Raw genomic sequence first — 56,582 nt, forward strand, 5'->3', positions numbered from 1 at the left:
CTGCGGCGCATTTAGCCTCGAAGAATGGACTCCGATCGCCGCCCGCGCGTCGGGCGGCGCTGGTGGCTCATCCCGCTGGTCGCCGTGGCGGCGTCGCTGACGGCCTTCGTGCTCGCGATCGCCGGGTACTTCACCTGGGCACTGCTAAACCTCGAAGACGCCGTCGGCTACCAGCCGATCGACGAGAAGACCGCCGCCCGCGCCATGAAGAACCGCAAGGTCGGCATCCCGGACGGTTTCGCGTTCGTCGACGGCGCCGCCTACTACGTGTTCTCCGGCGCCGACAGCTACTGGGCGCGCTACCGCGCCCCGGGAGACTTCGCCGACGCCAAGTCTGCGGTCGCCAAGGCCAATCCGCACTTCCCGGCGCTGCGCGACATACCCTGCGACGACCACTACCTGCATAGTTTCGGCGAGCACGCCAAGCTGAGCTGCACCCCGACCACCCGGACGGCTGTCGTCGTCGCCTACGCCGGGGACCATCCGAAACCGGTGACGGACAAATACCCCGGCGCCTCCGACGTCGAATCGCTGCTGGTCGTCGACACCGGCGCCGGCGTCCTGCTACTTGTCTCGTCCGCCGGGCACTGACGCGTCAGCATCGTCCAGAGGCGATCATCTCCTCGCGGTCGACGACCTTGATCCGCTCCCGGCTCTCGGCCTGACCGAGCGCCGTCTCGTGGGCATCCAGGGCTTCCCACTCGGACCAGGTCGTGTAGTCGACCCCGCTGCCGCGCAGCTGCTCGAAGATGGACTCGGGATCGGCGATCTCGGGGGCCGCGATGTCCGCCAGGTCGGCGAGCAGGCTGTGCACGGTCTCCGACGCGTCGGATTTGGTGTGCCCGATGAGTCCGATCGGCCCGCGTTTGATCCAGCCGGTTACGTAGACGCCGGGCACCTGCCCGTCCATGTCCTGCACCCGGCCGGCCTCGTTGGGGATGACGCCGTCGTGGTGGTCGAACGGTACGTCGGCCAGCGGCGAGGACAGGTAGCCCACCGCGCGGTACACCGCTTCCACCGGCCAGTCCTTGTACTCGCCGGTGCCGCGCACGGTACCGTCACCGGTCAGTTCGGTGACCTCGGTGCGCAGCCCGACGACCTTGCCGTCCTCGCTGAGGATCGCCACCGGCGCCTGACACAGGTGGATGTGAATCCGGTGCGGCGCCCCGGTCGGCTCCTGGTCCAAGTACTTCATCATGGTGTCGACGACGAGCTTGATCGACTTGGTCTTGTTGATCGCCTGCTGGCTGCCCTCATCGATTTCGAAGCCCTCCGGGTGCACGATCACGTCGATGCTCGGGGAGTGCGACAGCTCGCGGAACTCCATGGGGCTGAACTTGATCTGCGCCGGGCCGCGGCGGGCGAACACGTGCACGTCGGTGGCCTGGTTGGCGGCCAGCCCGCGATAGACGTTGTCGGGGATGTCGGTGGTCAGCTGTTCGTCGGCGGGCTTGGCCAGCATGCGCGCGACGTCGAGGGCGACGTTGCCCGCGCCCAGGACGGCGACATGGCGGGCCTGCAGCGGCCAGTCGCGCGGCACGTCTGGGTGCCCGTCGTACCAGGACACGAAATCGGCGGCGCCGTGGCTCCCGGGCAGATCGATGCCCGGAATGTCCAGCGGCCGGTCTTTGCGGGCGCCGGTGGCGAAGATAACCGCGTCGTAGTGACGGCGCAGGTCGGTCAACTTGATGTCGGCGCCGTAGTTGACGTTGCCGATGAAGCGGATCTCTTCGCGCGAGAGCACCCGGCGGAGCGCCTTGATGATCTCCTTGATCCGGGGATGGTCGGGCGCGACGCCGTAGCGGACCAGGCCGTAGGGCGCCGGCAACCTGTCGAAGACGTCGATGCGGGCCCCGGGATGTTCGTTGGCGAGGATGTCAGCGGCGTAGATGCCGGCCGGCCCGGCCCCGATGACTGCGACGCGGATAGACCGCATGAACACGCTCCTTGCTATGAGTAAGCCAAGCCTAAGTAGTGGGGATCGTTATGTGCGTGCCACGTGTTGAGATCCCTGTCACGCCGCCCCCGCGGCGAAAGTGATGGCCCACCCTACCGGCCAGTAGCTAACTTTTTCCACTCGTGCCGGTGGCCTGCGGCGGAGTCCGGCGAGAGGTCACCTCACGAGCGCCTATCCAGTAGCATTCGGCCCAGGGGTGCGGGGAGCGCCCGGATATCGAGGGGGAGACATGGCGAAACTGCTGCTGACGGTCAAGATGATGGCGGTCGGGGCCGCGGTCGGTGCGGCACTGGCCGGCATGCCGATCGCCGCCGCCGACGACGACACCGACGGCAACCCACCTGTGGAGGCCGGCGCCGCTGCCGACAACGGCGGGACGCCCGACGAGCAGGGGCAGGGCAACCCGGTTCCCAAGGTCAGCATTCCGGATTACAGCAAGTATGGCGATTTCTATCAGAAGCCCGGCCAGCAGCCGGGGCAGTACAAGCTGGTGAACCCGAGCCAGGGCGCTTTCTGGGCCTGCTACAACGGGGTGCTGAGCTACCTATACGCCGGCAACCCGATGCTGCCGGGTGCGGTGATGTCCGACCCGTCGACGTGCGCGTAGCCGTCGTCGTCGTACGCCTTGGGTGAAATCCTTCCGGGTGCCACGCCGTGTCCTTGCACTCTCCGATGGCGAGTGCTAAGAATGCAGTTGGCACTCGCCATTGGTGAGTGCTAGGTCGGGACGGTGAGGCCGGGCCCCTAATGCCCATAGCCGTCCGTCGCGGGCACTGCACCCGGCCGGTGAGGAAAAAGTCATCCCAACCGGAGGAAATACTTCGCAATGGCCAAGACAATTGCGTACGACGAAGAGGCCCGTCGCGGTCTCGAGCGGGGCCTCAACGCCCTCGCCGACGCGGTAAAGGTGACGCTGGGCCCCAAGGGCCGCAACGTCGTCCTGGAGAAGAAGTGGGGCGCCCCCACGATCACCAACGATGGTGTTTCCATCGCCAAGGAGATCGACCTGGAGGACCCGTACGAGAAGATCGGCGCCGAGCTGGTCAAGGAAGTCGCCAAGAAGACCGACGACGTCGCGGGCGACGGAACCACCACCGCCACCGTGCTGGCCCAGGCCCTGGTTCGTGAAGGTCTGCGCAACGTCGCGGCCGGCGCCAACCCGCTCGGCCTCAAGCGCGGCATCGAGAAGGCCGTCGAGAAGGTCACCTCGACCCTGCTGGCCTCGGCCAAGGAGGTCGAGACCAAGGAGCAGATCGCCGCCACCGCCGGTATCTCCGCGGGCGACCAGACCATCGGTGACCTGATCGCCGAGGCCATGGACAAGGTCGGCAACGAGGGTGTCATCACCGTCGAGGAGTCCAACACCTTCGGCCTGCAGCTGGAGCTCACCGAGGGCATGCGGTTCGACAAGGGCTACATCTCGGGCTACTTCGTCACCGACGCCGAGCGTCAGGAAGCCGTCCTGGAGGATCCCTACATCCTGCTGGTCAGCTCCAAGATCTCGACCGTCAAGGATCTGCTGCCACTGCTGGAGAAGGTCATCCAGGCCGGCAAGCCGCTGCTGATCATCGCCGAGGACGTCGAGGGCGAGGCCCTGTCGACCCTGGTGGTCAACAAGATCCGCGGCACCTTCAAGTCCGTCGCCGTCAAGGCCCCGGGCTTCGGCGACCGCCGCAAGGCGATGCTGCAGGACATGGCGATCCTCACCGGCGGCCAGGTCATCAGCGAAGAGGTCGGCCTGTCCCTGGAGACTGCCGACGTCGCGCTGCTGGGTCAGGCCCGCAAGGTCGTCGTGACCAAGGATGAGACCACCATCGTCGAGGGCGCCGGTGATTCCGACGCCATCGCCGGCCGGGTGGCCCAGATCCGCACCGAGATCGAGAACAGCGACTCCGACTACGACCGCGAGAAGCTGCAGGAGCGCCTGGCCAAGCTGGCCGGCGGTGTTGCGGTGATCAAGGCCGGAGCGGCCACCGAGGTGGAGCTCAAGGAGCGCAAGCACCGCATCGAGGACGCGGTCCGCAACGCCAAGGCCGCCGTCGAGGAGGGCATCGTCGCCGGTGGTGGCGTCGCCCTGCTGCAGTCGGCTCCGTCGCTCGACGAGCTGACCCTCGCCGGTGACGAGGCGACCGGTGCCAACATCGTGCGCGTCGCGCTGTCGGCCCCGCTGAAGCAGATCGCCTTCAACGCGGGCCTGGAGCCCGGCGTTGTCGCCGAGAAGGTCACCAACTCGCCCGCCGGCGTCGGCCTGAACGCCGCCACCGGTGAGTACGAGGACCTGCTCAAGGCCGGCGTTGCCGACCCGGTCAAGGTCACCCGCTCGGCGCTGCAGAACGCGGCGTCCATCGCGGCCCTGTTCCTGACCACCGAGGCCGTCGTCGCCGACAAGCCGGAGAAGGCCGCCGCACCCGCCGGCGACCCGACCGGTGGCATGGGTGGCATGGACTTCTAAGTCCGCATTGCTCGGGAAGGCCCGGTCTGCTTCGGCAGGCCGGGCCTTCTGCATGGCTGGGGGTCGCTCGGGCTGCATTTTCCGCCCGAATTGGTGCCCCGAGGGGTGCTGGAGCGCAACTAGCGTTGCAGCTGTGACCGTGCCGACCGAGCCCGCGCGTAATTCCGGGCTCGACGGCTTCACCCGCACAGTCTTCGACCGGATGCCGCTGCTCAACGCCGCACTGCTGCTGTGGGTACTCGTCAGCAGTGCGGTTGCCGGCGCGGTGATCGCGGCGTGGTTTCGCGCCCCTGTGGTGTTGGTCGAAGGCGGTCTGGCTCTGACGCTGACCACCGTGCTCGCTCGACGGCAGCCGCCGGGCCGGCCGCGCTGGTTGCTGACCGTCGAGGCGGTGACGCAGGTCGTGCTGTGGTTGGCGATGGCGGTGTTCGGCGCCGCCGTCGTCGACAACCCCGCTCTCCTGGACCCCATCCCCGAAGAGGACACGTCGGTGCTGGTCAGGATCTTCGGTCGCGGTGCGCTTGAGGTGAGCAATCGGCTCTCCGAGTGGGCGTATGTCATCGCATGTGGGTCGTGGCTGGTCTTGCTTGTCACGCTGGTGGTCGCTCGATGGATCCCCGCCGTCGGCGTGCCCGGTACGTCGGACGAACCGACTCGCTGATGCGAACCCGCAGGGTGGGTAGCGTGAGGTGATGATCGATCACGTCGGCATCAACTGTGGCGATTGGGTTACTGCCCAAAGGTTCTACGACACCGTGCTCGGTGTGCTGGGTTACACCCGGCAGATGGATCACGGCGTCGCGATCGGCTACGGCCGCGACGGGCACCCGAGTTTCTGGATCGCCGACGCCGCCGCCGGTGAGGCCAACGGGCCCAATCGTGAGGTGCATCTGGCGTTCCAGGCCTCCGACATCGCCGCAGTCGACGCGTTCTACGACACCGCGATGCAGCTCGGCGCAGAGTCGCTGCACATGCCCCGGCGCTGGCCGGAGTACCACCCCGGCTATTACGGCGCCTTTGTTCGCGATCCCGACGGCAACAACGTGGAGGCCGTCTTCCACGGTGCTCCCGCGGAGTAAACCCTACGCCGGAGCGGACTGGCGGCCGCGGATCAGTTTCCCCGGACGGGCCGTCGTCGGGACCCCGTTCTCGGCGATGACCTCGCCGGAGACCACCGTCGCCACATACCCGTCGGCACTTTGGTCCAGCCGTCGTCCGCCCCCGGGCAGATCATGGACGACGACGGGCCGGTGCAGCCGCAGGCCGTCGGCGTCGAGCACATTGAGATCGGCCTTGTAGCCCACCGCGATTCGGCCGCGGTCGGCCAGGCCGGCAACGCGCGCGGGTACCGATGTCAGCTCGCGCACGGCAGCCGGCAGCGACAGTCGCCCCGACGGTCGGTCGCGCACCCAGTGCGTCAGCAGGTACGTCGGGAACGAGGCGTCGCAGATCATCCCGTAGTGGGCGCCACCGTCGCCGAGTCCCAGCACCACGTCGTCGCGGCCGATCAGCTCTGCGACGGTGTCCAGCGAGTTGTCCCGGAAGTTGGCCAGCGTCACCAGCAGCATGGCGTGGCCGTCGTCGTCGAGCAGCCGGTCGTAGGCCTCCTCCAACGGACTGACGCCGCGCGCCCGGGCCCGGGCGGCGATCGACTCCGACGCCGCCGGTTCATAGTCGGGTGACTCGCCGAGTGGGAACATGTAGTCGAAGGCCTGCGACGCGAACATCAACGGGTGCCCGTCGGCGCTCGGTGTATCGGTCAGAATGCGTTGCCGCACTTCCGGTTTGTGCATCAATGCAACGCGTTCGGCCAGCGGTAGGTCGGCGATCTGCCGGTAGCTCGGGTAGGTGATGAACGGATTCCCGGACAGCTGCAGGCCCAGCACCAGTCCGATCGGCCGCGGGAAGATCTGCCCGGTCACGTTACCGCCGTTGGCATTTGCCTTCTCCACCATGGCCAGCGCATCCAGGTACAGCGGGGGACCGGCATTGCCGATCGCCATGGTGAACGTCACCGGCAGCCCGACCTCGGCGGCGACGTCGAACACCGCCGACAGTGCGCCCTCGTAGTCCTCGGCCAGCAGGTCCGGCACGAACTGGATCAGTCCGCCGCCGGCGTCTTCGACGCCACGGGCGATCGCCTCGATCTCCGCATACGACGCCTCGTAGCTCGGGATAGGTTGTCCACCAGAGGTTTTGTGCAGGGTCAGCCGCGACGACGCAAAGCCCAGCGCGCCGGCGGCCACCGCCTCGGCGGCCAGCTTGCGCATCATCGCCAGGTCCTCGGGGGTGGCGACCTCGCGATCCACCCCGCGTTGCCCCATCACGTACACCCGAAGCGGCGAATGCGGCAGGAACGCCGCCACGTCGATGTCACGGCGCCGCGAATCCAGCGCATCGAGGAACTCCGGGAAACTCTCCCAGTGCCACGGCAGGCCGTCGACCATCACCACGCCCGGGATGTCCTCGACGCCGGCCATCACGTCGACCAGCACCTCGTGGTCCTCGGTGCGGCACGGCGCAAACCCCACCCCACAGTTGCCCATCACCACGGTGGTCACCCCGTGCGCCGACGACGGGTTGAGTCGCTCGCTCCAGATCGCCTGCCCGTCGTAGTGGGTGTGCAGGTCGACGAAGCCGGGGGTGACCAGCAACCCTGTCGCGTCGATCTCCCGGCGGCCGATGCCCGTCACCGCCCCGACCTCAACGATGACCCCGTCGCGGACCGCGACATCGGCGGTCACCGGTGGGTTGCCCAGGCCGTCGACGACGGTGCCGTTGCGGATGACGAGATCGAAGGTCATACCGACGAATCTACGACTGTCGATCCGGCGCCGGTAGCGTGTGCGGCCATGCGATTGCTGTTCCGTTGGTGGCCGGTGATCGGGCTGCTGTTGATGATCGGCCTCGGCCGCTGGGTGGGCCGGGGCCCGACGGCGGTGGACCGCTACTTCCTGCGCGACAACACCGCCATCTACGACTGGCGGCTGGTGCTGCTGGTGTTCACCGACGTCCGAGTGGTTACCGCGGCCTGGGTAGTGGGTATCGCGGTGACGTTCTGGCAAAGGCGCTGGCGGCCGGCGCTGACCATCGCCGTCACCGCGCCCGCCGCCACCTTCCTGGTGGCTGCCTGCAAACAGGCCTTCGGCCGGACCAAGGGCGCCACCTTGGCGTATCCCAGCGGCCACACCACGATGCTGGTGGTCGTTCTCGGGTTGCTGGTGATGGCCGCGGGCTGGGCGGCGTGGACGCTGGTCGCCGCGTCGGTGGTGACCGCACTCGGCATGGCGGGCCAGGCGCTGACCTACCACTATTTCACCGACACCGTCGGCGGTCTGCTGCTGGGCACCGCCGTGGTCGCCGCGGCGGCGGTCGTGGCCGGCTGCCCACCGGAATCCGTCGAGCCTCGCCGAACCGCCGGCGTGCCAGACTGACACGCGTGCGAACCATTCTGACCGGCCTGCTCTGGCTGCTGACGACGCTGACCCTGGCTGTCGCCGTACCGGCCGGCTGGGCGCAGCAGAACCTGATCCGCGCCGACGGCTACGCCGCGCTGGCCCAACGTGCGGCTTCCGACCAGCAACTGCAGGCCGCGGTCGCCGGCCAGCTCAGCACTCAGATCGTCAACCTGGCCGGTACCGAATCCGACATCAAGCCGGCGGTGATCCGAGTGGTCGCCACCAGCTACACCCGCAGCTCGGCGTTCCCGGCCCAGTTCGCCCAGGCCAACCGGTACGCACACCGCTGGCTGTTCACCAACACCATCTGCTCCGACGTCGATGAACGCGGCCGCTGGGTGATCGACCTGGCGCCCATGCTGGCCGACTCCGCGTTCCAGCAGACCCTGACCGACTACAACATCACCGTGCCGACCACCGTGCCGGTGCCACTGACCGAGAACGCGCCGTCAGCGTTGCGTCCCGGCGCGCTGCGCTCGGCCGCGGTGTGGGGACCGTGGATCTCCATCGGCGCGGGGGTACTGGCTGCCGTGTTCGCGGTGCTGATGCTGTGGTCGTCCCGACGGCTGGGCCGCGGGCTCACTGCCCTCGGGCTGTCCGGACTGCTGGTCGGCGGCGCGGGCTGGGCGGCCCTGGAGATCGGCCGCGGCAAGGTCGAGAACGCCCTCAACCAGTCCGCGCCCGACGTCCGCCAGGCCGCCGACGCGGTGGTCGCGACGGTGACCGCCAGCACCCATCAGTGGTTGAACCTCGCGCTGGTCATCGGCGGCGGGCTGGTGGTGGTTGGGGTCATCCTCACCCTGCTCGGCGGCCTGCGCCGCGCTCACTGAGGACCGGCCACGCCCCCTGAGTACAAAACGTTGACCGTGGGCGGCCGACACATGGACTATCCAGTTGTCGCGCCCCACACGTGAACATTCGGTACTGCTACGCGGGGTGGTCGTCTCGGGTGGCTCGAGTCAGGCTCCGGTTGAAGCAGCCCGACCTCTCCTCGCGGAAACTACACCGCTCGTCGAGTCAGGCTGGGCAACATCACCTGGTCCACCAGGTCGATCACCGTCTGATCGCTGGGGGGAGTGCGCGGCAGCAGATGCCGGAACACCAGATAGCCGGGCAATACATCCCAGAGGTCGTCGTTGATCACCGCCACGTCGATCTCACCCCGGGCGACGGCCGCGTCGAGCACCGCGGTGATCAGCGCCCGTCGCTGGGCGAAGAAGGTCTGCAGCGCCGCGCCGAGCTCGGGGGTGCGGGCGATCTCGGTCAGCACCGCGCGCACGTTGGCGGAGTGCTCACCGGCCTGGTCGCACACCTGGTGCCCAATCGCGATCAGATCCCCGCGCAGCGATCCGGTATTCGGCAGCGTGGCGTAGGAACGGGTCCCCTCGATGAACGCGGCCACCACCAGATCGGCCTTCGACGGCCAGCGCCGGTAGATGGTGGCCTTGGAGGCCTTGGCCTCGGCGGCCACCTCATCGATGGTGAGGCCGTCGTAGCCGTGCTCCTGCAGCAGGCGCAGCGTGACGCCGAGGAATTCCACCTCCCGCTCCGACCACGGCGACGGCGGCGGGATGGTTGCGACCGGGGTACCCACCCCCCGACCATAGCGCCGCGGCTGCCCGTCCGGGCTTGAACAGTACGGTTCAGTACCGTACTGTTACCGACCATGCGCAGGCGACTTTGGGCCACCCTGCGGCGCCACTGGACACTGGTCGTGCTGGTCGTCGTGGTTGCCGTGGTCGGACTGACCGTGTCCCGGCTGCACGGCATCTTCGGCTCCAACAACCGGATCTCCGCGCCCAGCGTGGAATCCATCGACAACGCCGACTTCAATCCCAAGCGGGTGACCCTGGAGGTGTTCGGCTCGCCGGGCTCCACCGCGACGGTCAACTTCCTCGACGAGCAGGCCCAGCCGCACCGCGTCGACGACGTGACCCTGCCGTGGAGCCACGAGCTTGTCACCAACGACCCGACCCTGTTTGCCGACCTGCGAGCGCACGGCGGCACCGGCTCCATCGGATGTCGCATCATCGTCGACGGAATCCTCAAGGACGAGCGGTCCGTGGACCTCGCCGGTGGCTATGTCTCCTGTCTGGACAAGACGGCATGAGCGACACCACCGTCACCGACGAACGACCCGAGCCCGACGCCCACGCGCTGCCGGCGCGGCACTCCCGGCCCGCCCAGCTGATCCGCCGGCTGGCGGTGCCGATCCTGCTGATCTGGGTCGCCATCGCCGCGGCCACCAACGCGCTCACCCCCCAACTGGAGGTTGTCGGCGAGGCCCGCTCGGTGCCGATGAACGCCCACGACGCGCCGTCGATCCAGGCCATGCTGCACATCGGCAAGGTGTTCAACGAGTTTCACTCGGACTCCTCGGCCATGGTGGTGCTGGAAAGCGACGAGCCCCTCGGCGATGCCGCCCACGCCTACTATGCGCAACTGGTGAAGTCCCTGCGCGCCGATGAGCATCATGTCGAGCACGTCCAGGACTTCTGGGGCGACCCGCTGACCGCCGGCGGTTCGCAGAGCAAGGACGGCAAGGCGTCCTACGTCCAGGTGTACCTGTCCGGGAACCAGGGCGAGGCGCTGGCCAACGAGTCCGTCAACGCGATCCGCAAGATCGTCGCCGACAGCAACCCGCCGGAGGGCCTGCGCGTCTACGTCACCGGGGCGGCGCCGCTGCTCGCCGACGAGTTCGAGATCGGCAGTGAAGGAACCGAAAAGGTCACCGGGCTGACGTTCGGCGTCATCGCCGTGATGCTGCTGGTGGTGTACCGCTCGCTCGCCACCTCGCTCATCATGCTGGCGACGGTTCTCGTCGAGCTGGCCGCCGCCCGCGGCATCGTCTCGACACTGGCCAACTCCGGCATCATCGGCCTGTCCACCTATTCGACCAACCTGCTGACCCTGCTGGCCATCGCGGCCGGAACGGACTGGGCAATCTTCCTGGTGGGCCGCTATCAGGAGGCCCGCGGCGCGGGTGAGGACCGAGAACAGGCCTACTACACGGCCTTTGCGGGCACGCTGCACGTCATCGTCGGATCCGGATTGACCATCGCCGGCGCGGTGATGTGCCTGAGCTTCGCCCGGCTGCCCTACTTCCAGACCCTGGGCCTGCCCGCCGCGCTCGGTGTGCTGATCGTACTCATCGGCGCGTTGACCCTGGGCCCCGCCGCGCTGGCGATCGCATCCGGATTCGGTCTGATCGATCCCAAACGCGCCATGCGCACTCGCGGCTGGCGCCGGATCGGGACGGCGATCGTGCGCTGGCCCGGACCAATTCTGGTGGTATCGCTGATCATTGCGTTCATCGGCCTGCTCGCGCTGCCCGGCTACAAGACCAACTACGACGTGCGGCCCTACCAACCCGAGTGGGGCCCGGCCAATATCGGCTATGTCGCCGCCGAACGGCACTTCTCCGCCGCCCGGCTCAACCCCGAATTGCTGATGATCGAGGGCGACACCGATCTGCGCACCCCGGCAGGCATGCTGCTGCTGGAACGTGTCGCCAAGTCGGTGCTGCACACCCGCGGTATCGCGCTGGTGCAGTCCATCACCCGGCCGCTGGGCACGCCGATCACCCACACCTCGATCCCGTTCCAGCTCAGCGCGCAAAGCGCGGGCCAGATCATGAACCTGTCGGCGCAGACAGCCCAGTCCTCTGATCTGCTCAGCCAGGCCGGAGAGATCAAGAAGACCATCAACATCCTCGACCAGCAGCTGAATCTGCAGACGCAGAGCGCCGATGCGACCCACGAGCAGGTCCAGGCCTTCCACGACACCGTCACCACCGTGCGCAACCTGCGCGACAAGATGGCCGACTTCGACGATTTCCTGCGCCCGATGCGCAACTACTTCTACTGGGAACCGCACTGTTTCGACACTCCCGCCTGCGCGGCGATCCGCTCGATCTTCGACGCGCTCGACGGCATCTCGGAGCTGTCCGACCGCTTCGACGCGATCACCTCCAGCCTGGACAAGCTCGACAAACTGCAGCCGCAGCTGGTGGCGCTGCTGACACCGCAGATCGAATCGCAGAAGCGCAATCTTGAGCTTTCTCTGTCGAATTACGCGCTGACCAGCGGTATGACGGCGCAGGCGAGTGAGGCGACGAAGAACGCCACCGCGTTGGGTCAGGCCTACGACGAGGCCAAGAACGACGACTCGTTCTACCTGCCCCCGGAGGCGTTCGACAACCCGTCGTTCAAACGCGGTCTGGAGATGTTCCTGTCGCCCGACGGCAAAGCCGCCCGGATGATCATCACGCACGAGGGTGATCCCGCCACGCCGGAGGGGATTTCGCACGTCGACGCGATCCGCGACGCGGCCTTCGATGCGGTCAAGGCGACACCGCTGGCCGACGCCAAGATCTACATCGCCGGAACCGCGTCGACCTACAAGGACGTGGCCGACGGTGCCCGCTACGACCTGCTGATGTCCGCGCTGTCGGCACTCGCGCTGATCCTGGTGGTGATGATGTTCGTGACCCGCAGCCTGGTAGCCGCGCTGGTCATCGTCGGCACCGTCGTGCTGTCACTGGGTGCGTCGTTCGGATTATCGGTCCTGGTGTGGCAGTACATCTTCGGTATCCACCTGTTTTGGATCGTGCAGGCGCTGGCCATCATCCTGCTGCTGGCCGTCGGTGCCGACTACAATCTGTTGCTGATATCGCGGTTCCGCGAGGAGGTGCACGCCGGACTCAACACCGGGATCATCCGTGCCATGGGCGGCACCGGTGCGGTGGTGACCGCGGCTGGGCTGGTGTTCGCGGTGACCATGTGCTCGTTCATCGTCAGTGACCTACGGGTGCTCGGCCAGATCGGTACGACCATCGGGCTCGGTCTGCTGTTCGACACGCTGATCGTCCGGTCGTTCATGACGCCGTCGATGGCGGCCAAGCTGGGCGTCTGGTTCTGGTGGCCGCTGCGGGTGCGCCCGCGCCCGGCCAGCACCATGCTGCGCCCCTACGGGCCGCGGACGGCCGTCCGGGAACTGTTGGGGATCAAGGGTTCCTAGGCCAGCTCCTGGTGCAGGAACCGGTAGGTCAGGGCCGCCTTGAACGCCGCCTGGGAGTTGTCGGCCGCCCCGGCGTGCCCGCCCTCGATGTTCTCGTAGTAGCGCACCCGGTGTCCGGCGACCTCCAGGGCCGCCGTCATCTTCCGGGCGTGTCCCGGATGTACCCGGTCGTCACGGGTCGATGTGGTCATCAGCAGTGCCGGGTAGCGCGCATCGGAGGAAATGTTCTGGTACGGAGAGTATTCGGAGATGAAGCTCCACTCCTCAGGGTCGTCGGGATCGCCGTACTCGGCCATCCAGGAGGCTCCGGCCAGCAGCTTGTGGTAGCGGCGCATGTCCAGCAGCGGCACGCTGCACACCAGCGCCCCGAAGAGCTGCGGGTACTTGGTCAACATGATGCCCATCAACAGGCCGCCGTTGCTACCACCCTGGGCCCCCAGTAGCTCGACGGTGGTGATGCCGCGATCCACCAGATCCCTTGCCACGGCGGCGAAGTCCTCGGCCACCAGATGTCTGCCCGATCGCTGTGCCTGGGTGTGCCAGCGGGGCCCGTACTCCCCGCCGCCGCGGATGTTGGCCAGGGCGTAGGTGCCGCCGCGCGCCAGCCACAGCCGGCCCAGCACCCCCGCGTAACTCGGCAGCGACGAATTCTCGAAACCGCCGTACCCGCCCAGCAGTGTCTTTTGCGGGCCGGTCCGTCCGCGGTGACCCACCACGAAATACGGCACCCGGGTGCCGTCGTCGGAGGTGGCGAAATGCTGCTCGACGGACAGGTCGTCAGCGTCGAACATTGCCGGGGCGCTTTTGATCTCGGTCAGCTCGCCGTCCACCGGTCCGCACAGCAGACGGGACGGCCGGTCGAAACCGCAGGTGTCCAGGAAGACCTCGTCGCCGAGATGGTCGGCGGCCACGATCACCGTCGTCGAGTTCGGCGGCACGCCCGCGATGTCGCGGCGCTCCCAGGTGCCCGGGGTGACCACCTGGACGTGCTGGATCACGTCGCGCAGCGTGACCAGCAGCATCCGGTCGCGGGTCCACACCGCGCTGGACAGGAAGGTGTGCTCGTCCGGGGTGAACACCGGATCCAGATTCGTCACCCCGGAAAGGAATTCGTCGTAGCGTGCGGCCAGCAAAGACCCCGCCGGGTAGGTGTGATCGCCGACCGTCCAATCCGAGCGTGGCCGGATCAGCAGCCAGTTGCGGTGAACGCCGATGCCGGCGTCGGTAGGAACGTCGAGGCGGACCAGTTCGTCGCCGTCGTCGTCGCCGGAGACGAGCCGATACCGCTCGCTGTTGTAGAAGTCCAGCGCGCGGACCACCTGGGTCTCCTCGAAGCCGGGTGTGCGATCGCACCAGGCCGACACGCTGACATCGGTTGCCGCGCCGCTGAACAGCGTCACGGCCTGCTCCAACGACTCGCCCCGGCGCCACCGCTTGACCACGCGCGGGTATCCGGAATCGGTCAGCGATCCCGGGCCGAAATCGGTGCCGATCAACACGGTGTCCTCGTCGACCCAGGCGATATCGGTCTTGGCCTCCGGGACGCTGAATCCGTCGGGCACGAATTGCCGGGTGGCCATGTCGAATTCCCGGATGACGACGGCGTCCGACCCGCCGCGCGACAACGCGACCAGCGCCCGGGTCAGCTCCGGTTCGATGACGTCGGCACCGGCCCACACCCAGTTCTCGTCCTCCGCGGCGGCCAGCGCGTCGAGGTCCAGCAGCACGTCCCAGTCCGGGTTCTCGGTGCGGTAGGACTCCAGCGTGGTGCGCCGCCACAGTCCCCGGGGGTTGGCGCCGTCGCGCCAGTAGTTGTAGAGCAGTTCGCCGCGGCGGCGCACGTACGGGATGCGGGCGTCGGTGTCGAGGACCTCCAGCGCCTCGCTGCGCATCTGCTCGAACTTGTCGTCGCACAGCTCGTCGAGGGTGGGCTGGTTGTGCGCCCGCACCCAGTCCAGGGCGGCGTCCCCGGTGATGTCCTCGAGCCAGAGGTGGGGGTCGTTGTGATCGGCCATGGCAGCCATTGTGGCCGGTGCCGGTCAATCCGCGCCGCGCCGCTCCCGGGCAACGGGGGAGAACACACGTACTGTCGAAGGATGATTCCGCTTCCGCGGGCACCCATGCTGGCCGCTGCGATGCTGGTGGGCGTCGCGGTCGGAATCCTGTGCGCGGTGCTCGCCTCGCTGCTCGTGCATGCCCCGGTGCGCGCCGATCTGGTGGTCGCTCTGGTGCTCGGGGTGCCCACCGGGCTGGGGGTGCTGACCCTGTTGGTGTCGGGCCGGCGCTGGGTGACCGCGGCCGGCGCATTCCTGCTGTCGATCGCGCCGGGCTGGTTCGCGGTCCTGGCGCTGATTCAGGTGACCCATGGCGGCGGGTAGTTCGGAGGCCGGCGCCGAGGCCCCGGAGAGCACCGAGGACGTCAAGAGCGGGGACGCCACGACCGGGACCACCGAAAACACCGACACCGGCGCGCTGCCCTACACCGAGCCGCACCCGGCGCCCATCTTCGACACCGGCCCACACCCGCAGTCGCTGCTGGGCGACGACGCGATCCCGGGAACCGGGGCGTCGGCGGCGGTGGAACCCGCCTCGGTCCCGGTGGCCTCTGCCTGGGCGTTCTCCGACGAACCCCTGCAGTGGCGGGCACCCGAGCCGTTGCCCGAAGCCAGCGAGGTCGCCGACGACCCCGCGCCGGCCAGCGGCCGGCACGCCAAACCCGACTCCGGCCCGCTGGCCGCCGAGAGCCTGTCCACCGATCCGGACGAGGGCGCCCTGACCCCGCGGCCGGCGCGCGAGGACACCGGCGCACTGGCGGCGCGCCCGCGAGCCGCCGCGGTGCCCGTCGTCGTCCCGGGCAGCTATCAGAGCCTGCGCTACTGGCAACTCGCGGTGACCCTGGCCGGAGTGTGGCTGTTGGCCGCGGGCATCGGCGTCGGGCTGGCCTACTGGTGGGTCCACGACCAGGACAAGACCTGGCCGGTGTTCACCGTGCTCGGCTACACCGTCGCCGCCGTGGTCGCCGCGCTGGTGGTGTCGATGAACGAAGCGCGCCGGGTGTGGATCCGTGCGCTGGGGCTGGCGCTGATGACCGCGCCGTTCGCCGCCGGAGCCGGTGGCGGGCTGTTGATCGGCGCCTACCTGTGGCACTGGCTCACACCCTGACCGAGGTCACGGTCCCGTAGCCGTGGCGGGCCTCGGCCGATAGGGTTAGCGCGTGAGCCACTATGACGTCGTCGTCCTCGGAGCCGGTCCCGGCGGTTACGTAGCCGCCATTCGCGCAGCCCAACTGGGCCTGTCCACCGCGATCGTCGAACCCAAATACTGGGGCGGCGTCTGCCTGAACGTCGGCTGCATCCCGAGCAAGGCGCTGCTGCGCAACGCCGAGCTGGCGCACATCTTCGCCAAGGAGGCCAAGACATTTGGCATCAGCGGCGAGGTCAGCTTCGACTTCGGCGCGGCGTTCGACCGCAGCCGTAAGGTCGCCGAGGGCCGGGTCGCCGGCGTGCACTTCCTGATGAAGAAGAACAAGATCACCGAGATCAACGGCTACGGCCGGTTCACCGACGCCAACACGCTGGCGGTCGAGCTGAACGACGGCGGCACCGAAACCGTCACCTTCGACAACGCCATCATCGCCACCGGATCGTCGACCCGGCTGGTGCCGGGCACAGCGCTGAGCGACAACGTCGTCACCTACGAATCCCAGATCCTGACCCGCGAGCTGCCCGGCTCGATCATCATCGCCGGCGCCGGGGCGATCGGGATGGAGTTCGCCTACGTCCTCAAGAACTACGGCGTCGACGTCACCATCGTGGAGTTCCTGCCGCGCGCGCTGCCCAACGAGGACGCCGAGGTGTCCAAGGAGATCGAAAAGCAGTACAAGAAACTCGGCGTGACGATCCGCACCGGCACCAAGGTCGAATCCATCACCGACAACGGGTCCGAGGTCACCGTCGTCGTCAGCAAGGACGGCAACACCGAGACGCTGCGGGCCGACAAGGTGCTCCAGGCCATCGGGTTCGCCCCGAACGTCTCGGGCTACGGGCTGGAGAACACCGGCGTCGCGCTGACCGAGCGGGGCGCCATCGGTATCGACGACTACATGCGCACCAGCGTGCCGCACATCTATGCAATCGGGGACGTCACGGCCAAGCTGCAACTTGCCCACGTCGCCGAGGCGCAGGCCGTCGTCGCCGCCGAGACCATCGGCGGTGCCCAGACGCAGACCCTCGGTGACTACCGGATGATGCCGCGCGCGACGTTCTGCCAGCCGCAGGTCGCCAGCTTCGGGCTCACCGAGGAGCAGGCCAAAGCCGAAGGCTACGACGTCAAGGTCGCCAAGTTCCCGTTCACCGCCAACGGCAAGGCGCACGGCCTGGGCGACCCCACCGGCTTCGTGAAACTGATCGCCGACGCCAAGTACGGCGAGCTGATCGGCGGGCACCTGATCGGGCCCGATGTGTCCGAGCTGCTGCCCGAGCTGACCCTGGCGCAGAAGTGGGACCTGACGGTCAACGAATGCGCCCGCAACGTCCACACCCACCCGACGCTGTCGGAGGCACTCCAGGAGTGCTTCCACGGGCTGGCCGGCCACATGATCAACTTCTGATGCGGTGGCTGGTGGCGGTCGCGACGTTGGGGCTGCTGACCCTGGCCTCGGCGACCGCATACGCCACACCCGCGGCGCCGGACGTCTCGACGCTGCCGACGGTGCCCGACGAGGGGTTCCGCGACAGCGTCGGCAACCTGTACTTTCAGACGCCCGGCGGTCTGCTCTGCGCGATTCTGACCACCGAGCGGACGGCCGGCTGCAGCGGCCGGCTGCCGTCTGCGCCCGACGGCGCCAACGAGGTGACCCTGACCGGCACCGGCGCCACGTTCGAGGTGGCCGACGCCCCCCGCTTCGTGCGGGCATCCGGGCCGGCCGCACCGGTGCTCACCGAGGGACACCGACTCGTCGACGGCGACCTCACCTGCGCGGTGACGACGGGCACCACCAGCTGCGTCACCGGTTCACCCGCCGCGCACTGGTTCGTGCTGTCGGCCGACGGCAGTGGAATCGGCCCGTCGACACCCGGGCTGCCCGCCGGTTTCCCGGACCCGCAGAACTTCGTCGTCGCCGACGGCAACTACATCGTCGGCCAGGGCGCCAAGAACATCTTCCCGACGTTCCACGTCGGCAACGGCCTGACCTGCCAGATCCGCACGTTCAGCGGCGGTTTCGTCGGCTGCAGCGGGCCGCTGCCGGCCGCCGCGGGCGGCAAGCGGACCGTCGAGTTCGAGCTCACCGGTTCGACTCGGTTCGTCGACGGTGAGCGCTACGCCAAGCCGGACTATCCCGGTGAGATCGAGACCCTGCCGGCGGGGCAGTCGGTCAGCGGCACCGGCGGCGGCACCTGCATGGCGCTGGCCGACGGCGTCGCCTGCTACGCCGTCCTGGCCGACAAGTTCACCGGTTTCGTGGTGGACAGCTCCGGAGTGCGCACCTACCCCTGAGTGGTGCAGCGAGACCCCACCCGTCGTCCCAGCCGGGGCGCCTAGTCCGGGAAGTCCAGCGGGATCTTGAGGGTGTTCATGGTGGCCGAGAGGCCGTCGTACTGGGCGGCGAGCAGACAGAATTCGATCTGCTGGCGGGTGTCCAGGTGCTTGGTCAGCTCGGCCCAGGTGGGTGCGGAGATTTCCCGGTTGAGGATGAACTCGTCGGTGGCGCGCAGCAGCGCCCGCTGCCGATCGGTCAGGCCGGCGGCGTCCGGACCGGCGAAGATCCGCTCCTGCAGTTCGGCATCCACGCCGCGGGAACGGGCCAGCCGGCGGTGCTGCTGCAATTCGTATTCGCAGTCCCGCAGCGCACCGACTCGCAGGATCACCGTCTCGGCATCCGGGCGGGGCAGCCTGCCCCAGTACAGCAGCACGCCGGAGAACGGGAGCCAGCTCCAGAACAGCAGCGAATGCCGGGACAGCACGTTGAACAGCTGGAACTGCGGCGCCCGGATGCCGCGCGCACCCAGGCGGCAGATCAGCCAGTTGATCGGTCCGACGTCGCGCAGACCGCTGGAGACCGGCACCCGAGCCGGTTCGATGTCGCTCATCAGGGCAGTCTGGCACAGGTCCGGTGCGGCAAACATCCGCGTCGACCGGGTACCTGCTGCCCGGCTCCGGGAGCCGGGTCTCAACGACGGCCGTCGGGGTCTTTGACCAGGTACGGCGACACCGTGGAACGGTGCTCGTCGAGGTCCAGGGCGCGGCCCAATGCGGGGAAGGCGCGCTGGGCGCAGTTGTCGCGCTCGCACACCCGGCAGCCCGCCCCGATCGGGGTGGCAACAGCGGCCGACTGGTCACCGGAGAGGTCCAGGCCCTCGGAGTAGATCAGCCGGTGGGCGTGGCGGACCTCGCAGCCCAGCCCGATGGCGAAGGTCTTGCCGGGCTGGCCGTAGCGCGCCGGGCGCCGCTCCACGGTGCGCGCCACCCACATGTAGTGCCGGCCGTCGGGCATGGCGGCGATCTGCACCAGGATCTTGCCCGGGTTGCCGAACGTCTCGTAGACGTTCCACAGTGGGCAGGTGCCGCCGGCCGAGGAGAAATGGAAACCGGTGGCGGACTGGCGTTTCGACATGTTCCCGGCGCGGTCCACCCGGACGAACGAAAACGGCACTCCGCGCATCGACGGGCGCTGCAGGGTGGACAGCCGGTGGCAGATGGTCTCGTAGGACACCTGGTAGAAGGCCGCCAGCCGCTCCACGTCGTAGCGGAAGTTCTCGGCGATGTCGTGGAACTGCCGGTAGGGCAGCACCGTGGCGGCGGCGAAATAGTTGGCCAGCCCGAGCCGGGCCAGCGTGCGCGACTCCTCGGAGGTGAACTTGCCCTCGGTCGCGTACCGGTCGATCAGCGCGCCGTACTCCAGGTAGGCGAGCTCGGCGGCCAGCTTGAACACCTGCTGGCCCCCGGACAGGTGCCCGTTGAGCTCCAGCGTCTTGGTCTCCGGGTCGTAGTGGTGCAGCAGGTTGTCGCCCAGGTCGAAGCGCCGCACGATCCGCACCCCGTGCATCTGGGTGAGTCGCTGCGACAGGTCGCCGGCGAGGTCCCCGCGGTGCATCCGCATCCGCGCCGTCAGTTCCTCGGCGGCGGTGTCGAGGTCGTGCAGATAGTTCTGCCGCTCGTAGAAGAAGTCGCGGACCTCCTCGTGCGGCATGGAGATGGCACCGGTGCCGCTGCCGTCGTTGTACCGGGCCTCGGTAGCGGCGGCGAGTTGCGCGGTGGTCAGCCGGTAGCGCCGGTGCAGGTTGACCATGGCCCGGGCCAGCGACGGGTGCGCCGACACCATCTCCGCGATCTCGGCGACGTCGACCTCGGCGTCGATATCGCGATCCAGCGTGACCTCGCGCAGCTCGGCCACCAGCCGGGTGTCGTCCTGGGAGGAGAAGAAGGTGGCGTCGACGCCGAACACGTCGGTGATGCGCAGCAGCACCGGCACGGTCAGCGGCCGCACATCGTGCTCGATCTGGTTGAGGTAACTGGGGGAGATGCCGAGCTTCGCGGCCAGCGCGGCCTGGCTGTAGCCGCGTTCGCCGCGCAGTCCACGCACGCGGGAGCCGACGAACGTTTTGGGCACGGTGCCAGCCTACGTCGGTATCGGTGCTGGTGAACGCCGGTGCGGCCGACCACCGGGCGCGGACCCCGCGACTTTTGGCATGATCGCCGAGGTTGGGTCGACGAGTGGAGACGAGGTTGCGACGATGAGCGAGCAGAGTGGATCCGGACTGGGCAAGACGCTGATGCCGGTGCCCGAGGGCCATCCCGACGTCTTCGAGCGGAGCTGGCCGCTGCGGGTCGCCGACATCGACCGCACCGGCCGCCTGCGGTTCGACGCCGCCTGCCGCCATATCCAGGACATCGGGTCGGATCATCTGCGGGAACTCGGCTACGAGGCGACCCACCCGCTGTGGATCGTCCGGCGCACCATGATCGACCTGATCGCCCCGATCGATTTCACCGACACCCTGCGGGTACGGCGCTGGTGTTCGGGCACCTCGACCCGCTGGTGCGAGATGCGGGTGCGCATCGACGGCCGCAAGGGCGGCCGGATGGAGTCCGAGGCGTTCTGGCTCAACATCAGCCGGGAAACCCAGGGCCCGGCGCGGATCTCCGACGACTTCCTGGCCGGGCTGCGGCGCACCACCGACGTCGACCGGCTGCGGTGGAAGTCCTATCTGAGTGCGGGTGCGCGCGAGGATGCCGTCGAGGTCAGGCCCTATCCGGTCCGGGTGTCCGATATCGACCTGTTCGACCACATGAACAACTCGGTGTACTGGTCGGTGGTCGAGGACCATCTGTATCGCCACCCGGAGCTGCTGGAGCGGCCGCTGCGGGTGGTCATCGAGCACGACGCGGCGGTGGCGCTGGGCGACGATCTGGAGATCCTCACCCATGTGCACGAGCCCGGTTCCACCGATCGGTTCGGCGACGGGCTCGGTGATCGCCCTGTTAAAACGCTCACATATGTCGTCGGAGCCGACGTCAAGGCGATCGCCGCCCTGCTTCCGCTTTAACAGTACGTTTGTCCGGTATTTCTCCGCACTGACCTGCGTAGACCTTGTTACCAATCGGTAGCTACTGGAACGGTTAAGCGGCGACTTTCTTCGCAGAGTTAGCAAACTGGTCCGCCGAGCTTGCCAAAGTTGGCAATGTCAGGGGGTGGACCTGCGCATATGCGACGTGGCACTCTCTTAGCAGCGCACCAAAGACGTTGCAGGGGTGTTAGCAAGCCGGCGATCCCGGCAACACCCAAGCGACAGGCAGTCAAGAAGCACAGTCCGTCGAAGGAGTACCGCAAGTGTCCACCGTTGGCACCCCCAAATCCGCCGAGCAGATCCAGCACGACTGGGACCACAACCCCCGCTGGAAGGGCATCACCCGCAGCTACACCCCCGCCGACGTCGTCGCCCTGCAGGGCACCGTCGTCGAGGAGCACACCCTGGCCCGTCGCGGCGCCGAAGTCCTCTGGGACCAGCTGCACGACATGGACTTCGTCAACGCCCTCGGTGCGTTGACCGGCAACATGGCGGTCCAGCAGGTCCGCGCCGGCCTGAAGGCCATCTACCTGTCCGGTTGGCAGGTCGCCGGTGACGCCAACCTGGCCAGCCAGACCTACCCGGACCAGAGCCTGTACCCGGCCAACTCGGTGCCGCACGTCGTGCGCCGGATCAACAACGCCTTGCTGCGCGCCGACGAGATCGCCAAGGTCGAGGGTGACACCTCGGTGGAGAACTGGCTGGCCCCGATCGTGGCCGACGGCGAAGCCGGCTTCGGTGGCGCCCTCAACGTCTACGAGCTGCAGAAGGCGATGATCGCCGCCGGTGTCGCGGGTTCGCACTGGGAGGACCAGCTGGCTTCGGAGAAGAAGTGTGGTCACCTCGGTGGCAAGGTGCTGATCCCGACCCAGCAGCACATCCGCACCCTGACCTCCGCGCGCCTGGCCGCTGACGTCTCCGACGTCCCGACCGTTGTCATCGCCCGCACCGATGCCGAGGCCGCCACCCTGATCACCAGCGACGTCGACGAGCGCGATCAGCCGTTCATCACCGGTGAGCGCACCGCCGAGGGCTTCTACCACGTGAAGAACGGCCTGGAGCCGTGCATCGCCCGCGCCAAGGCCTACGCCCCGTACTCCGATCTGATCTGGATGGAGACCGGCACCCCGGACCTGGCGCTGGCCAAGAAGTTCGCCGAGGGCGTCAAGAGCGAGTTCCCGGACCAGATGCTGGCCTACAACTGCTCGCCGTCGTTCAACTGGCGCCAGCACCTGGACGACGACACCATCGCCAAGTTCCAGCGCGAGCTGGGCGCGATGGGCTTCAAGTTCCAGTTCATCACGCTGGCCGGCTTCCACGCCCTCAACTACTCGATGTTCGACCTGGCCTACGGCTACGCCCGCGAGCAGATGAAGGCCTACGTCGAGCTGCAGGAGCGCGAGTTCGCCGCCGAGGAGCGGGGCTACACCGCCACCAAGCACCAGCGCGAGGTCGGTGCCGGCTACTTCGACAAGATCGCCACCACCGTGGACCCGAACAGCTCGACCACCGCGCTGTCCGGTTCGACCGAAGAGGGTCAGTTCCACTAATTCGATATGCATGCAGGCCCCGCCCGGCCCGTTCTGGGCGGGGCCTGTCGCATAATCTCCGCCGACCGACCGGCGACGAAACTTTCTAGCGACGAAATTTCAAGCTGCGAGAACAAGGGATGGGAACGACGTGACAACGAAAGCGATCGAGCGGGTCGGCATCGTCGGTGCCGGGCAGATGGGTTCCGGTATCGCCGAGGTCTGCGCCCGGGCCGGAGCCAACGTCAAGGTCTACGACACCACCGAGGCGTTCGTGACCGCCGGCCGCACCCGGATCACCAAGTCGCTGGAGCGCGGGGTGAGCGCGGGCAAGATCACCGAGCGGGAACGCGACCGGGCCCTGGACGGACTGTCGTTCACCACCGACCTCGCCGACCTGGCCGACCGCCAGCTCGTCGTCGAGGCCGTCATCGAGGACGACGCCGTCAAGGCGAAGATCTTCGCCGAGCTCGACGCCCTGATCACCGACCCCGACGCGGTGCTCGCCTCGAACACCTCCAGTATCCCGATCATGAAGATCGCCGCCGCCACCAAGAACCCGTCGCGGGTGATCGGTCTGCACTTCTTCAACCCGGTGCCGGTGCTGCCGCTGGTGGAGCTGGTCAGCACGCTGGTCACCGACCCCGCCGCCGCGGACCGCGCCGAGGCGTTCGCCGACGGCGTGCTGGGCAAGCAGGTCGTCCGCTGCTCGGACCGGTCCGGCTTCGTCGTCAACGCGCTGCTGGTGCCGTTCCTGCTGTCGGCCATCCGGATGCGGGAGGCGGGTTTTGCCAGCGTCGAGGACATCGACAAGGCGGTGGTGGCCGGGCTGTCGCACCCGATGGGCCCGCTGCGGCTGAGCGACCTCGTCGGCCTGGACACCCTCAAGCTGATCGCCGACAAGATGTACGCCGAGTTCAAGGACCCGTTCTACGGATGCCCGCCGTTGCTGGAGCGCATGGTCGAAGCAGGGATGCTGGGCAAGAAGTCCGGCCAGGGATTTTATCGCTACTAGGCGGCTACTGCTGGGTAGGAAATCGAAATCTCACAGGCACCTGTTCTATTGTGGGATGAAATAAGTGACTGGCGTCTCAATGCGGCAAGTTAGGTGTGTGTTCGGAAATGTCTCAGGTTGAAGCGGACCTTGCGCCGTACTACGAGGAATCTCAGTCGATCTACGACGTCTCGGACGACTTCTTCGCGCTGTTCCTCGACCCGACCATGGGCTACACCTGCGCGTACTTCGAGCGTGACGACATGGAACTGGAAGAGGCACAGAACGCGAAGTTCGACCTGGCACTGGGCAAGCTCAACCTGGAGCCCGGCATGACGTTGCTGGATATCGGCTGTGGCTGTGGCTGGGGCGGGGCGCTGCGCCGGGCCGTGGAGAAGTTCGACGTCAACGTCATCGGCATCACGTTGAGCAAGAACCAGAGCGCCTACAGTCGCAAGCTGCTGGCCGGCATCCCCACCCAGCGCACTGTCGAGGTGCGGATGCAGGGTTGGGAGGAATTCGAGGACAAGGTGGACCGGATCGTGTCCATCGGCGCGTTCGAGGCGTTCAAGGCCGAGCGGTATCCGGCGTTCTTCGCCAAGGCCTACGACATCCTGCCCGAGGACGGCCGGATGCTGCTGCACACGATCCTGGCGCACACGCAGAAGTTCTTCCGGGACAACGGCATCAAGCTGACCATCTCGGACCTGAAGTTCATGAAGTTCATCGGCGAGGAGATCTTCCCGGGTGGGCAGTTGCCCGCGGTGGAGGACATCGAGAAGCTGGCCGCCGATTCGAACTTCACCCTGGAGCGGGTGCACCTGCTGCAGCCGCATTACGCCAAGACCCTGGACTTGTGGGCCGCCAACCTGGAGGCCAACAAGGACGCGGCGATCGCCATGCAAGGCCAAGAGGTTTACGACAAGTACATGCACTACCTGACCGGCTGCGCGGACTTCTTCCACCGCGGCATCACCAATGTCGGCCAGTTCACGCTGGCCAAGGGCGGCGCGACCGCCTGACGCCCACCGGCCGAGCAGACCCGAGAAGGCGCCTGAGGATCCGCTACGCGGAGGCCAGGCGCTTTTTCTCTGCCTCGACGTCGAAGTCGGCCGGCGGCCAGGACAGCTGCATACCGTGCAGGGCCTCGATGAGCAGCTCGGTCACCGCCAGCCGGGCGTACCACTTGCGGTCGCAGGGCACCACGTGCCAGGGCGCGTACTCGGTGGATGTGCGGTCCAGCACGGTCTGGTAGGCGTCCTGGTAGGCCGGCCACAGCGCGCGTTCGTCCAGATCGCCCGGGTTGTACTTCCAGTACTTGTCGGGCCGCTCCAGCCGCTCGGCCAGCCGGCGTTTCTGCTCGTCGAGGGAGACGAACATGGCCACCTTGACGATGGCGGTGCCGGCGTCGGTCAGCTCCTTCTCGAAGGCGTTGATCTCGTCGTAGCGCGCGCCCCACACGTCGGGCGGGACCAGTTCGTGCACCCGGACCACCAGCACGTCCTCGTAATGGCTGCGGTCGAACACCCCGATCTTCCCCGGCCCGGGCAGCGCGTTGCGGATGCGCCACAGGTAGTGGTGTGCGCGTTCCTCGGCCGTCGGGACACCGAAGCTGGTGTACCGGATGCCCATCGGGTTCCCGGCGCCGACCACGTGCTCGACGATGCCGCCCTTGCCGGCGGTGTCCATGCCTTGGAGCACCAGCAGGACGCTGCGGCTGTCGGTGCCGGTCTTGCCGCACGCGTAGAGCTGTTCCTGCAGCGCGGCAAACACCCCGTTGCGCTCGGCCTGCAGGTCCGGGGCGTCGGACTTCTCGCCGGAGAAGCCGGGGGTGGCGTTAGTGTCGATATCGGCGACTCGGGTGCCCGGGCGGAAGGTGAGTACCGAACGCGGTTTGTGGGTCCAGAGGTCGGGCAGCGCTGACATGGCAGCCATTAGATCAGGCGGGGTCGACCTTCGGGGGCAGCACGGGGGAGGGGTGTTCGGTGTTGCGGAACACCTCGAGCGAGCCGCCGACCTCGACGATCCCGCACAGCGAGCTCCACGCCATCATCGTCAGGTAGTCGATCAGCTCGTCGGAGCTCATCCGCCGGTGTGACATCCAGGAGTGGGTGGCCAGCTGGACGCCGCCGACGATCATGTACGCCCAGGGCTCGACACCTTTGGTGTCCATGCCGAAATCCTGCATCCGCCGACGGAACATCACGGTCAGCATCCCGGCGATGATCCGTTCGCTGTCGGCGATCACCTTGCTTTTGCTGGCGGAGCTGTTCGCGAAGACAAACGGGTAGATCTCGGGCTCGGCGGCGACGGTCTCCACGTAGACCCGGATGATCTCCCGGACGAGGTCGTAGCCGTCCAGATGCGCCGACAGCGCGGCGGCCATGTTCGGGATCAGCGTGGTCTGGGCGAACCGCATCATCACGGCCGTGGTGAGGTCGTTCTTGTCGACGAAGTAGCGGTACAGGACGGTCTTGGAAACGCCGATCTCAGCGGCGATTTCATCCATGCTGACGTCGCGTCCGCGCTGCCGGATGGCCTCCAGGGTGCCGTCCACCAACTCGTTGCGCCGGTCCACCTTGTGTTGGTGCCAGCGACGTTTGCGGCCGTCGATCTTGACGACGCCGGGCTGCGGCTGCTGGGTCACGATTGGTGGTTTCCGTTCGGTGAGTCTGTCCCCAGTCTACGGGGTGGCGCTGCCGGGCGTGGTGTCACACGCCCCGTCGCGGCCTGCGGCGGTCACAGTAACTGGGTCGGTGAGGAACGCTGGGTTCCACGAACCCGGCTGCAATGATGAACCTGTGACGCGTGCAGCTCTGACCGACTCGTTGGCCGAATCCTTCGCGGGTGCGGATGTGGAGGCCGACGCCGAGCGGCGCCGGGGGTTGCGCCGGATGAAGGCTGTCGCGCTGGGATTCCTGATCGGCGCGACGCTGATCTTCGGTGTCTGCACCTGGATCGAGTCTCTCGGCGAGCCGCCGGCATGGGTCGGCTACGTGAGCGCGGCCGCCGAGGCGGGCATGGTCGGTGCGCTGGCCGATTGGTTCGCCGTCACCGCGCTGTTCAAGCACCCTCTCGGCCTGCCGATCCCGCACACCGCGATCATCCGGCGTAAGAAGGACCAGCTCGGCGAGGGGCTGGGCACCTTCGTCCGGGAGAACTTCCTGTCCCCACAGGTCGTCGAGACCAAGATCCGCGACGCCGACATCCCGGCGCGCCTCGGTGACTGGCTGATCGACCCGGGGCACGCCATGCGGGTGGCCACCGAGACCGCGACGGTGCTGCGGGTGGCGGTGGAATTGCTCAACGACGACGACGTGCAGCAGGTCATCGACCGGATGATCGTGCGCCGGATCGCCGAGCCGCAGTGGGGCCCGCCGGTGGGCCGGGTGCTCTCCACGCTGCTGGCCGAGCGGCGCCAGGAGGCGTTGCTGCAGCTGTTGGCCGACCGGGCGTTCGAGTGGGCCCTCGCTGCCGGCGACACCATCGACCGGGTGGTCACCCGGGATTCGCCGAGCTGGAGCCCGCGCTTCGTCGATCACCTGGTCGGTGACCGGATCCACCGGGAGCTGATGGATTTCACCGACAAGGTGCGCCGCGATCCCAACCACGAGTTGCGTCGGTCGGCCACCCGGTTCCTGTTCGAGTTCGCCGAGGACCTGCAGAACGATCCGATGACGATCGCCAAGGCTGAGGCGGTCAAGGAACAGCTGATGGGCCGCGACGAGGTCACCCGGGCCGCCGAGACGGCCTGGCGGACGCTCAAGACGCTGGTGCTCGACGGGGTCGAGGACCCGTCGAGCACGCTGCGGCTGCGGATCGCCGATTCGGTGATCGGCATCGGCGAGTCGTTGCAGGCGGAGCCCGAGACCCGGGCCAAGGTTGAGGACTGGATCGTGCGCGGGGCCAAACATCTCGTCGCGCAGTACGGGGTGGAGATCACCTCGATCATCACCGAGACCATCGAGCGGTGGGACGCCGACGACGCCAGCCGGCGGATCGAGTTGCACGTCGGCCGGGATCTGCAGTTCATCCGGATCAACGGCACCGTGGTGGGGTCGCTGGCCGGGCTGGTCATCTATACAGTGGCGCAGATCATATTCTGACCTGCGCTAACTAGTGCTTGCAATTGCTAGCGGGGTGGCGTAATGTCGGTGTTACCGGACAGTAATACCGACAGGAGGTGAGCACCGTGACCCAGGACGAGAACCTGGCCACCGTGGTCACCGCCGCCGCGTCCGACATCGGCGAGTTCATCAAGTCGCAGCGCGAGGCGGCCCAGGTCTCGATCCGCCAGCTCGCCGCCCGAGCGGGGGTGAGCAACCCGTACCTGAGCCAGATCGAGCGCGGATTGCGCAAGCCGTCGGCGGAGGTGCTCGGCCAGATCGCCAAGGCCCTGCGCGTCTCGGCCGAGGTGCTCTACATCCGCGCCGGCATCCTGGAACCGGCCGAGAGCAACGCCGTGCGCGACGCGGTGATCAACGACATCGCCATCACCGAACGGCAGAAGCAGTCCCTGCTGGACATCTACGCATCGTTCCTGCGGCAGAACGAACTCGACCAGCTCGAGTCCGCGCCCGCCGAACCACCGCCGCCACCGCCGCCACCGGCTCTGCCGTTGGCCGTCGTTGAGGAGCCAACCACTGACTGATCCCCAGAACCCGTCCATCCACCAACCGACATCCATCTGATTCAGGAGGAAAAGAAAATGGCTGAGAACACTGTTGAAGAACTGAAGGCCCCGCTGCTGGCCGCCGTCGGCGCTGCCGACCTGGCCCTGGCGACCGTCAACGAGATCGTCGCGACCCTTCGCGAGCGTGCCGGCGAGGCCGGCGAGCGCGCCGGTGAGGCCCGTGAGCGCCTCACCTCGGGCCGCGAAGAGGCCCGTGACCGGCTGACCAAGCTGCAGGAAGAGCTGCCCGAGCAGCTCGGTGAGCTGCGCGAGAAGCTGACCGCCGACGAGCTGCGCAAGGTCGCCGAGGGCTACGCCGAGTCCGCCCAGGCCACCTACTCGAAGCTGGTCGAGCGCGGCGAGGCCGCCCTTGAGCGCCTGCGCAACCAGCCCGCCATCGAGCAGGTCACCGACCGCGCCGAGGGCTACGTGGACCAGGCCGTCGAGCTGACCCAGGACGCCCTGGGCAACGTGGCCGCGCAGACCCGCGCCGTGGGTGAGCGTGCCGCCAAGCTGGTCGGCGTCGAGCTGCCCAAGAAGGTCGACGAGGCCGTGCTGGACGCCGAGGTCAAGGTCGAGGGTGCCGCCGCCGCGGTGAAGAAGGCCCCGGCCAAGAAGGCTCCGGCCAAGAAGGCCGCCCCGGCCGCCGCCAAGAAGGCCGCCCCGGCCAAGAAGGCTCCGGCCAAGAAGGTCACCCAGAAGTAATTCCGTCACCACGGCGAGGCCGGACCGGTTCACACCGGTCCGGCCTTTGCTGTGTGCGATGAGTTCGACGGCGTGCCCGTGCGTGTTTAGGGTGGAGCGGTGCTGAAGACGATCCTGTACGACGTGATGTTCTATCTCGTGTTCGTGCTGGCCCTCGCGGTGCTGGTGATGGCGGGATACGCGGCCGTACATGCCGGGCTGCAGCGCCCGGACGCCTATACCGCGGTCGGGAAGCTGACCAAGCCGGTGTGGCTGCTCATCCTGGTGGCGGCCGTCGGGCTGGCGGTGCTAGGCGTGCTCTACCACTCGATCACCGGCATCGCGATCGCCGCGTGCGCGTCCGGGGTGTACCTGGCCGACGTGCGCCCCAAACTCCTGGAAATCCAGGGAAAGTCACGCTGAGATATGCGTATCGCCGCTGTCGTGCTGACCGCCGGTCTGGCATTGGCCGCCCTGGTCTCCCCGGCTCAGGCGGAGGCCGACGTCGACATCGCGCCGCCCTATATCGACCACACCGAATGGACGTCCTGGGACGGCAAGGCCAGCCTGCGGGTCTACCCGACGCCGGCCGGGCGGGCCGCCGCGACGGCGCCGGGCGGATCGCTGCTGACCGGTGAGGCCTGGTCGGAGGTGCTGGCGCTGCAACCCGACGCCGACACCGCCGGCATGGCCGACCAGTTCAGCTGCCACTGGCACTGGGCGGAGTTCGCCGAGCCCGGCAAGTCCAGCTGGAACTTGGAACCGTGGCGGCCCGTCGTCACCGGCTCGCAGATGCTGGCCGCCCACTGCAACCCCGGCGGCCCGGAGGAGCGGCTCTAGATCCCCTGGAAGCAGGGGTCGTTGCCGCTCTTGGGGATGGTCGCGTTCTGCGCGGACAGCTGGGTGCGCACACCGGAGTCGGTGACCGTCACGCTGTCGGCCTTGATACCCATCGGGTAGTCCTTGGTCAGATCCGCGGTCGCGGCGTCCAGCAGCGGCTGCACGGTCTCCTTCGGCAGCATCAGCCCGAGCCCGGTCAGGCTGACCACCTGCAGAGACAGTGCGCCGTTGACGACGGTGGGGCGGGCGACGATGGTGGCCAGGCCGGCGTCGACGGTGATGGTGCCGGCGCTGGGGTTGGTGGTCACCGAGGACACCATCGAACCGACCAGCGGCAGGGCGTTCTGCACGGTCGTCTTGATGCCGGAGGTGGCCCAGTCCACGTTGGCGACCACCGATCCGATGGTGCCGGCGGAATCGCCGCTGTCGGACAGCGACACGTCGCGCAGCTCGAGGTTCAGCTTCATCCCGCTGGCGTCGCGGATCTGATTGCCCGCGGTCTCGACGCTGATCTCGGAGTAGTCGCGGGTGAAGTGCTGCCACAGGAACGGGGGCATCGCGCCGAACGACGCGGTGGCGTCGTCCTTGACCACGCACGCGACGATGGCGCTGACGATCTGGTCGGCGCGGTGCCGGGAGTACAGCTCACCGCCGATCAGCCCGGCGAAGCCGAGCGCGACGACGATGACGATGACCAGGCCGACCGACAGCGGGTCCGACAGCAGGCGGCGGATCTTCCCGGGTTCGGACTCCGCCGGCATCTCGGCCGCCGGGACCGCGGCGGGCGTCGCCCGGGCTGCAGCCGGCTGCGGCGCGGCGGCCTGGGATGTCGCCTGCTGGATGGCGATGGTGGCGTCGGGATCCTGGCGGGGGATCTGCACCGTCGGCTCGACCGGGGGCTGCTGCGGCGGAACCGGTGGCTGCTGCGGCGGGCGCTGCGCCCATTGCGCGTCGTCGGGAGCACCGGGGCCCTGCGGCGGATTCGTCACCTGGGCGATTCTGCCTTATCCGGCTGTGGGACCGCAGCAGGCGTTTCCAGCCCAGCGGTTCAGCGGTGGTTGCGGGCGGTCAGCACGCCCAGGGTCTCCCGGGCGGTGACGGCCACCGCCGGGTCGATGTCGCACATCAGCAACGACGGCTCGGCACCCGCGGTGACCAGCGGCTCACCCCACGGCGAGGCCAGCAGGCTGGCGCCGACGCCCGTCGGGCCCAGCTTCGCGATCTCGGCACCGGGATAGGCCTGGTCGACGGCGGCGACGTAGCCGCCGACGTCGAGTGCCCGGGCCCGGGCCAGCAGGGTCCACTGCTCGGCCTTGCCCGGGCCGGCGCCCCACGACGCGCTGACGGTGATCAGCGTCGTGCCGCGGCGCGCCAACTCGACGTACAGCTCGGGGAACCGGATGTCGTAGCAGGTGGTCAGGCCGACGGTGACACCGTCGACCTCGATCAGCACCGCCCGGTCACCCGGGGCGACGGTGCGCGACTCGGTGAACCCGAATGCGTCGTAGAGGTGGATCTTGTCGTAGCGGGCCGCCACCCCGCCGCCGGTGGCCAGCAGCGTGTTGGTGATCCGGCCGTCACCGGCCGGGCAGAACATCCCGGCGACGACGGTGACGCCGTGCTCGTCGGCCACCGCCCGCACGCCGTCGGCCCACCGCCCGTCGAACGGTTCGGCGATCTCCCGCAGTGAGGTGCCGAACCGGCACATGGTGGCCTCCGGGAACACCACCAGCCGTGCCCCGTCCGCGGCGGCCCGCGCGGTGTGCTCGGCGACCGTCGCCAGATTGACGTCCGGGTCGGTGCCGGCGGCGATCTGGGCCAGGGCGATCCGCATGGTTACAGACTAGGACCGGCAGCCGGTGCGACGAACTCCCACGGAACCGTCAGTATCCCGTCGCGCAGCCGGCGCCGCGGTTGCTCGACGGGCACCCCGGTGGCGGCCAACCGCTCGAGCATGGCCCGCCAGCGCACCCGCGGCCCGAACACCGACTGCCCGGCGGCTGACGCCCACGCGGCGTCGGCGGCGGTCAGCAGGTCGTGGATCGGCTCGCCGGGGATGTTGTGGTGAATCAGCGCCTTGGGTAGTCGTTCGGCCAGGTCCGAGGGCACTTCGATGCGGCGCGGATCGCACGCCAGGGTCAGGCTGACCGGCCCGCCGGCGTCCAGCAGCACCCAGCAGCAGCGCCGGCCCAGCTCGTCGCAGGTCCCGTCGACGATCAGCCCGTCACCGGTGATGCCGGCCCGCAGCCGCTGCCACGCCGCGGGCACCTCGGCCTCCGGGTACTGGCGCAGTACGTTGAACGCCCGCACCAGCACCGGGCGCAGCCCGGCCAGTTCGAACCCGCCGCGGGCGAACTCCACCCCGGCGCCGGCCGACGGGGCCGCGGCGGCCACCCGCGCCGGGTCGATCTCCAGCCCGGTCACCCGGACGTCGGCGCGCAGCCGGCGCAACCGGGCCGCCAGCTCCAGGGTCGTCACCGGCAGGGCGCCGTAGCCCAGATCCACCACCAGCGGGTCGGAGGCCTCGGCGAGCACGCGTTGTACCCGGGGGTGGTGCACCAGCCACCGGTCGCTGCGCCGCAGCCGGTTGCGGCCGGTGGTGCCGCGGGTGATGACACCGAGGGGTTTGGCACCGAGTGGTTTGGACATCAGCGCCTCAGCGCCGGCCGGCGATCCACTCGGTGGTGAAGCGCTGCTCGATCTGCATCAGTTCGGTGAGCTGCCCGCCGAGCATCTTCTCGATCTTGCTGCCGACCAGCGGCACCCGGACGTCGACGCTGGCCCGCAGCACCAGCCGCGCCGAGCCGACATCGAGCGGCGCCAGCAACGCGTCGCCGTTCAGCGACACCGGGGCGCCGGGGATGGCGCCGGAGACGGTGGCCCCGGCGGTGCCGTCGGACACCGCGCTCCACTGTTCGCGGCGGGTGATCCGCAGGTCGCCCCGGTGGAACTGGGCGACCACCCCGGGCAGCTTGTTGCGGTGCAGCACCTGCGTGGTGCGGACCAGGATCGCGCCGTCGGCGCCCACCACCAACTCGTCGAGGATCGCCTCGTCGGCGCCGGATTCGGCGAGGCGGGTGAGCCAGTACTGCTCGTCGGCGAATGCCGCCAGTACGACCTCGACACTGCTGTCATAGGCAGCGGTGATGTCGAATGAACGCGGCATAGCTGGTCAGGCTACCGTTGTGCTCCGTGACCGGTGCACGCTACGCGGGCGCGGCGGTGGCCGAGCAGGTGCCGCTGGCGTCGCTGACGACGCTGCGCACCGGACCGGTCGCCCGACGGGTGATCACCTGCGCGGACGCCGCCCAGGCCGTCGCCGTGGTGCGGGCCCTCGACGCCGACGGGACCGACGCGCTGCTGCTGGCCGGCGGATCCAATGTGGTGCTCGGCGACGAGTGCGCGGAGCTGACGGTGATCCGGCTGGCCGGCCCCGGTATCGAGATCGACGGGAACCGGGTGCGCGCCTACGCCGGAGCGACGTGGGACGACGTCGTCGTCGCGGCGCTGGCCGCCGGACTGGGTGGGCTGGAATGCCTGTCCGGGATCCCCGGGTCGGCCGGCGCGACCCCGGTGCAGAACGTCGGCGCCTACGGTGTCGAGGTCTCCGACACCCTGACCTGCGTCCGGTTGCTGGACCGCCGCACCGGCGGGGTGGACTGGGTGGCCGCCGACCGCCTCGGGCTGGCCTACCGGACCAGCGTGCTCAAGGGCTCCGCCGAGGCGGTCGTGCTGGACGTGGAGTTCGCCCTGGACGCCGGCGGGCGCAGCGCGCCGCTGCGCTACGGCGAACTGAGTCGCGCGGTGGGCGTGCAGCCGGGGGAGCGCACCGACCCGGTGCGGGTCCGCGACGCCGTGCTGGCGCTGCGCCGCGGCAAGGGCATGGTGCTCGACACGTACGACCACGACACCTGGAGCGTCGGATCGTTTTTTACCAACCCGGTGGTGACGGAGGCGCAGTACCGGGCGGTGTGCGCGACGGTCGACGGCCCGGTGCCGAACTATCCCGCCGGTGACCGGGTGAAACTGGCCGCCGGCTGGCTGGTCGAGCAGGCCGGGTTCGGCAAGGGCTTCCCGGGGCCCGGTGCCCCGGCCCGGCTGTCCACCAAGCACGCGCTGGCGCTGACCAACCGCGGCGACGCGACGACCGCCGACATCGTGGCCCTGGCCCGCGCCGTCCGCGACGGCGTCGTTGCCCGCTTCGGTATCCGGCTGGAACCCGAACCTGTGCTGGTCGGCGTGGTGATCTGAGTCTCGCCCGAGACGGTGATCTCAGTCCCAGGATTTCGGTTCTGTCACGGCGGTTCCGTATCCTGTGAACCAGTGAATCCGGACCGAAATACCCTGCACACGCCGCCGTCATCTGCGGCGGGCCTCGTGCTCGCGGAACTACACCGCTCGCCGAACCCGCCGGTGCTCAACCGACGGCGTGTTCTCGGTGCTCTGGTCCTGGGGGCCGCCGCGCCGGCCGCGCTGGCCGGTTGTTTCTCCGGGTCGAAGGATTCCGGCGGGGAGGCCACGCCGCCGGAGCTGAAGTTGACCTTCACCCCGGCCGACGCCAGTACCCAGATCAACCCGACGGTGCCGGTATCGGTGCAGGTCGCCAACGGCTGGCTGCAGCGGGCCGCGCTGACCAACTCCGAGGGCAAACCGGTCGCCGGGGTGCTGAACCGCGAGCGCACCGTGTTCACCGTCACCGAGCCGCTGGGTTTCTCCCAGACCTACGTGTGGAGTGGGTCGGCGGTCGGGCAGGACGGCAAGGCCGTGCCGCTGGCGGCGAAGTTCACCACGCTGGCTCCCAAGGCCACCGTCAACGGGCAGTTCCAGCTCGCCGACGGCCAGACCGTCGGCGTCGCAGCCCCGATCATCCTGCAGTTCGACGCGCCGATCACGGACAAGGCGGCCGTCGAGCGAGCCCTGACCGTGCACACCGAGCCGCCCGTCGAGGGCAGCTGGGCCTGGCTGCCGGACGAGGCGGAGGGCTCCCGGGTGCACTGGCGCACCCGCGAGTACTACCCGCCCGGCACCACAGTGCGGGTCGAGGCCAAGCTCTACGGCGTCGATTTCGGCGACGGGCACTTCGGTGCCGGCGACTCCACGCTGGACTTCACCATCGGGCGCCGGCAGGTGGTCAAGGCCGACGCCACCAGCCACCGGATCCAGGTGATCACCGACGATGGTGTTCTGTTCGACTTCCCGTGCAGCTACGGCGAGGGTGACCTGCCGCGCAACGTCACCCGCAGCGGCATCCACGTGGTCACCGAGAAGTACGCCGACTTCTACATGTCCAACCCGGCCGCCGGCTACAACAACATTCACGAGCGCTGGGCGGTGCGGATCTCCAACAACGGCGAGTTCATCCACGCCAACCCGAACAGTGCCGGCGCACAGGGCAACAGCAACGTCACCAACGGTTGCATCAACCTGTCCACCGCCGACGCCGAGGCGTACTTCCACACCGCCATGTACGGCGACCCGGTGGAGGTCACCGGCACCTCGATCGAGCTGTCCTACGCCGACGGCGACCTGTGGGATTGGGTGGTCAGCTGGGAGGACTGGAAGGCGATGTCGGCCCTCGGTGACGGCAACCCGGCCAACATCCCGTCGACCGCCCCGGTGACACCGTCGGGCGCGCCGACCCTGTCGGGCACCCCGACGTCGACCACCACGACGACGACCACCACCACCACCACGACGACCACCACCACGACCGGTGCGGCGCCGACGACATCGTCGACCACCCCCTCGTCGAGCGTTCCGTCGTCGAGCACAGCGACCACCACGACGACGGCCGGCGCGGGCGGCTAACCCCGATGCCGCGCAGCGCGGCTGCGGGTGCTTGTCAACCGTCTTCGACGGTGGTGGATGCGACTGCGTGGCTTCCGGCCGGGGCGGGTGCGCCTGCAGTGCACACGATCCCGTCGGGACGGGTGTGCAAAGTCCACCCGTGGTCCGAGGGGAAGCCGAGGCCACCGGCAACAAAACGGACGGTTCGCACGGGTGGCGGTACGTAATTGGTCGCTCGACCCCGTAAGGCAGGCCGAGTGACCACCTATGCACGCGAACCGTCGAACGCGCTCGGTAAAACCGCAGGTCACGGTCTCGGGGCGTCGACGATCGTGTTCGTGAGTGGTCGCTCGCCCCCGATTTCCGCGTCGAGCGACCACTTGGAAACCGAAAACCGCGCCCGACGACGGATTCGTCGTGCAACCGTCAGACTGATGGACGTCTGATCCACGCACGTTGTGGACGGCTCGGGACGTCGCTCAGCGCGGCGACTGGTCGCGGGGGCGGATGACAATCCGGTCCAGGCTGACGTGCGAGGGCCGGGACGCGACGAAGCCGATCACCTCGGCCACATCGTCGGCGGTCAGCGGCGTCATCTGGGCGTACACCGCGTCGGCGCGTTCGGCGTCGCCGTCGAAACGCACCAGCGAGAACTCCGTCTCCACCGCACCCGGCGCGATCTCGGTCATCCGCACCGGCTGCCCCAGCAGTTCCTTGCGCAGCGTTTGGTGCAGCGCGGCTTCGGCGTGCTTGGCCGAGGTGTAGCCGGCGCCGCCGACGTAGGTCTCGAACGCCGCTACCGACGTGACCGTGACGATCAGGCCGTCGCCGGAGGCGATCAGTGCCGGCAGCAGGGCCCGGGTGACCCGCACCGTACCCAGCACATTGGTCTCCCACATCCAGCGCCAGTGCTCCAGATCCGCCTCGGCGACCGGTTCCAGGCCCCAGGCGCCGCCGGCGTTGTTCACCAGCACCGACAGCCGGCCGCCGAGATCGGCCACGACCGCCGCCAGCGCCGCCACGTCGTCGCCGTCTGTGATGTCCGCCACAACCGCGGTGCCGTCGATCTGCTCGGCGAGCCGTCTGATGCGGTCTTCGCGACGGGCCGCAACGATGACGTGAAATCCTTGCTGGACCAGGGTTTTCGCGGTTGCCTCGCCGATCCCGGAACTGGCCCCGGTGACGACGGCGACGGGTTTGTCGGTGTTGCGGCTGCTCACCGAAAACATGTTAGTCAGCGTGCTAAATTCTCACCCATGTTCACCGGACACCCTGCCGCGGCGCACGCCGGCATGTGTTGTTGTCCGGGTTTCTGCTGCGCCTGATCCTTTTCTCAGTCGGCGCGGCCCGTTTTCCTCCGCTCCGACTTCCCGTTAAGGACACCAGCCGTGCGCACCGCCTCCGTTTCCGTTCTCCCCACCCCCGTTCCCCCTGTCGCCCGCGCCCACACCGCGCGCACCGACGCCCCGCGGCCACGTCCGCTGCGGCGCAATCACATCGTCACGCCGTCGCTGCAGGTCGCCGAATCGGCTGCGGCCGGAGTCTTCGGCGCGGTCCGCGTCCACGGCCCGATCGCCCGTGACACCATCGCCCGGTACACCTCGCTGTCCATCGCCACGGTCAACCGCCAGGTATCCGCGCTGCTGGACGCCGATCTGTTGCGCGAACGCGCCGACCTGGCCGCCGCCGGTGCGGTCGGGCGCCCGCGGATACCGGTCGAGGTCAACCACGAGCCCTACCTGACCCTGGGCATCCACATCGGCGCGCGGTCGACCAGCATCGTCGCCACCGATCTGCTGGGCCGGGCGCTGGACACCGTGGAGACCCCCACCCCGCGCGGGGGGCAGCAGGCCGCGCTGGCCGCACTGGCCGGCAGCGCCGCGCGGTACCTGAGTCGCTGGCACCGTCGGCGCACTCTGGCGGTCGGGGTGACGATCGGCGGCGTCGTCAACAGCGCCACCGGCCACGTCGATCACCACCGGCTGGGCTGGTCGGCGGCCCCGGTCGGTCCGGTGCTGGCCGAGGCGTTGGGGCTGCCGGTGTCGGTGGCCGCCCACGTGGATGCGATGGCCGGCGCCGAGCTGCTGCTGGCCGCGCGCGGCCGGGGAGCCGGCAATGCCAGCCGGCTGTACGTCTACGCCCGGGAAACCGTCGGCTACGCGCTGGTCATCGACGGCCGGGTGCACAGCCCGGCCAGCGGCCCGGGCACCATCGCCGCGTTGCCGGCGCACTCGGAGTTGCTCGGCGGATCCGGGGCACTGGAATCCACCGTGAGCGATGAGGCGGTGCTGGCAGCGGCCCGTCGGGCCGGTGTGCTGCCCGACGGCGGCGCCCCGGGCACGGCGATGTCGGCGCTGCTGGCGGCGGCGCGGGCCGGTAACCCGGCGGCGCGACAGTTGCTCGCCGAACGGGCCCGGGTGCTCGGTGAGTCCGTCGCGCTGCTGCGTGACCTGCTCAATCCCGACGAGCTCGTGGTCGGCGGTCAGGCCTTCACCGACTACCCGGAGGCCATGGAGGTGCTGCAGGCCGCCTACGCCGAGCGCAGCGTGCTGGCGCCGCGGTCCATCCGGGTGACCAGCTTCGGTGGTCGGGTGCAGGAGGCGGGCGCCGGGGTCGTTGCCCTCGCGGCGTTGTACGCCGACCCGATCAAGGCGTTGCGTCGCGCCGGGTAGGTCCTGGCAGGTGAGGTGAACCTTGGCAGGCTGGGCGGCCGTGCAAGTATGGAAGTGTGCGCGTCGCCGTTCTGTCCGTCCACACCTCGCCGCTGGCTCAGCCGGGCAACGGGGACGCCGGCGGGCTGAACGTCTACGTCCTGCAGAGTGCCCTGCATCTGGCGCGCCGCGGTGTCGCGGTCGACATCTTCACCCGTGCCACCAGCTCGACGGACGCACCGGTGGTCACCGTGGCGCCGGGGGTGACGGTGCGCAACGTGGTCGCCGGCCCGTTCGAGGGCCTGGACAAATACGACCTGCCGACCCAGCTGTGCGCGTTCACCGCCGGGGTGCTGCGCGCCGAGGCCGGCCACGATCCGGGCCACTACGACGTCGTGCATTCGCACTACTGGCTCTCCGGTCAGGTGGGTTGGTTGGCCGCCGACCGCTGGGGGGTGCCGCTGGTGCACACCGCGCACACCCTGGCCGCGGTGAAGAACGCCGCACTGGCCGACGGTGACAGCCCGGAGCCGCCGCTGCGCGCGGTCGGTGAGCAGCAGGTGGTCGACGCCGCGGACCGGCTGATCGTCAACACCAAAACTGAGTCGGCCGAACTGGTTTCGCTGCACGGTGCTTTTCCGGACCGGATCGACGTCGTGCATCCCGGGGTGGATCTGGAATTGTTCACCCCCGGCGACCGGGCGGCGGCCCGTGCCGGTTTCGGGTTGCCCGGCGGGCCGTTGGTGGCGTTCGTCGGCCGGATCCAGCCGCTCAAGGCTCCCGACGTGCTGCTGCGGGCTGTTGCGCTGTTGCGTGACCGGCTGGCCGTGCAGGTGGTGATCGCCGGTGGCCCTTCGGGTTCCGGCCTGGCCTCGCCCGACGGGCTGAGCAGGCTGGCCGCCGATCTGGGTATCGCCGACGCCGTGCACTTCCTGCCGCCGCAATCCCGGGAGAGCCTGGTCCGGCTCTACCGGGCGGCCGACCTTGTTGCGGTGCCGAGCTATTCGGAGTCGTTCGGTCTGGTGGCGGTGGAGGCGCAGGCATGCGGCACCCCGGTGGTCGCGGCCAGCGTCGGCGGGCTTCCGGTCGCGGTCGACGACGGGTCCACCGGCGTACTGATCGACGGCCACGACCCGACGGTCTGGGCGGACGCGTTGGCCGACCTGCTTACCGGTGATCGGCTGGATGCGTTGCGGTGCAACACAGTTGCGCACGCTCGGGGATTCTCCTGGGAGCGGACCGCCGACGCGCTGCAGCAGTCCTACCGGCGTGCGATCGCCGACTACTCCCGGGTGCGGGTGCCCGCCCGGGATGCCGCCGCGCGCCGGGCGAGCCGGCGCTGGAACATGCGCAGGGGAGTGCGGGCATGGGCGACCTGAAGACGACGATCACCGACGCGCTCGATGAGCGCGAGCTGACCTACAGCGAGTTCCCGGGCGCGCACGGCGGATTGCCGGGACTGGTGGTGGAGCTGCCCGGCGAACGCAAGCTCAAGACCAACACCCTGGTGCAGATCGGCGAGCATTCGGTGCGGGTGGAGGCGTTCGTCTGCCGGCGGCCCGACGAGAACTTCGAGGGCGTGTATCGCTTTCTGCTCAAGCGCAATCGGCGGCTCTACGGCGTCGCCTACACGCTGGACAATGTCGGCGACATCTACCTGATCGGCCGGATGGCCGCCGAATCGGTGACCGCCGACGAGATCGACCGGGTGCTCGGACAGGTGCTCGAAGCCGTCGACTCGGATTTCAACACCCTGCTCGAACTCGGCTTCGCCGACTCCATCCGCAAGGAGTGGGCGTGGCGGGTCGAGCGCGGGGAGTCCCTGAAGAACCTTGAGGCCTTCGAGCATCTGTTTGACGAATAGCGTTCTGCTACAACAGGGTTGACGACGGCTGCTGGGCCAGGGTGATCACCGTTGTGGTGTACTCGTACACCGGTTCGCTGTTGGTGCCGATGTTGTTTTTGGTGGTCACCAGGACCGTCCCGTCGTCGCCGGGCTGCCAATGGTCAATGACGCCCGAGAGCCCGATCACCGAAGGCGCGGTGTCGCGCGGGCGCAGGACCGTCACCAGGGTGGAGACGTGATACGCACCGTCGGTCTCACTCAGCACCGACGAATCGACCATCACCGTGCCGTCGTCCAACACCAATGCCTGGAGCGGAACCCCGTCGACAGGATCCAGGGTCAATGGTTCGCTGCCGGGTCGCAGCACTGTGACATGGGTGGCGGTATGGGTCGCATAGATGTTTGAACCGGTCACGGTGGCCCCGACGATCGTGCCCTCGTCGCCGACACTCACGACCATCGGGAACCCCTCCAGTGGGCCGATGGTGCTCGTCATGATGCCGTCGCGGTTGAATACCCGGATTGTCGCGACCGCGTCGGCCGGCGTATTCGCCCCGGTGTGGCTGACGAGCATGATGGAGCCGTCGCTGAGCACCTGCGTGCGCAACGGGAAACCGTCGACGGCATCGGCCACGGTGACCGGGGTGCTCGAGCCGGGCCGCAGCACGGTGATGGTGGTGGTGCCGAGGCCGTCGTCGTTGCTGCCAGTGGCGGTGGTGAGTACCACGGTGCCGTCGGGTTGCAGGGCCGGCGGGGTGTCGGTGCCGGAATAGTAGGGCGGCTTCCCGGCGATCTTGTGCGCGATGACGATGGGCGCGTTGTCGCCGGGGCGCAGCACCGTGCTGGTGGTCTGATATCCGTCGGTGTCGTTGCCGGTGAACGTCGTCAGCAGCACCGTCCCGTCGTGGCCGTATTCGGCTTCGATGGGCAAACTGCGATGCGTGTCCTTGACTGTGTTGCCGGGGCTGGACAGGGTGGTCGCGGTGGTCTCACCTGGGCGTAGCACGGTCAGCTTGGTGGTGAAGTCGGGTTGATCGATGGTTCCGGTGTGGGTGATGACAACGATGGTGCCGTCAGCGAGGACATACGGATCTCGGGGCGCATACGGCGCATAGTTGATCGGATACCTGGCGTTTCCGGTGACGGTGCCGGCCGTGGCGAATGTGTTGTCGGTGCCGAGCACCGTGACGGTGGTGTGGCTTTGATCGCGATCGGCGGCTTCCGCGGTGCTGACCTGCACGATCGACCCGTCGGCCCGCAGGATGGTGGACACCGGGCTGCCGGAGATGGGGCTGCTACCGGCAACCTGGGTCAGCGCGGTGTGCCCGGTATTGGCTGTCAGCACGCGGATGTCGGTGCTGTGCGAATCGTCGTCGGAATGCGTGTCGGTGGTGAGCACCACCGAGCCGTCGCCGCGCAGCACGGTATTAGCCGGGGCGCCGGTGATCGTCCCCGAACTGATCGGATCGTGGCCCGGAGCCACCAGGATCACCGTGCTGTTCGGGTCGGAGTATCCGGCATATGTCGCCAACGTGACGGTGGCGGAATTGCCGTTGCGCGTCACCCCCGGCGGGTCCCGGAAGATGGCCGTGGTTTCCGTGGCCCGGGAGGCGGTAAGGCCGGTGCCGGCGTCGTCGGGCCGCAGCGCGGTGACCCGCATGGTGGACGAGGTCGAGGTATAGCCGGTGCTGAGGTGGTCGATGCTGTTGGTCAGCACCACCACGGTGCCGTCGTCGAGCACCACCGGGTTGCCGAGATACGCGCCGTCGATCTCCCGGCTGACCATGAAGCCTGACGCGCCGGGCTGCAGTACGGCGACGGTGCTGTGGTAGCCGGTTGCAGCGGTTCCGGTCATGTCGCTCGCAAGGACGGTTCCGTCGTCGGCAACGGAGATCGTGCCGGACACCGACCGCACAGTGTTGGTGGTGCTTCCGTCGGGGGCGATCATCATGATGTCGTGCATTGGATGCCCACCGACGGTCCCCCGGTCGGTGATGACGACGATCTGTCCACCATGCCGCACCGCGTCATAGCTGCTGTACGCGAGCCCGTCGGTGGTTGCCGACACCACATCGGCCGTGCCCGCGGGCAGCACCGTCGCGGTGGTTTGGTAGTCGCTGTAGTCGGTCCCGGTGTGGGTGACGAGCATGATCGTGCCGTCGTCGTAGACCTTCGGAGAGAGTGCTCCGCTGCCGGTGATCGGGCTCAGCGCGCTGATGTGGTTCTGCGTGTCCAGGATCGTGACGGTGCTGACGTCGGTGACGTCGTCGGCCACCGGTGAACCTTCGCGGGTGATGAAGACGATGCTGCCGTCGGGCCGCACGATCGGGTCGCGGGTGCTGCCGGACACTCCGTCCACGACGGTGTGGGCCGTCCCGTCCGGGTGCACCACCGTCACGGTGGTCGTGTATCCGTCGGTGTCGTTACCGGAGATGCTGGTCAGCACCCTGCTGCCGTCAGAGCGGGTGATCTCGTGGGGGCTGCCGACGCCACCGGCGGTTGAACTGCCGGTGGCAGCGGCCCCGGTCGGGCTGATCGGCACGGCGACGTTGACCAGGTGGGGAACGTCGTCGGCGCCGGTGGCGACCACGGTGAAGGTATCGGTGTGCTGTCCAGGATGGGAGTAGGCGTCCAGCCGGGCGAGTGGGTCGGGGGTGTAACGGAAGGTGCCGTCGTCGCTGACGGTGACGGTTCCGTGCTGCGGGCCCGAACCGGGTGCGTAGGTCACGTCGGTCGCGCCGACGGGCACCCAGTCGACGGTTCCGGTGACCGCGCCGTCGCCGATCGTGTCGACCGTGAGGTCGGAGGGCTGGTACAGGCGCTGATCGGCGCTGACGACGACGGTCTGGCTGCCGGTGTGCCCGGGGCTGCCGATGAGGCCGAAGCTTAGTGTGTTGATCAGCCCGGCGATGCCGTGGATGTGCCAACCGGAGGATTCGTCGGTGGTGGTGACCATGAAGGTGTCGTCGGAGATGGCGGCGCTGCCGTCCCAGCCGGCAGCCGCGGTGTAGGTCGCGCTGGCGTCGGCGTCGACGACGAGCGTGCCGCCCTTGCTCCCGGTGTATGTCCCGGGTTGATAGGTGACGGTGTCTCCGTCCGGGTCGGTGGCGCCGGTCAGCGTGAACGTCTGTGTGTTGCCGTCGACCAGGCTGACCGTCTGGGTCTTCGGCACGGACGTCGGCGCCTTGTTGTCGAACAGCGCGCTGAACTGACGGCGGACGAATTCGAGGATGCCCGACGTCAGCGGGTTGTCGGCCGGGGCGATGGGCGCGTTGGAATTGCCGCTCGTGGTGCGCAGTCCGAGCGCCGACAGCACCGTGGAGAGGATGCCGGGCGACGGAGGCGCGGCCATGGTGGTGACGCCCTGTGCCCACGCCGGTGCCGTGCGGAACGTGGCGGCTTCGCCGGGCTGGGTAAACGCGGCGGTGGCGAACGGCCGCTGGGATGGCTCGGCGGGAACGGAGACCGAGTGCGCGGTCGCGTCTGCACCGAGCTGACTCAGACGGTCGAGGACACGGCGCCCGACGGCGTCCGGCGCGGTCGTGAGCCGGGAGGCCGGGGCATCCGGGAGGCTCTGGCCTCGTCCGCGGTTGTTCCCGAAATCGGCTGCGGGCATGTGGGTTTGCGGATCATTCGATGGGCCTGAGTCGGTTACCGAGGCCGAAGTGACCGCCGGTGTCTGACCACCGGCGGCCCGGTCGGCCGCGCTGTCGTTCCCCGCCGTGTCTGTCACCGCGGTGACGCGCTCCCGCAACCGCTGCGCCAATCGGGTGAGCGGTCGCTTCGGTCCGGGCCTCGGCGATTCCGCGGCGGTGGCCTCGGATGGCCGGTGGGTAGTCGGCTTTGGGAGGTGCGGCGGCGAGCCGTCCGGGCCCTCTCCCGGACGGTCGTCGTCGCCCGGATCGTGACCCTGACCGACCGGGCTGTGACTCGGGCCGGTCGCATCGCGGCCGGCACCAGTCTGCTCGCCGGACCCGCTCTGGCCGCCACCGCGCGACGAACGGAGGTCATGGTGCGGTCGGCTCGGCTGCGCGCCGCCCGCGGATGTTCCGCCGGTCTCGTCGGCGTAGGCGACGGCCGTGCCGTGGGCGACGGCCGTGCCGATTCCCAACGCCACCGCCAGCGCCCCGACCCGGCCGATGTACTGCGCGTGGTGCTGGCTGATCGGAGCGTGCCGAGCGCTCATGACGTCCCCCCCGTGTTCGTACGCGAACCTGTCCCTACAACGCTAGGAACCTAGGGGGTTCAGCGATACAGGGATATCCCTGGAATGAATCCCCTATCGAAACAGAGGTAGCGGCTACTTGTTCGCTGTGAATCGGTGCCGGGCCGGTGGGTCCACGGTTTCCCGGTTGACTGCCGCTCCGGTGTCGGCGACGCGCAGGAATACCGCCCCGCATGCGAGAATCGGCGCCATGGGAACCTCCACGTTGGTGCTGCTCCGTCACGGCGAGAGCGAATGGAATGCGCTGAACCAGTTCACCGGCTGGGTGGACGTCCACCTCACCGAGAAGGGGCGCGGCGAGGCGATCCGCGGCGGGGAGTTGCTGGCCGAGGAGGGCCTGCTGCCCGACGTGGTCTACACCTCGCTGCTGCGCCGCGCCATCACCACCGCCAACCTGAGCCTGGACGCCGCCGACCGGCACTGGATCCCGGTGCACCGGGACTGGCGCCTGAACGAGCGGCACTACGGCGCCCTGCAGGGCCTGGACAAGGCCGCCACCAAGGCCAAGTACGGCGAGGAGCAGTTCATGGCCTGGCGCCGGTCCTACGACACCCCGCCGCCGCCCATCGAGCGCGGCAGCGAATACAGCCAGGACGCCGACCCGCGGTACGCCGAGATCGGCGGCGGTCCGCTGACCGAGTGTCTGGCCGATGTGGTGGCCCGGCTGGTGCCCTACTACGAGGAGACCATCGCCGAGGACCTGCGCGCCGGCAAGACTGTGCTGGTGGTGGCCCACGGAAACTCGCTGCGGGCGCTGGTGAAGTACCTCGACGAAATGTCCGAGGCCGATATCACCGGGCTGAACATCCCCACCGGTATCCCGCTGCGCTACGACCTCGACGAGAACCTCAAGCCGCTGACCCCGGGTGGGGTGTACCTGGACCCCGAGGCCGCCGCCGCCGGTGCCGCCGCAGTCGCCAACCAGGGCAGCAAGTAGTCGCCAACCGGGGCAGCAGGTAACCAGACGCCGAACGCCCGGTGAACCTGGGTTAACGGCGGCCCAACGGTGTCCCCGGAGGGTGTGACGTTAACCGGAAATGGCTGCTTGACGCTGGGATGCCGTTCATCGAAGCCGTACCATTCGGCACGTGAGTGTGATGGCGGCGATGCTGGCCGCCGGAGTCGCCGTGCCGGCCGGCGCGGTTATCGGAGCGGTCGTGTCGCCACGGTGGCAGCGCCGCCGCCAGGTCGTAGCTGCGCAACAGTCCGGCATCACGGTCTCGCAGATGTTGGCCCACATCGTCGCGCAGGCACCGATGGGCGTCGTCGTCGTCGATCGGCACCGCGACGTCGTGTATCTCAACCACCGCGCCGCTGAACTGGGCCTGGTGCGGGAGCGGCTGCTCGACGAGCGGGTGTGGCAGGTGGCGGCGCGCACCCTGGCCACCGGTCGCGACGGTGAAGTGGAGCTGTCCGCCCAGCGGGGCAGCCCGGGCCGGGTAGGCCTGTCGGTGCGCGCCCAGGTCCGGTTGCTGACCGCCGACGACGGGCGATTCGCCGTCATCTACGCCGACGACCAGTCCGAGCAGGCCCGGATGGAGGCCACCCGCCGCGACTTCGTCGCCAACGTCAGCCACGAGCTCAAGACGCCGGTCGGTGCGATGGGCGTGCTGGCCGAAGCACTGCTGGAATCCGCCGACGACCCGGACACCGTGCACCGGTTCGGCACGAAGGTGCTCGCCGAATCGAACCGGCTGGCCAACATGGTCGGCGAACTCATCGAGCTGTCCCGGCTGCAAGGCGCCGAGCCGCTGCCCGACCTCGGCGAGGTCGACGTCGACGTCGTCGTCGCCGAGGCCATCTCCCGCAACAAGGTCGCCGCCGACAACGCCGCCATCTCCGTCGTCACCGACGCGGCCAGCGGTTTCCGGGTGCTCGGCGATCAGGCGCTGCTGGTCACCGCCATCGCCAACCTCATCTCCAACGCCATCGCCTACTCGCCGCAGGGATCGATGGTGTCGATCAGCCGTCGGCGCAGCGGCGAGGACATCCTGATCGCGGTCACCGATCGAGGTATCGGGATCGCGCGCGACGACCAGGAACGCGTCTTCGAGCGGTTCTTCCGGGTCGACCAGGCGCGGTCCCGCGCGACCGGCGGCACCGGCCTGGGGCTCGCGATCGTCAAGCACGTCGCCGCCAATCACAACGGTTCGATTCGCCTGTGGAGTCAGCTCGGTACCGGCTCCACCTTCACCCTGTCGGTTCCGGTGTGGGCCGAAGACCCCGAGGAAGAGGACGTTTAACAAGATGACCACTGTGCTCATTGTCGAAGACGAAGAGTCTCTGGCCGATCCACTGGCATTCCTGTTGCGCAAGGAGGGATTCGAGGCGACCGTCGTCACCGACGGCCCGTCCGCGCTGGCGGAGTTCGACCGCTCCGGCGCCGACATCGTCCTGCTGGACCTGATGCTGCCCGGCATGAGCGGCACCGATGTGTGCAAGCAACTGCGGGCCCGCTCGGCAGTGCCGGTGATCATGGTCACCGCCCGCGACAGCGAGATCGACAAGGTCGTCGGGCTGGAACTCGGCGCCGACGACTACGTGACCAAGCCGTACTCGGCGCGCGAGCTGATCGCCCGGATCCGCGCGGTGCTGCGCCGCGGCGGCGACTCCGACGGACTCGGCACCGGTGACGGTGTGCTGGAGGCCGGCCCGGTGCGGATGGACGTGGAGCGTCACGTCGTCAGCGTCAACGGCGAGCAGATCACCTTGCCGCTCAAGGAATTCGACCTGCTGGAGTACCTGATGCGCAACAGCGGCCGGGTGCTGACTCGCGGCCAGCTGATCGACCGAGTGTGGGGCGCGGACTACGTCGGCGACACCAAGACCCTCGACGTGCACGTCAAGCGGCTGCGCTCGAAGATCGAGGCCGACCCGGCCAACCCGGTGCACCTGGTCACCGTCCGCGGCCTTGGGTACAAGTTGGAGGGCTGACGACGATCAAGCGGCGAGGCGCCCGACGACGATCAAGCGGCGAGGCGCCCGACGACGATCAAGCGGCGAGGAACGAGCCGCGATGAGGAGTCGGGCGGTGGTTCCGAGCCGCGATGAGGAGTCAGCCCCATCAGCAGGGCTGACGACGATCTACCCCTGCTCCTGCGCGCACCGCGTGGCCGGGTGGACGGCGATCAGGCCCAGCTGGCCGCGGCGCCGGCACAGCGCGGCCAATTCCGCGTAGGCGTTGGCGCCGATCAGCTCGGTCAGCTCGGGAGCGTAGGACTCGTACACCGGCCGCGCCCCGGTGTGGGTGGCCGGATCGCCGGTGCAGTACCAGTGCAGGTCGGCCCCGCCGCTGCCCCAGCCCCGCCGGTCGTACTCGGTGATGGTGGTCTTGAGGATTTCCACCCCGTCGGGTCGGGTCACCCATTCCTGGCTGCGCCGCACCGGTAGCTGCCAGCACACCTCGGGCTTCATGGTCCACGGTTCGACGCCCAGCGACATGGCCTTGGCGTGCAGGGCGCAGCCGATCGGCCCGTCGAATCCGGGGCGGTTCAGGAAGATGCACGCGCCCTTGTACTTGCGGGTCCGCAGCTGCGGTTCACCGTCGTACTCGTCGGATTCCAGATAGCCCTTGCGGCCCAGGCCCCGGTCGCGGTACTGCCAGTCGGCATCGGTCAGCGTCTTGACGACGTCGTCGAGATGGGCGCGGTCGTCGTCGTCGGACAGGAACGCGCCGTGGCTGCAGCAGCCGTCGTCGGGACGGCCCTCGACGGTGCCCTGGCAGGCGGGGGTGCCGAACGCGCAACTCCACCGCGACAGCAGCCAGGTCAGGTCCGCCACGATCAAGTGTTCGGCGTTGTCCGGATCGTTGAACTCCACCCACTCGCGGGGGAAATCGAGCCCGACTTCGTCGGGGTGTTCGGGCGACCGCGGAATCACGGCCACCACGGTAGTGCACCGCGCCGACGGCCGAACTCGCGCGCGCGGGCTAATTTTTCTGCGCCCCGGCCGAGACGGGACCGCGGGTAGCGGACTAGGTTGTCTGGGTGCGATTGGGCGTGCTCGACGTGGGCAGCAACACGGTTCATCTGCTGGTGGTTGATGCCCGTCGGGGTGGTCACCCGACGCCGATGAGCTCGACGAAGTCCGCCTTGCGACTGGCCGAGGCCATTGACGATTCCGGCAAACTGACCCGCAAGGGCGCCGACAAGCTGATCGCGACGGTCGACGAATTCGCCAAGATCGCAGTCAGTTCGGGGTGCGCGGAACTTATGGCGTTCGCCACATCGGCGGTACGCGATGCCACCAACTCCGAGGACGTGCTGGCCCGGGTGGTCAACGAGACCGGCGTGAACCTGCAGGTGCTGGCCGGCCACGACGAGTCCCGGCTCACCTTCCTGGCGGTGCGCCGCTGGTACGGCTGGAGCGCGGGCCGGATCATCAACGTCGACATCGGCGGTGGGTCGCTGGAACTGTCCAACGGGGTCGACGAGGAACCCGAGGTGGCGCTGTCGTTGCCGCTGGGAGCGGGCCGATTGACTCGGGAGTGGCTGGCCGAGGATCCACCGGGTCGCCGCCGTGTCGGAATGCTGCGCGACTGGCTGGACACCGAGCTTGCCGACGCGGCCAAGACCGTGCTGGCGGCCGGCACCCCGGATCTGGCGGTCGCCTCATCGAAGACCTTCCGTTCGCTGGCCCGGCTCACCGGCGCGGCGCCCTCGGGTGCCGGACCGCGGGTGAAGCGGACCTTGACGGCCAACGGTCTCAGACAGCTCATAGCCTTCATCTCTAGGATGACCACGGCTGATCGTGCCGAGTTGGAGGGAGTGAGCGCCGAGCGCGCGCCGCAGATCGTTGCGGGTGCGCTGGTGGCGGAGGCGAGTATGCGTGCGTTGTCGATCGAGACCGTCGATATCTGTCCGTGGGCGCTGCGTGAGGGCTTGATTCTGCGCAAGCTCGACAGCGAGGCTGACGGAACCGCATTGGTGGAGACCCCGGTGGGGGATGCTGGACGGAGAGCCGCCGGTTCGCGTCCCGGGGGCGCGAGAGGCGGAAAGCGATGAGTGGCGCAGACGAGACGAGCACCCGACCGATCTCGGTCGCCGAACTGCTGGCCAAGAACGGCACCATCGGGTCGCCCCCGGTCGGCGGCCGTCGTCGCCGGCGCCGCGGCAACGCGGATGCGGTGACCGTCGCCGAGCTGACCGGTGAGATCCCGATCATCCGGACCGGCGAGATGCCGGTGGTCACCGAGGATGATCTGAAGGCCGCCGACGCCGCCGAGACCGAGGCCGCCGAGACCGAGGCCGCCGCAATCGAAGCCCCAGAAGCCGAAGCCCCCGAGGTCGAGGCCCCGGCAGCACCGGAAGAGACCCCCGCCGCGTCGGAAGAACCCGCCGCCACGGCGGAGCCGACCGCCGAGGAGCCCGCCGAACAGCCCGAGTCGCTGTCCGAGCTGCCCCCCGCGCGGGCACACACCCCGTCGCCGCGGCGCGGCCGCGAAGCCCGACCCGAGCGCAGCCGGGATCCGCGCCCGGTGCGCCGCAGCATCCGCCCGCTCGCCAATGCGGCGGCGCCGGCCGCCGTCGAGGTGGTTACCGAGACCGAGACCGCCGTCGCCGCCGTCGGCGAGACCGCCGACGCCGAGCTGATGAGCCCGGACCTGATCGACGACGCCGACTTCGCGGCGGAATTCGAAAGCGATGCCGACGACGCCCTGTTCGGCGGCGACAGCGTCGTCGACGAGTTGGCGCGGCGCCGGTCGGAGCCGCTGGCGCTGCTTAATCCCGGCCCCGCGGCCGTCAGCGAGGAAACCGAGGAGCACGCCGGGGCGGTCGAGGACACGCCGGACGAGGACGACGAGGACTACGACGACGAGCCGCTGACCCGCGGTCAGCAGATCCTGCGTGGCTCGGTGATCGCCTTCCAGTCGATTTTCGCCGTCGCGTTCGGCGCCGGCCTGTTCCTGGCCTTCGACCAGCTGTGGCAGTGGAACAACATCATTGCGCTGGTGCTGTCGGTGCTGGTCATCCTGGGCTTGGTGGTCGGCGTCCGGGTGGTGCGCAAGACCGAGGACATCGCCAGCACGCTGATCGCGGTGGTGGTCGGTGCCATGGTGACCCTCGGCCCGCTGGCACTGCAGCATTCGAGCTGACCGGCAACCCGACGTGCGCCCCGCGATCAAGGTCGGCCTGTCGACCGCCTCGGTGTACCCGTTGCGCGCCGAGGCCGCCTTCGAATACGCCGCCCGGCTCGGCTACGACGGCGTCGAGCTGATGGTTTGGGCCGAATCGGTCAGTCAGGACATCGACGCGGTGGCCCGACTGTCGGCCAAGTATTCGGTCCCGGTGCTGTCCGTGCACGCGCCGTGCCTGCTGATCTCCCAGCGGGTCTGGGGTGCCAATCCGATCGCCAAGCTGGAACGCAGCGTCCGCGCGGCCGAACATCTGGGCGCCGAAACCGTGGTGGTGCACCCGCCGTTCCGCTGGCAGCGCCGCTACGCCGCGGGGTTCTCCGAGCAGGTCGCTGAGCTGGAGTCGAACAGTCACGTGCTGGTGGCGGTGGAGAACATGTTCCCGTTCCGCACCGATCGGTTCTTCGGCACCGGGGCACCGTCGATCGAGCGGATGCGCCGCCGCGGTGGGCTCCCCGGGCCCGGCATTTCGGCGTTCGCGCCGTCCTACGACCCGCTCGACGGCAACCACGCGCACTACACGCTGGATCTGTCGCACACCGCGACGGCCGGGACCGACGCCCTGGAGATGGCCGCCCGGATGGGCGACGGCCTGGTGCACCTGCATCTGTGCGACGGCAACGGTGCGGCCGCCGACGAGCACCTGGTGCCCGGCCGCGGCACCCAGCCCACCGCCCAGGTGTGCCAGAACCTGGCGGCCAGCGATTTCAGCGGGCACGTCGTGCTCGAGGTCACCACCTCGTCGGCGCGTGACGACGCCGAGCGCACCGCGCTGCTGGCCGAATCGCTGCAGTTCGCCAGGACCCATCTGCTGCGCTGATCAACAGCCGCTAGGGTCGGTCAAATGGCGAGAATCGCAATCATCGGTGGCGGCAACATGGGCGAGGCACTGTTGGCGGGGCTGCTGCGCAGCGGCCGCCAGGTGAAGGACCTGGTGGTCGCCGAGCGGGCGCCGGCCCGCACCGAACACCTGTCGCAGACCTACGGCGTGCAGGTGACCGGCTCGATCACCGACGCCGCCGCGCACGCCGACTACGTGGTGGTGGCGGTCAAACCCGCCGATGTCACCGCGGCGGTGAACGCCATCGCCGAGGCCGCCGCGATCGCCGAGGACAGCAGCACCGAGCAGGTCTTCGTGACGGTGGCCGCGGGTGTGGGTACCGGATTCTTCGAGTCCAAGTTGCCGGCCGGATCCGCTGTGGTCCGGGCGATGCCCAATACCCCGGCGCTGGTCGGCGCCGGGGTCACCGCGGTGGCGCGCGGGCGCTTCACCACCGATGAGCAGCTTTCCGCGGCCGCCGGGTTGTTCGAGGCCGTGGGGGAGGTGTTGACGGTCTCAGAGGCGCAACTGGACGCCGTTACGGCCGTCTCAGGGTCGGGCCCGGCCTACTTCTTCCTGATGGTGGAGGCGTTGGTGGATGCGGGTGTGGCGGCCGGCCTGGCCCGGGCGGTGGCCACCGATCTGGCCGTTCAGACCATGGCTGGGTCGGCCGCGATGATGCTGGACCGGATGGACGGTGAGCGCGGCGGTGCGGACGGCACCCGGCCGTCCGGCGTCGACACCACCGCCGCGCAGCTGCGCGCCATGGTTACCTCGCCGGGGGGTACCACCGCCGCCGGCCTGCGGGAACTGGAACGCGGAGGTTTGCGGGCGGCCGTCGCCGCTGCGGTCGAAGCCGCAAAAACGCGGTCTGAGCAGCTCGGAATCACATCGGAGTAGTTCTAAAATTTTCAACGGATTACCCCACACCCGTCGCAGTAACCCCACCTGTCCCGCTATTCTCCTCGTGTAAGCACGCGTCGTACCAACGGTGGGGAAGCCGCTGGAACTGGCCGTGCCTGAAGGAATGGGTTGCGATGACGGCTATGAACGGACCATCCGGAAGCGGCAAAGGTGCACGTGAGGGAGCTGGCGACGCCCAGCCCGGCGCGACGCAATTTCTCACCGTCGCCGAGGTCGCCGCACTGATGCGGGTGTCCAAGATGACGGTGTACCGCCTGGTGCACAACGGCGAGCTGCAGGCCGTTCGCGTCGGCCGGTCCTTCCGGGTGCACGCCAAGGCCGTTCACGACATGCTGGAGAACTCCTACTTCGACGCCGGATAGCCTCCGCGCATCGTTTCGGTTCCCGGCGGCCCGGCCTTGGGCTTCCGGCCCCGGCCTCCGGCTTTCGGCGTCCCCAGTGCAACCTGTGGATAACCCGCCTGGCGCCCTGATTTCGCCCGGATTCCACGCCACCGCTGCACCTAACTGGTTCGTCAACGTATGCGGCGGGGTTGATGTACCAGTTGCGAACGCGGGCGTCTGCCGCGGTCTCTGGTGACCTGGGGTTTTGTCGTCGGTGATCGGCGCGGTGTGCACACAACTGGTTCGTCAAGTGTGCGGCGCGGTTGGCGTACCAGTTATGTGCACCGGCGTTCCGCCGCGCAAATGGTCGGATCCGGCCAGCGCTGGCTCCGCAAGCTCCGCCCGCTCGGCCTACACCTCCGAAGGCACTCGATGCGCTCGCGCCAACTCCGCCTACGTTCGCCGGACCGCCCGCTTTCCCGTTGCGCCCGGTCTTTCGGTAAGGTAGCCGGGTTGTGTCAGGAGCGGCGTCTCGCGCCGCGTGCGTAGTCAGCGGAGTCCATGGGTTCAGTCATCAAGAAGCGGCGTAAGCGGATGTCGAAGAAGAAGCATCGCAAACTGCTCCGTCGCACCCGGGTGCAGCGCAGAAAACTCGGCAAGTAGCGCGCGCTGTGCCGCCGCGCGGCGTGCCCGGTCGGTAGCCTGTCGGGATGGATTCCGGACGGGGTGGCGACGGCGCCGAGCAGACGGGCGCCGACGGACCGAAGGTGGTACTGGTCACCGGGGCCTGCCGATTCCTCGGGGGCTACCTGACCGCGCGGCTGGCACAGAACCCGGCGATCAAGCAGGTCATCGCGGTTGACGCGGTGGCGCCGACCAAGGATATGCAGCGCCGGATGGGCCGGGCCGAATTCGTTCGGGCCGACATCCGGAATCCGTTCATCGCCAAGGTTATTCGCAACGGCGATGTCGACACCGTGGTGCACGCCGCGGCGGCGTCCTACGTTCCCCGATCCGGGGGCCGGGCCACGTTGAAGGAACTCAACGTGATGGGCGCCATGCAGTTGTTCGCGGCCTGCCAGAAGGCGCCGCTGGTACGACGGGTGATCCTCAAGTCCACCTCCGAGATCTACGGCTCCAGCGCCTACGACCCGGTGATGTTCACCGAGGACAGCAGTGCCCGCCGGCCACCCGGCGAGGGCTTCGCCCGCGACAGCATCGACATCGAGAGCTACGCCCGCGGGCTCGGCCGCCGTCGTCCCGACATCGCGGTGACCATCCTGCGGCTGGCCAACATGATCGGTCCGGCGATGGACACCGCACTGTCGCGGTACCTGGCCGGGCCGGTGGTGCCGACGGTCGCCGGGCGTGACGCCCGGTTGCAGCTGTTGCATGAGCAGGATGCGCTCGGGGCGCTGGAGCACGCCACGGTGGCCGGCCGTTCCGGCACCTTCAACATCGGGGCCAAGGGCATCATCATGATGTCGCAGGCGGTTCGGCGGTCCGGCCGGCTCGCGCTGCCGCTGCCGACGCTGGGGGTGCGGCTGATGGACTCGGTGGTGCGGGCCACCGGCAGCGGGGAGATCACTCGCGATCAACTTGATTACATGACTTTCGGCCGGGTGATGGACACCACCCGGATGCGCAATGAGCTGGGGTTCGAGCCAAAATGGAGCACCCTGGAGGCGTTCGACGACTACGTTCGCGGGCGGGGTTTGACTGCCATCTTCGACCCGCGGTGGGTACTCTCTTTGGAAGACCGCGCGGTTGCATTGGCGCAACGTTGGGGGAACTGAGCGTGCGGTCGGATTCAGCCGCTGTCGAGTTCGGCGCAGATAGAAGTCGGCGTTACCGGTCGATGCAGGGGAGAAGGTGAATCATGGCAACTGAGTCCGAAGCGAATGTCATTCCGCTGTATAGCAATTCGAGTCGCGTGTCGGCCGCGAGGCGCAATGCGCTGCGGGCCGAGGCGGCCCGTCGGCACCCGTCTCTGCTGTCAGATCCCGACCAGCGCACCGCCGAGGAACTCGCCGCCGTCGTGCACGAGTTCGACGCCTCCCGCACCGGCGGCGTCGACGCCCCCAATGAACTCGCCCAGCGGATCGCCTCGGTCGCGGACTTCCTGCGCAAGCGGCTGACCGGCGACTACGTCGTCGACGATTTCGGCTTCGACCGCCATCTCAACGAGGGTGTCTTCCTGCCGGCGCTGCGGGTGCTGTTCAACTCGTGGTTCCGGGTGTCGGTCACCGGGATCGAGAACCTGCCGATCGAGGGCGCCGGACTGGTGGTGGCCAACCACGCGGGCGTGCTGCCGCTGGACGGCCTGATGGCCTCGGTCGCCGTGCACGACCATCACCCGACGCATCGGGATCTGCGGCTGCTGGCCGCCGACCTGGTGTTCGACATGCCGGTGCTGGGTCAGGCGGCCCGCAAGGCCGGCCACACCATGGCCTGTACCGCCGACGCGAACCGGTTGCTGGACTCCGGCGAGCTGACCGCCGTGTTCCCGGAGGGCTACAAGGGCCTGGGTAAGCACTACCGCGACCGGTACAAGCTGCAGCGGTTCGGCCGCGGCGGCTTCGTGTCGGCCGCACTGCGCACCAAGGCGCCGATCATCCCGTGCTCGATCGTCGGGTCCGAGGAGATCTACCCGATGATCGCCGACGTCAAGCTGCTGGCCCGGCTGCTGGGTCTGCCGTACTTCCCGGTGACGCCGCTGTTCCCGCTGGCCGGACCGGCCGGGCTGATCCCGCTGCCGTCCAAGTGGCACATCGCCTTCGGTGCCCCGATCGAAACCGCCGACTACGACGAGTCCGCCGCCGACGATCCGATGGTCACCTTCGAACTGACCGACCAGGTCCGCGAGACCATCCAGCAGACGCTATATCAGCTGCTGGGTATGCGCAGCAACACGTTCCTGGGCTGAGCCCGGAGCCGGGCTGCTACAGCCCCAGCCGGGCGGCGATGGCGGCGACCTGCTCGTTGGCCTCGGTGTCGCTGTTGGCCTCGCCGATCATGGTGACGATGCTGGTGATGACGGGTTCGCCCGCGTCGTCGGTGACCTCCGAGCGCAGTTCGACGATCACCGTGCCGTGCGACTCGATCATCGAATCCAGGTACGAGTCGAAGTAGAGCTTGTCGCCGCTGACCAGCGGACGGTGGAACCGGAATTTCTGGTCCCGGTGGATCACCCGGGCCAGGTTGATGCCGACGTCGAAACGCTTGAACATGTCCAGCTGCACCCGGCGCCCGGCGACCGCCACGAAGGTCAGCGACGCCAGCACGGCATCGTGGCCGAGCTCGGCCGCCGCGGCGGCCTGGAAGTGCGCGGGGTGGTCGTCCTGGACCGCGCGGGCGTACTCGCCGACCTTCTGGCGCCCGACCTGGAAATAGTCGGGGTAGCGGTAGTGGGTACCGATGATCTCGTCAGCAATGCTCATGGCAGGTTTCGTCCCCTAGAAGGCAAGTACTACTCGGCGGCGCAGTTTATCAAGACGCGGCCCGGTCACCGGCGGTCGTTGCGCCGCGACGCCAGCGCCGCGAGCACACCACCGGCCGCGCCGAGCGCCAGCGCCGAGGGCACCCCGATCCGGGCGGCCTTGCGCGCGGTGCGGAAATCGCGCACCTCCCAGCCCCGGGCCCGGGCGTATTCCCGCAGGTCACCGTCGGGATTGATGGCGACGGCGGTACCGACCAGGTTG

The 56,582-nt window shown here is 68.7% G+C and carries 55 protein-coding genes and 1 pseudogene (1 of these 56 cut by a window edge); 39 read left to right on the forward strand and 17 right to left on the reverse strand.

The features are described 5' to 3' along the window. The first annotated feature begins 24 nt into the window (after positions 1-24). Positions 25-591: a hypothetical protein gene (locus G6N16_RS05245; RefSeq protein WP_083031618.1), complete on the forward strand. Its 567-nt coding sequence runs from the start codon at positions 25-27 to the stop codon at positions 589-591. A 4-nt stretch (positions 592-595) separates the two neighbouring features. Here G6N16_RS05245 and G6N16_RS05250 read toward each other — a convergent pair whose 3' ends face one another. Continuing rightward, positions 596-1,936 (reverse strand): FAD-dependent oxidoreductase, encoded by a 1,341-nt coding sequence (locus G6N16_RS05250; RefSeq protein WP_083031634.1) that lies wholly within the window; start codon positions 1,934-1,936, stop codon positions 596-598. Positions 1,937-2,186: 250 nt separating this feature from the next. On the opposite strand from G6N16_RS05250, the gene G6N16_RS05255 reads away from it, so the two are divergent. The 4 genes from G6N16_RS05255 to G6N16_RS05270 all read left to right on the forward strand — a co-directional run bounded on the left by G6N16_RS05255 (position 2,187) and on the right by G6N16_RS05270 (position 5,488). After that, positions 2,187-2,564, forward strand: coding sequence for a hypothetical protein (locus G6N16_RS05255; RefSeq protein WP_083031617.1), 378 nt, complete (start codon positions 2,187-2,189; stop codon positions 2,562-2,564). 219 nt (positions 2,565-2,783) lie between these two features. Further along, positions 2,784-4,409, forward strand: coding sequence for a chaperonin GroEL (gene groL / locus G6N16_RS05260; RefSeq protein WP_083031615.1), 1,626 nt, complete (start codon positions 2,784-2,786; stop codon positions 4,407-4,409). 133 nt (positions 4,410-4,542) lie between these two features. After that, complete coding sequence (locus G6N16_RS05265) at positions 4,543-5,070, forward strand: hypothetical protein (RefSeq protein WP_083031613.1); 528 nt, start codon at positions 4,543-4,545, stop codon at positions 5,068-5,070. A 31-nt stretch (positions 5,071-5,101) separates the two neighbouring features. Beyond that, complete coding sequence (locus tag G6N16_RS05270; protein ID WP_083031612.1) at positions 5,102-5,488, forward strand: VOC family protein; 387 nt, start codon at positions 5,102-5,104, stop codon at positions 5,486-5,488. Between the two features lie 3 nt (positions 5,489-5,491). On the opposite strand, the gene G6N16_RS05275 is transcribed toward G6N16_RS05270, so the two are convergent. Further along, on the reverse strand, positions 5,492-7,213 hold the full coding sequence (locus G6N16_RS05275) for an N-acyl-D-amino-acid deacylase family protein (protein WP_083031610.1): 1,722 nt from the start codon (positions 7,211-7,213) through the stop codon (positions 5,492-5,494). 48 nt (positions 7,214-7,261) lie between these two features. Here G6N16_RS05275 and G6N16_RS05280 point away from each other — a divergent pair, with 48 nt between their 5' ends. Then, the gene (locus tag G6N16_RS05280) at positions 7,262-7,843 is read left to right on the forward strand and encodes a phosphatase PAP2 family protein (protein WP_234805889.1); all 582 of its coding nucleotides are present in this window, start codon (positions 7,262-7,264) and stop codon (positions 7,841-7,843) included. 5 nt (positions 7,844-7,848) lie between these two features. Further along, positions 7,849-8,697, forward strand: a complete 849-nt coding sequence (locus G6N16_RS05285; protein WP_083031609.1) for a hypothetical protein — start codon at positions 7,849-7,851, stop codon at positions 8,695-8,697. A 170-nt stretch (positions 8,698-8,867) separates the two neighbouring features. Here the strand turns inward: G6N16_RS05285 and G6N16_RS05290 are convergent, their stop codons facing one another. After that, complete coding sequence (locus G6N16_RS05290) at positions 8,868-9,461, reverse strand: TetR/AcrR family transcriptional regulator (RefSeq protein WP_083031607.1); 594 nt, start codon at positions 9,459-9,461, stop codon at positions 8,868-8,870. A gap of 72 nt (positions 9,462-9,533) precedes the next feature. Between G6N16_RS05290 and G6N16_RS05295 the strand changes: the two genes are divergently transcribed. Both G6N16_RS05295 and G6N16_RS05300 read left to right on the forward strand, forming a co-directional pair. Then, a complete protein-coding gene (locus tag G6N16_RS05295; protein ID WP_083031606.1) occupies positions 9,534-9,977 on the forward strand; it encodes an MmpS family transport accessory protein in 444 nt (147 codons plus the stop codon). Continuing rightward, a complete protein-coding gene (locus G6N16_RS05300) occupies positions 9,974-12,886 on the forward strand; it encodes an MMPL/RND family transporter (RefSeq protein ID WP_083031604.1) in 2,913 nt (970 codons plus the stop codon). The genes G6N16_RS05295 and G6N16_RS05300 overlap by 4 nt, the downstream gene beginning before the upstream one ends. Here the strand turns inward: G6N16_RS05300 and G6N16_RS05305 are convergent. Then, on the reverse strand, positions 12,883-14,901 hold the full coding sequence (locus G6N16_RS05305; protein WP_234805888.1) for a prolyl oligopeptidase family serine peptidase: 2,019 nt from the start codon (positions 14,899-14,901) through the stop codon (positions 12,883-12,885). The two genes, G6N16_RS05300 and G6N16_RS05305, sit on opposite strands and share 4 nt — an antisense overlap. Before the next feature lie 81 nt (positions 14,902-14,982). Between G6N16_RS05305 and G6N16_RS05310 the strand changes: the two genes are divergently transcribed. The 4 genes from G6N16_RS05310 to G6N16_RS05325 are packed head-to-tail and all read left to right on the forward strand — an operon-like array spanning position 14,983 to position 18,382. Beyond that, positions 14,983-15,264, forward strand: a complete 282-nt coding sequence (locus G6N16_RS05310; protein ID WP_083031601.1) for a putative holin — start codon at positions 14,983-14,985, stop codon at positions 15,262-15,264. After that, entirely contained in the window at positions 15,251-16,048 is a 798-nt protein-coding gene (locus tag G6N16_RS05315; RefSeq protein ID WP_083031600.1) for a hypothetical protein, read from the forward strand. Before G6N16_RS05310 ends, G6N16_RS05315 begins: the two co-directional genes overlap by 14 nt. A gap of 52 nt (positions 16,049-16,100) precedes the next feature. Then, positions 16,101-17,495, forward strand: a complete 1,395-nt coding sequence (gene lpdA / locus G6N16_RS05320; protein WP_083031598.1) for a dihydrolipoyl dehydrogenase — start codon at positions 16,101-16,103, stop codon at positions 17,493-17,495. Continuing rightward, complete coding sequence (locus G6N16_RS05325) at positions 17,495-18,382, forward strand: hypothetical protein (protein ID WP_083031597.1); 888 nt, start codon at positions 17,495-17,497, stop codon at positions 18,380-18,382. The genes lpdA and G6N16_RS05325 overlap by 1 nt, the downstream gene beginning before the upstream one ends. 41 nt (positions 18,383-18,423) lie before the next feature. Here the strand turns inward: G6N16_RS05325 and G6N16_RS05330 are convergent, their stop codons facing one another. Continuing rightward, positions 18,424-18,975: a carboxymuconolactone decarboxylase family protein gene (locus G6N16_RS05330; protein WP_083031632.1), complete on the reverse strand. Its 552-nt coding sequence runs from the start codon at positions 18,973-18,975 to the stop codon at positions 18,424-18,426. Positions 18,976-19,055: 80 nt separating this feature from the next. Further along, positions 19,056-20,495: an acetate metabolism transcriptional regulator RamB gene (gene ramB / locus G6N16_RS05335; protein WP_083031595.1), complete on the reverse strand. Its 1,440-nt coding sequence runs from the start codon at positions 20,493-20,495 to the stop codon at positions 19,056-19,058. A 124-nt stretch (positions 20,496-20,619) separates the two neighbouring features. Here ramB and G6N16_RS05340 point away from each other — a divergent pair, with 124 nt between their 5' ends. The 4 genes from G6N16_RS05340 to G6N16_RS05355 all read left to right on the forward strand — a co-directional run bounded on the left by G6N16_RS05340 (position 20,620) and on the right by G6N16_RS05355 (position 24,998). Then, positions 20,620-21,432 carry an acyl-[acyl-carrier-protein] thioesterase gene (locus tag G6N16_RS05340; protein WP_083031594.1) on the forward strand — a complete coding sequence of 271 codons (813 nt, stop codon included), beginning with the start codon at positions 20,620-20,622 and terminating at the stop codon, positions 21,430-21,432. A gap of 284 nt (positions 21,433-21,716) precedes the next feature. Beyond that, positions 21,717-23,003: an isocitrate lyase gene (gene aceA, locus G6N16_RS05345; protein ID WP_083031592.1), complete on the forward strand. Its 1,287-nt coding sequence runs from the start codon at positions 21,717-21,719 to the stop codon at positions 23,001-23,003. A gap of 130 nt (positions 23,004-23,133) precedes the next feature. Continuing rightward, a complete protein-coding gene (locus tag G6N16_RS05350) occupies positions 23,134-23,997 on the forward strand; it encodes a 3-hydroxybutyryl-CoA dehydrogenase (RefSeq protein WP_083031591.1) in 864 nt (287 codons plus the stop codon). A 107-nt stretch (positions 23,998-24,104) separates the two neighbouring features. Further along, a complete protein-coding gene (locus G6N16_RS05355) occupies positions 24,105-24,998 on the forward strand; it encodes a cyclopropane mycolic acid synthase family methyltransferase (RefSeq protein ID WP_083031589.1) in 894 nt (297 codons plus the stop codon). Between the two features lie 43 nt (positions 24,999-25,041). Here G6N16_RS05355 and G6N16_RS05360 read toward each other — a convergent pair whose 3' ends face one another. Both G6N16_RS05360 and G6N16_RS05365 read right to left on the reverse strand, forming a co-directional pair. Next, entirely contained in the window at positions 25,042-25,902 is an 861-nt protein-coding gene (locus G6N16_RS05360; protein ID WP_407663618.1) for a polyphosphate kinase 2 family protein, read from the reverse strand. A 13-nt stretch (positions 25,903-25,915) separates the two neighbouring features. Beyond that, complete coding sequence (locus G6N16_RS05365) at positions 25,916-26,623, reverse strand: TetR/AcrR family transcriptional regulator (RefSeq protein WP_083031586.1); 708 nt, start codon at positions 26,621-26,623, stop codon at positions 25,916-25,918. Positions 26,624-26,777: 154 nt separating this feature from the next. On the opposite strand from G6N16_RS05365, the gene G6N16_RS05370 reads away from it, so the two are divergent. The 5 genes from G6N16_RS05370 (at position 26,778) to G6N16_RS05390 (ending at position 30,172) form a co-directional block, all read left to right on the forward strand. Further along, positions 26,778-28,082: a DUF445 domain-containing protein gene (locus tag G6N16_RS05370; protein WP_163787783.1), complete on the forward strand. Its 1,305-nt coding sequence runs from the start codon at positions 26,778-26,780 to the stop codon at positions 28,080-28,082. Positions 28,083-28,168: 86 nt separating this feature from the next. Beyond that, positions 28,169-28,627, forward strand: a complete 459-nt coding sequence (locus G6N16_RS05375) for a helix-turn-helix domain-containing protein (protein ID WP_083031539.1) — start codon at positions 28,169-28,171, stop codon at positions 28,625-28,627. Between the two features lie 57 nt (positions 28,628-28,684). Then, positions 28,685-29,353, forward strand: coding sequence for a heparin-binding hemagglutinin (locus tag G6N16_RS05380; RefSeq protein ID WP_083031528.1), 669 nt, complete (start codon positions 28,685-28,687; stop codon positions 29,351-29,353). 126 nt (positions 29,354-29,479) lie between these two features. Continuing rightward, positions 29,480-29,755 (forward strand): DUF2516 family protein, encoded by a 276-nt coding sequence (locus G6N16_RS05385; protein WP_083031537.1) that lies wholly within the window; start codon positions 29,480-29,482, stop codon positions 29,753-29,755. A gap of 3 nt (positions 29,756-29,758) precedes the next feature. Further along, complete coding sequence (locus G6N16_RS05390; protein WP_083031527.1) at positions 29,759-30,172, forward strand: DUF2599 domain-containing protein; 414 nt, start codon at positions 29,759-29,761, stop codon at positions 30,170-30,172. On the opposite strand, the gene G6N16_RS05395 is transcribed toward G6N16_RS05390, so the two are convergent. The 4 genes from G6N16_RS05395 to G6N16_RS05410 are packed head-to-tail and all read right to left on the reverse strand — an operon-like array spanning position 30,169 to position 33,338. Beyond that, the gene (locus G6N16_RS05395) at positions 30,169-31,161 is read right to left on the reverse strand and encodes an LmeA family phospholipid-binding protein (protein WP_234805884.1); all 993 of its coding nucleotides are present in this window, start codon (positions 31,159-31,161) and stop codon (positions 30,169-30,171) included. The two genes, G6N16_RS05390 and G6N16_RS05395, sit on opposite strands and share 4 nt — an antisense overlap. Before the next feature lie 59 nt (positions 31,162-31,220). Next, positions 31,221-32,006, reverse strand: a complete 786-nt coding sequence (locus tag G6N16_RS05400) for a carbon-nitrogen hydrolase family protein (RefSeq protein WP_083031525.1) — start codon at positions 32,004-32,006, stop codon at positions 31,221-31,223. Between the two features lie 2 nt (positions 32,007-32,008). Next, the gene (locus tag G6N16_RS05405) at positions 32,009-32,821 is read right to left on the reverse strand and encodes an SAM-dependent methyltransferase (protein WP_083031524.1); all 813 of its coding nucleotides are present in this window, start codon (positions 32,819-32,821) and stop codon (positions 32,009-32,011) included. A gap of 7 nt (positions 32,822-32,828) precedes the next feature. Beyond that, the gene (locus tag G6N16_RS05410) at positions 32,829-33,338 is read right to left on the reverse strand and encodes a DUF2505 domain-containing protein (protein ID WP_083031522.1); all 510 of its coding nucleotides are present in this window, start codon (positions 33,336-33,338) and stop codon (positions 32,829-32,831) included. A gap of 26 nt (positions 33,339-33,364) precedes the next feature. Here G6N16_RS05410 and G6N16_RS05415 point away from each other — a divergent pair, with 26 nt between their 5' ends. From G6N16_RS05415 to G6N16_RS05425, 3 genes and pseudogenes are all read left to right on the forward strand, one after another. Beyond that, a complete protein-coding gene (locus G6N16_RS05415; protein WP_083031521.1) occupies positions 33,365-34,423 on the forward strand; it encodes a UDP-N-acetylmuramate dehydrogenase in 1,059 nt (352 codons plus the stop codon). A 126-nt stretch (positions 34,424-34,549) separates the two neighbouring features. Further along, positions 34,550-35,863 (forward strand): annotated as a pseudogene (locus G6N16_RS05420) (L,D-transpeptidase); the annotation flags it as partial. A 353-nt stretch (positions 35,864-36,216) separates the two neighbouring features. Further along, positions 36,217-36,405 carry a hypothetical protein gene (locus G6N16_RS05425; RefSeq protein ID WP_163787784.1) on the forward strand — a complete coding sequence of 63 codons (189 nt, stop codon included), beginning with the start codon at positions 36,217-36,219 and terminating at the stop codon, positions 36,403-36,405. A gap of 33 nt (positions 36,406-36,438) precedes the next feature. Here the strand turns inward: G6N16_RS05425 and G6N16_RS05430 are convergent, their stop codons facing one another. After that, positions 36,439-37,179: an SDR family oxidoreductase gene (locus tag G6N16_RS05430; protein WP_083031534.1), complete on the reverse strand. Its 741-nt coding sequence runs from the start codon at positions 37,177-37,179 to the stop codon at positions 36,439-36,441. Between the two features lie 168 nt (positions 37,180-37,347). Between G6N16_RS05430 and G6N16_RS05435 the strand changes: the two genes are divergently transcribed. From G6N16_RS05435 to G6N16_RS05445, 3 genes are read left to right on the forward strand one after another with little or no spacing between them, the layout of a single operon-like run. Continuing rightward, a complete protein-coding gene (locus tag G6N16_RS05435; RefSeq protein WP_083031518.1) occupies positions 37,348-38,631 on the forward strand; it encodes an ROK family protein in 1,284 nt (427 codons plus the stop codon). A 56-nt stretch (positions 38,632-38,687) separates the two neighbouring features. Continuing rightward, positions 38,688-39,989 (forward strand): D-inositol-3-phosphate glycosyltransferase, encoded by a 1,302-nt coding sequence (mshA, locus tag G6N16_RS05440; protein WP_083031516.1) that lies wholly within the window; start codon positions 38,688-38,690, stop codon positions 39,987-39,989. Further along, the gene (locus tag G6N16_RS05445; protein WP_083031515.1) at positions 39,977-40,474 is read left to right on the forward strand and encodes a type III secretion system chaperone family protein; all 498 of its coding nucleotides are present in this window, start codon (positions 39,977-39,979) and stop codon (positions 40,472-40,474) included. The genes mshA and G6N16_RS05445 overlap by 13 nt, the downstream gene beginning before the upstream one ends. 7 nt (positions 40,475-40,481) lie before the next feature. Here G6N16_RS05445 and G6N16_RS05450 read toward each other — a convergent pair whose 3' ends face one another. Next, positions 40,482-44,642 carry an Ig-like domain-containing protein gene (locus tag G6N16_RS05450; protein ID WP_083031513.1) on the reverse strand — a complete coding sequence of 1,387 codons (4,161 nt, stop codon included), beginning with the start codon at positions 44,640-44,642 and terminating at the stop codon, positions 40,482-40,484. Positions 44,643-44,871: 229 nt separating this feature from the next. Here G6N16_RS05450 and G6N16_RS05455 point away from each other — a divergent pair, with 229 nt between their 5' ends. The 3 genes from G6N16_RS05455 (at position 44,872) to regX (ending at position 47,615) form a co-directional block, all read left to right on the forward strand. Next, positions 44,872-45,618, forward strand: coding sequence for a phosphoglyceromutase (locus tag G6N16_RS05455; RefSeq protein ID WP_083031512.1), 747 nt, complete (start codon positions 44,872-44,874; stop codon positions 45,616-45,618). Between the two features lie 151 nt (positions 45,619-45,769). Then, positions 45,770-46,924 (forward strand): sensor histidine kinase, encoded by a 1,155-nt coding sequence (locus G6N16_RS05460; protein ID WP_083031510.1) that lies wholly within the window; start codon positions 45,770-45,772, stop codon positions 46,922-46,924. A 4-nt stretch (positions 46,925-46,928) separates the two neighbouring features. Then, complete coding sequence (gene regX / locus G6N16_RS05465; protein WP_083031509.1) at positions 46,929-47,615, forward strand: two-component sensory transduction protein RegX; 687 nt, start codon at positions 46,929-46,931, stop codon at positions 47,613-47,615. Positions 47,616-47,765: 150 nt separating this feature from the next. On the opposite strand, the gene G6N16_RS05470 is transcribed toward regX, so the two are convergent. Then, positions 47,766-48,560 carry a DUF3109 family protein gene (locus G6N16_RS05470; protein WP_234805883.1) on the reverse strand — a complete coding sequence of 265 codons (795 nt, stop codon included), beginning with the start codon at positions 48,558-48,560 and terminating at the stop codon, positions 47,766-47,768. Positions 48,561-48,667: 107 nt separating this feature from the next. Here G6N16_RS05470 and G6N16_RS05475 point away from each other — a divergent pair, with 107 nt between their 5' ends. The 8 genes from G6N16_RS05475 (at position 48,668) to G6N16_RS05510 (ending at position 55,807) form a co-directional block, all read left to right on the forward strand. Beyond that, the gene (locus tag G6N16_RS05475; RefSeq protein ID WP_083031507.1) at positions 48,668-49,684 is read left to right on the forward strand and encodes a Ppx/GppA family phosphatase; all 1,017 of its coding nucleotides are present in this window, start codon (positions 48,668-48,670) and stop codon (positions 49,682-49,684) included. Further along, the gene (locus tag G6N16_RS05480; RefSeq protein ID WP_083031506.1) at positions 49,681-50,775 is read left to right on the forward strand and encodes an Rv0497 family membrane protein; all 1,095 of its coding nucleotides are present in this window, start codon (positions 49,681-49,683) and stop codon (positions 50,773-50,775) included. Before G6N16_RS05475 ends, G6N16_RS05480 begins: the two co-directional genes overlap by 4 nt. A gap of 13 nt (positions 50,776-50,788) precedes the next feature. Next, a complete protein-coding gene (locus tag G6N16_RS05485; protein ID WP_083031504.1) occupies positions 50,789-51,634 on the forward strand; it encodes a sugar phosphate isomerase/epimerase family protein in 846 nt (281 codons plus the stop codon). 24 nt (positions 51,635-51,658) lie between these two features. Then, positions 51,659-52,534, forward strand: coding sequence for a pyrroline-5-carboxylate reductase (proC, locus tag G6N16_RS05490; RefSeq protein WP_083031503.1), 876 nt, complete (start codon positions 51,659-51,661; stop codon positions 52,532-52,534). A 137-nt stretch (positions 52,535-52,671) separates the two neighbouring features. Beyond that, positions 52,672-52,920 (forward strand): helix-turn-helix domain-containing protein, encoded by a 249-nt coding sequence (locus tag G6N16_RS05495; protein ID WP_083031501.1) that lies wholly within the window; start codon positions 52,672-52,674, stop codon positions 52,918-52,920. A gap of 522 nt (positions 52,921-53,442) precedes the next feature. Further along, on the forward strand, positions 53,443-53,544 hold the full coding sequence (locus tag G6N16_RS05500; RefSeq protein WP_003402602.1) for a 30S ribosomal protein bS22: 102 nt from the start codon (positions 53,443-53,445) through the stop codon (positions 53,542-53,544). Positions 53,545-53,591: 47 nt separating this feature from the next. Beyond that, positions 53,592-54,677: an SDR family oxidoreductase gene (locus tag G6N16_RS05505; RefSeq protein WP_083031500.1), complete on the forward strand. Its 1,086-nt coding sequence runs from the start codon at positions 53,592-53,594 to the stop codon at positions 54,675-54,677. A gap of 83 nt (positions 54,678-54,760) precedes the next feature. After that, on the forward strand, positions 54,761-55,807 hold the full coding sequence (locus tag G6N16_RS05510) for a lysophospholipid acyltransferase family protein (protein ID WP_083031498.1): 1,047 nt from the start codon (positions 54,761-54,763) through the stop codon (positions 55,805-55,807). A 16-nt stretch (positions 55,808-55,823) separates the two neighbouring features. Here the strand turns inward: G6N16_RS05510 and G6N16_RS05515 are convergent, their stop codons facing one another. Next, positions 55,824-56,321: an FAS1-like dehydratase domain-containing protein gene (locus G6N16_RS05515; RefSeq protein ID WP_083031497.1), complete on the reverse strand. Its 498-nt coding sequence runs from the start codon at positions 56,319-56,321 to the stop codon at positions 55,824-55,826. Positions 56,322-56,386: 65 nt separating this feature from the next. Then, positions 56,387-56,582, reverse strand: the final stretch of a protein-coding gene (locus G6N16_RS05520) for an HAD family hydrolase (protein WP_083031495.1). Its footprint extends 671 nt past the window's final position; the window shows 196 of its 867 coding nt (coding positions 672-867); its start codon lies beyond the right edge, outside the window; it ends in the stop codon at positions 56,387-56,389.

The organism is Mycolicibacterium insubricum, assembly GCF_010731615.1.
Taxonomy (GTDB): domain Bacteria; phylum Actinomycetota; class Actinomycetes; order Mycobacteriales; family Mycobacteriaceae; genus Mycobacterium; species Mycobacterium insubricum.

Bases quoted from the DNA above. Each gene is read 5' to 3' on its own strand.
- G6N16_RS05245 (WP_083031618.1), top strand. From the start codon at position 25: ATGGACTCCGATCGCCGCCCGCGCGTCGGGCGGCGCTGGTGGCTCATC.
- G6N16_RS05250 (WP_083031634.1), bottom strand. From the start codon at position 1,936: ATGCGGTCTATCCGCGTCGCAGTCATCGGGGCCGGGCCGGCCGGCATC.
- G6N16_RS05255 (WP_083031617.1), top strand. From the start codon at position 2,187: ATGGCGAAACTGCTGCTGACGGTCAAGATGATGGCGGTCGGGGCCGCG.
- groL (WP_083031615.1), top strand. From the start codon at position 2,784: ATGGCCAAGACAATTGCGTACGACGAAGAGGCCCGTCGCGGTCTCGAG.
- G6N16_RS05270 (WP_083031612.1), top strand. From the start codon at position 5,102: ATGATCGATCACGTCGGCATCAACTGTGGCGATTGGGTTACTGCCCAA.
- G6N16_RS05275 (WP_083031610.1), bottom strand. From the start codon at position 7,213: ATGACCTTCGATCTCGTCATCCGCAACGGCACCGTCGTCGACGGCCTG.
- G6N16_RS05280 (WP_234805889.1), top strand. From the start codon at position 7,262: ATGCGATTGCTGTTCCGTTGGTGGCCGGTGATCGGGCTGCTGTTGATG.
- G6N16_RS05295 (WP_083031606.1), top strand. From the start codon at position 9,534: ATGCGCAGGCGACTTTGGGCCACCCTGCGGCGCCACTGGACACTGGTC.
- G6N16_RS05300 (WP_083031604.1), top strand. From the start codon at position 9,974: ATGAGCGACACCACCGTCACCGACGAACGACCCGAGCCCGACGCCCAC.
- G6N16_RS05305 (WP_234805888.1), bottom strand. From the start codon at position 14,901: ATGGCCGATCACAACGACCCCCACCTCTGGCTCGAGGACATCACCGGG.
- G6N16_RS05310 (WP_083031601.1), top strand. From the start codon at position 14,983: ATGATTCCGCTTCCGCGGGCACCCATGCTGGCCGCTGCGATGCTGGTG.
- G6N16_RS05315 (WP_083031600.1), top strand. From the start codon at position 15,251: ATGGCGGCGGGTAGTTCGGAGGCCGGCGCCGAGGCCCCGGAGAGCACC.
- G6N16_RS05325 (WP_083031597.1), top strand. From the start codon at position 17,495: ATGCGGTGGCTGGTGGCGGTCGCGACGTTGGGGCTGCTGACCCTGGCC.
- G6N16_RS05330 (WP_083031632.1), bottom strand. From the start codon at position 18,975: ATGAGCGACATCGAACCGGCTCGGGTGCCGGTCTCCAGCGGTCTGCGC.
- G6N16_RS05340 (WP_083031594.1), top strand. From the start codon at position 20,620: ATGAGCGAGCAGAGTGGATCCGGACTGGGCAAGACGCTGATGCCGGTG.
- G6N16_RS05355 (WP_083031589.1), top strand. From the start codon at position 24,105: ATGTCTCAGGTTGAAGCGGACCTTGCGCCGTACTACGAGGAATCTCAG.
- G6N16_RS05360 (WP_407663618.1), bottom strand. From the start codon at position 25,902: ATGTCAGCGCTGCCCGACCTCTGGACCCACAAACCGCGTTCGGTACTC.
- G6N16_RS05380 (WP_083031528.1), top strand. From the start codon at position 28,685: ATGGCTGAGAACACTGTTGAAGAACTGAAGGCCCCGCTGCTGGCCGCC.
- G6N16_RS05385 (WP_083031537.1), top strand. From the start codon at position 29,480: ATGTTCTATCTCGTGTTCGTGCTGGCCCTCGCGGTGCTGGTGATGGCG.
- G6N16_RS05390 (WP_083031527.1), top strand. From the start codon at position 29,759: ATGCGTATCGCCGCTGTCGTGCTGACCGCCGGTCTGGCATTGGCCGCC.
- G6N16_RS05400 (WP_083031525.1), bottom strand. From the start codon at position 32,006: ATGCGGATCGCCCTGGCCCAGATCGCCGCCGGCACCGACCCGGACGTC.
- G6N16_RS05405 (WP_083031524.1), bottom strand. From the start codon at position 32,821: ATGTCCAAACCACTCGGTGCCAAACCCCTCGGTGTCATCACCCGCGGC.
- G6N16_RS05410 (WP_083031522.1), bottom strand. From the start codon at position 33,338: ATGCCGCGTTCATTCGACATCACCGCTGCCTATGACAGCAGTGTCGAG.
- G6N16_RS05445 (WP_083031515.1), top strand. From the start codon at position 39,977: ATGGGCGACCTGAAGACGACGATCACCGACGCGCTCGATGAGCGCGAG.
- G6N16_RS05450 (WP_083031513.1), bottom strand. From the start codon at position 44,642: ATGAGCGCTCGGCACGCTCCGATCAGCCAGCACCACGCGCAGTACATC.
- G6N16_RS05455 (WP_083031512.1), top strand. From the start codon at position 44,872: ATGGGAACCTCCACGTTGGTGCTGCTCCGTCACGGCGAGAGCGAATGG.
- regX (WP_083031509.1), top strand. From the start codon at position 46,929: ATGACCACTGTGCTCATTGTCGAAGACGAAGAGTCTCTGGCCGATCCA.
- G6N16_RS05480 (WP_083031506.1), top strand. From the start codon at position 49,681: ATGAGTGGCGCAGACGAGACGAGCACCCGACCGATCTCGGTCGCCGAA.
- proC (WP_083031503.1), top strand. From the start codon at position 51,659: ATGGCGAGAATCGCAATCATCGGTGGCGGCAACATGGGCGAGGCACTG.
- G6N16_RS05495 (WP_083031501.1), top strand. From the start codon at position 52,672: ATGACGGCTATGAACGGACCATCCGGAAGCGGCAAAGGTGCACGTGAG.
- G6N16_RS05500 (WP_003402602.1), top strand. From the start codon at position 53,443: ATGGGTTCAGTCATCAAGAAGCGGCGTAAGCGGATGTCGAAGAAGAAG.
- G6N16_RS05505 (WP_083031500.1), top strand. From the start codon at position 53,592: ATGGATTCCGGACGGGGTGGCGACGGCGCCGAGCAGACGGGCGCCGAC.
- G6N16_RS05510 (WP_083031498.1), top strand. From the start codon at position 54,761: ATGGCAACTGAGTCCGAAGCGAATGTCATTCCGCTGTATAGCAATTCG.
- G6N16_RS05515 (WP_083031497.1), bottom strand. From the start codon at position 56,321: ATGAGCATTGCTGACGAGATCATCGGTACCCACTACCGCTACCCCGAC.